The sequence below is a fragment of the Janthinobacterium sp. TND4EL3 genome, from assembly GCF_900156175.1.
Lineage (GTDB): Bacteria > Pseudomonadota > Gammaproteobacteria > Burkholderiales > Burkholderiaceae_D > Janthinobacterium.
In genome coordinates this window covers 225065-278093 of the sequence record NZ_FTMV01000007.1, presented here as the reverse complement: position 1 = coordinate 278093, position 53029 = coordinate 225065, and the positions used below count along the sequence as shown (strand labels likewise).

The 53029-nt window shown below is 63.0% G+C and carries 50 protein-coding genes, 1 rRNA gene, 1 other RNA gene and 1 riboswitch (1 of these 53 only partly in view); of the genes, 23 read left to right on the top strand and 29 right to left on the bottom strand.

Going from position 1 to position 53029, the window contains the following annotated elements; all coding sequences use genetic code 11:
* A 16S ribosomal RNA gene (locus BXA07_RS13715) occupies positions 1-65 on the bottom strand; the annotation flags it as partial.
* 493 nt (positions 66-558) lie between these two features.
* Between BXA07_RS13715 and cobT the strand changes: the two genes are divergently transcribed.
* The 13 genes from cobT to BXA07_RS13650 all read left to right on the top strand — a co-directional run bounded on the left by cobT (position 559) and on the right by BXA07_RS13650 (position 13435).
* The gene (gene cobT / locus BXA07_RS13710; RefSeq protein ID WP_076568446.1) at positions 559-1599 is read left to right on the top strand and encodes a nicotinate-nucleotide--dimethylbenzimidazole phosphoribosyltransferase; all 1041 of its coding nucleotides are present in this window, start codon (positions 559-561) and stop codon (positions 1597-1599) included.
* 4 nt (positions 1600-1603) lie between these two features.
* Positions 1604-2413 carry an adenosylcobinamide-GDP ribazoletransferase gene (locus tag BXA07_RS13705; RefSeq protein ID WP_076568445.1) on the top strand — a complete coding sequence of 270 codons (810 nt, stop codon included), beginning with the start codon at positions 1604-1606 and terminating at the stop codon, positions 2411-2413.
* A 4-nt stretch (positions 2414-2417) separates the two neighbouring features.
* On the top strand, positions 2418-2972 hold the full coding sequence (locus BXA07_RS13700) for a histidine phosphatase family protein (RefSeq protein ID WP_076568444.1): 555 nt from the start codon (positions 2418-2420) through the stop codon (positions 2970-2972).
* Between the two features lie 44 nt (positions 2973-3016).
* Positions 3017-3259: riboswitch (cobalamin riboswitch) on the top strand.
* Positions 3260-3385: 126 nt separating this feature from the next.
* Positions 3386-5254 carry a TonB-dependent receptor domain-containing protein gene (locus BXA07_RS13695; protein WP_076568443.1) on the top strand — a complete coding sequence of 623 codons (1869 nt, stop codon included), beginning with the start codon at positions 3386-3388 and terminating at the stop codon, positions 5252-5254.
* Positions 5255-5334: 80 nt separating this feature from the next.
* Entirely contained in the window at positions 5335-6360 is a 1026-nt protein-coding gene (locus BXA07_RS13690; protein ID WP_076568442.1) for a FecCD family ABC transporter permease, read from the top strand.
* A 7-nt stretch (positions 6361-6367) separates the two neighbouring features.
* Entirely contained in the window at positions 6368-7141 is a 774-nt protein-coding gene (locus BXA07_RS13685) for an ABC transporter ATP-binding protein (protein ID WP_076568441.1), read from the top strand.
* Complete coding sequence (cobO, locus tag BXA07_RS13680; RefSeq protein WP_076568440.1) at positions 7138-7782, top strand: cob(I)yrinic acid a,c-diamide adenosyltransferase; 645 nt, start codon at positions 7138-7140, stop codon at positions 7780-7782. Before BXA07_RS13685 ends, cobO begins: the two co-directional genes overlap by 4 nt.
* Positions 7783-7789: 7 nt before the next feature.
* Positions 7790-8356 carry a bifunctional adenosylcobinamide kinase/adenosylcobinamide-phosphate guanylyltransferase gene (cobU, locus tag BXA07_RS13675; protein ID WP_076568439.1) on the top strand — a complete coding sequence of 189 codons (567 nt, stop codon included), beginning with the start codon at positions 7790-7792 and terminating at the stop codon, positions 8354-8356.
* Complete coding sequence (cbiB, locus tag BXA07_RS13670; protein ID WP_076568438.1) at positions 8350-9303, top strand: adenosylcobinamide-phosphate synthase CbiB; 954 nt, start codon at positions 8350-8352, stop codon at positions 9301-9303. Before cobU ends, cbiB begins: the two co-directional genes overlap by 7 nt.
* Positions 9296-10282 (top strand): threonine-phosphate decarboxylase CobD, encoded by a 987-nt coding sequence (gene cobD, locus BXA07_RS13665; RefSeq protein ID WP_076568437.1) that lies wholly within the window; start codon positions 9296-9298, stop codon positions 10280-10282. Before cbiB ends, cobD begins: the two co-directional genes overlap by 8 nt.
* Positions 10279-11181 (top strand): cobalamin-binding protein, encoded by a 903-nt coding sequence (locus tag BXA07_RS13660; protein WP_076568436.1) that lies wholly within the window; start codon positions 10279-10281, stop codon positions 11179-11181. Before cobD ends, BXA07_RS13660 begins: the two co-directional genes overlap by 4 nt.
* Positions 11178-11984, top strand: a complete 807-nt coding sequence (locus tag BXA07_RS13655; RefSeq protein WP_076568435.1) for an ABC transporter substrate-binding protein — start codon at positions 11178-11180, stop codon at positions 11982-11984. The genes BXA07_RS13660 and BXA07_RS13655 overlap by 4 nt, the downstream gene beginning before the upstream one ends.
* Positions 11981-13435 carry a cobyric acid synthase gene (locus tag BXA07_RS13650; RefSeq protein WP_076568434.1) on the top strand — a complete coding sequence of 485 codons (1455 nt, stop codon included), beginning with the start codon at positions 11981-11983 and terminating at the stop codon, positions 13433-13435. The genes BXA07_RS13655 and BXA07_RS13650 overlap by 4 nt, the downstream gene beginning before the upstream one ends.
* Positions 13436-13438: 3 nt before the next feature.
* Here the strand turns inward: BXA07_RS13650 and BXA07_RS13645 are convergent, their stop codons facing one another.
* Both BXA07_RS13645 and BXA07_RS13640 read right to left on the bottom strand, forming a co-directional pair.
* Positions 13439-14593, bottom strand: a complete 1155-nt coding sequence (locus tag BXA07_RS13645) for a hypothetical protein (protein WP_076568433.1) — start codon at positions 14591-14593, stop codon at positions 13439-13441.
* 114 nt (positions 14594-14707) lie between these two features.
* Positions 14708-15679, bottom strand: a complete 972-nt coding sequence (locus tag BXA07_RS13640) for a helix-turn-helix domain-containing protein (RefSeq protein ID WP_083708215.1) — start codon at positions 15677-15679, stop codon at positions 14708-14710.
* Between the two features lie 170 nt (positions 15680-15849).
* Here BXA07_RS13640 and BXA07_RS13635 point away from each other — a divergent pair, with 170 nt between their 5' ends.
* The 6 genes from BXA07_RS13635 to yacG all read left to right on the top strand — a co-directional run bounded on the left by BXA07_RS13635 (position 15850) and on the right by yacG (position 21269).
* Positions 15850-17322, top strand: a complete 1473-nt coding sequence (locus BXA07_RS13635) for a DHA2 family efflux MFS transporter permease subunit (protein ID WP_212592295.1) — start codon at positions 15850-15852, stop codon at positions 17320-17322.
* A 79-nt stretch (positions 17323-17401) separates the two neighbouring features.
* Positions 17402-18598: a type II secretion system F family protein gene (locus BXA07_RS13630; protein WP_076568430.1), complete on the top strand. Its 1197-nt coding sequence runs from the start codon at positions 17402-17404 to the stop codon at positions 18596-18598.
* Between the two features lie 106 nt (positions 18599-18704).
* Positions 18705-19574: a prepilin peptidase gene (locus BXA07_RS13625; protein WP_076568429.1), complete on the top strand. Its 870-nt coding sequence runs from the start codon at positions 18705-18707 to the stop codon at positions 19572-19574.
* Between the two features lie 29 nt (positions 19575-19603).
* Positions 19604-20251 carry a dephospho-CoA kinase gene (coaE, locus tag BXA07_RS13620; RefSeq protein WP_076568474.1) on the top strand — a complete coding sequence of 216 codons (648 nt, stop codon included), beginning with the start codon at positions 19604-19606 and terminating at the stop codon, positions 20249-20251.
* Between the two features lie 62 nt (positions 20252-20313).
* Positions 20314-21069: a cell division protein ZapD gene (gene zapD / locus BXA07_RS13615; protein ID WP_076568428.1), complete on the top strand. Its 756-nt coding sequence runs from the start codon at positions 20314-20316 to the stop codon at positions 21067-21069.
* Between the two features lie 11 nt (positions 21070-21080).
* Positions 21081-21269 carry a DNA gyrase inhibitor YacG gene (yacG, locus tag BXA07_RS13610; RefSeq protein ID WP_071325269.1) on the top strand — a complete coding sequence of 63 codons (189 nt, stop codon included), beginning with the start codon at positions 21081-21083 and terminating at the stop codon, positions 21267-21269.
* A 3-nt stretch (positions 21270-21272) separates the two neighbouring features.
* On the opposite strand, the gene BXA07_RS13605 is transcribed toward yacG, so the two are convergent.
* The 5 genes from BXA07_RS13605 to argJ all read right to left on the bottom strand — a co-directional run bounded on the left by BXA07_RS13605 (position 21273) and on the right by argJ (position 24542).
* Positions 21273-21689: a PIN domain-containing protein gene (locus BXA07_RS13605; protein WP_076568427.1), complete on the bottom strand. Its 417-nt coding sequence runs from the start codon at positions 21687-21689 to the stop codon at positions 21273-21275.
* A 6-nt stretch (positions 21690-21695) separates the two neighbouring features.
* Positions 21696-21905 (bottom strand): FitA-like ribbon-helix-helix domain-containing protein, encoded by a 210-nt coding sequence (locus BXA07_RS13600; RefSeq protein ID WP_076568426.1) that lies wholly within the window; start codon positions 21903-21905, stop codon positions 21696-21698.
* Positions 21906-22024: 119 nt separating this feature from the next.
* On the bottom strand, positions 22025-22444 hold the full coding sequence (locus tag BXA07_RS13595) for an NUDIX domain-containing protein (RefSeq protein ID WP_076568425.1): 420 nt from the start codon (positions 22442-22444) through the stop codon (positions 22025-22027).
* Positions 22441-23307, bottom strand: coding sequence for an ATP-binding protein (locus BXA07_RS13590; protein WP_076568424.1), 867 nt, complete (start codon positions 23305-23307; stop codon positions 22441-22443). Before BXA07_RS13590 ends, BXA07_RS13595 begins: the two co-directional genes overlap by 4 nt.
* Positions 23304-24542, bottom strand: a complete 1239-nt coding sequence (gene argJ, locus BXA07_RS13585; RefSeq protein ID WP_076568423.1) for a bifunctional glutamate N-acetyltransferase/amino-acid acetyltransferase ArgJ — start codon at positions 24540-24542, stop codon at positions 23304-23306. The genes BXA07_RS13590 and argJ overlap by 4 nt, the downstream gene beginning before the upstream one ends.
* A 564-nt stretch (positions 24543-25106) precedes the next feature.
* Here argJ and BXA07_RS13580 point away from each other — a divergent pair.
* The gene (locus tag BXA07_RS13580) at positions 25107-26126 is read left to right on the top strand and encodes an alpha/beta hydrolase (protein WP_076568422.1); all 1020 of its coding nucleotides are present in this window, start codon (positions 25107-25109) and stop codon (positions 26124-26126) included.
* 70 nt (positions 26127-26196) lie between these two features.
* Here BXA07_RS13580 and secA read toward each other — a convergent pair whose 3' ends face one another.
* A complete protein-coding gene (gene secA, locus BXA07_RS13575; RefSeq protein WP_076568421.1) occupies positions 26197-28965 on the bottom strand; it encodes a preprotein translocase subunit SecA in 2769 nt (922 codons plus the stop codon).
* Between the two features lie 396 nt (positions 28966-29361).
* Here secA and BXA07_RS13570 point away from each other — a divergent pair, with 396 nt between their 5' ends.
* Complete coding sequence (locus BXA07_RS13570) at positions 29362-29754, top strand: DciA family protein (protein WP_348532958.1); 393 nt, start codon at positions 29362-29364, stop codon at positions 29752-29754.
* 159 nt (positions 29755-29913) lie between these two features.
* On the opposite strand, the gene lpxC is transcribed toward BXA07_RS13570, so the two are convergent.
* The 3 genes from lpxC to BXA07_RS13555 form a co-directional block, all read right to left on the bottom strand.
* Positions 29914-30849, bottom strand: coding sequence for a UDP-3-O-acyl-N-acetylglucosamine deacetylase (lpxC, locus tag BXA07_RS13565; RefSeq protein ID WP_076568419.1), 936 nt, complete (start codon positions 30847-30849; stop codon positions 29914-29916).
* 75 nt (positions 30850-30924) lie between these two features.
* Entirely contained in the window at positions 30925-31767 is an 843-nt protein-coding gene (locus BXA07_RS13560) for a DMT family transporter (protein WP_076568473.1), read from the bottom strand.
* 159 nt (positions 31768-31926) lie between these two features.
* Positions 31927-32700: a helix-turn-helix transcriptional regulator gene (locus BXA07_RS13555; protein WP_076568418.1), complete on the bottom strand. Its 774-nt coding sequence runs from the start codon at positions 32698-32700 to the stop codon at positions 31927-31929.
* Between the two features lie 104 nt (positions 32701-32804).
* On the opposite strand from BXA07_RS13555, the gene BXA07_RS13550 reads away from it, so the two are divergent.
* Positions 32805-33572, top strand: a complete 768-nt coding sequence (locus BXA07_RS13550; RefSeq protein WP_076568417.1) for a class I SAM-dependent methyltransferase — start codon at positions 32805-32807, stop codon at positions 33570-33572.
* 140 nt (positions 33573-33712) lie between these two features.
* Here BXA07_RS13550 and BXA07_RS13545 read toward each other — a convergent pair whose 3' ends face one another.
* The 17 genes from BXA07_RS13545 to rnpB form a co-directional block, all read right to left on the bottom strand.
* Positions 33713-34219, bottom strand: coding sequence for a peroxiredoxin (locus tag BXA07_RS13545; protein WP_076568416.1), 507 nt, complete (start codon positions 34217-34219; stop codon positions 33713-33715).
* A gap of 224 nt (positions 34220-34443) precedes the next feature.
* Positions 34444-35652 (bottom strand): cell division protein FtsZ, encoded by a 1209-nt coding sequence (gene ftsZ, locus BXA07_RS13540; RefSeq protein WP_034748865.1) that lies wholly within the window; start codon positions 35650-35652, stop codon positions 34444-34446.
* A gap of 154 nt (positions 35653-35806) precedes the next feature.
* Entirely contained in the window at positions 35807-37039 is a 1233-nt protein-coding gene (gene ftsA / locus BXA07_RS13535) for a cell division protein FtsA (RefSeq protein ID WP_010394955.1), read from the bottom strand.
* Positions 37040-37084: 45 nt separating this feature from the next.
* Positions 37085-37897 (bottom strand): cell division protein FtsQ/DivIB, encoded by an 813-nt coding sequence (locus BXA07_RS13530; RefSeq protein ID WP_076568415.1) that lies wholly within the window; start codon positions 37895-37897, stop codon positions 37085-37087.
* A gap of 1 nt (position 37898) precedes the next feature.
* Positions 37899-38867, bottom strand: a complete 969-nt coding sequence (locus BXA07_RS13525; RefSeq protein ID WP_076568414.1) for a D-alanine--D-alanine ligase — start codon at positions 38865-38867, stop codon at positions 37899-37901.
* A 1-nt stretch (position 38868) separates the two neighbouring features.
* The gene (gene murC, locus BXA07_RS13520) at positions 38869-40272 is read right to left on the bottom strand and encodes a UDP-N-acetylmuramate--L-alanine ligase (protein ID WP_076568413.1); all 1404 of its coding nucleotides are present in this window, start codon (positions 40270-40272) and stop codon (positions 38869-38871) included.
* 10 nt (positions 40273-40282) lie between these two features.
* Positions 40283-41377: an undecaprenyldiphospho-muramoylpentapeptide beta-N-acetylglucosaminyltransferase gene (gene murG, locus BXA07_RS13515; RefSeq protein ID WP_076568412.1), complete on the bottom strand. Its 1095-nt coding sequence runs from the start codon at positions 41375-41377 to the stop codon at positions 40283-40285.
* Positions 41374-42585 (bottom strand): putative lipid II flippase FtsW, encoded by a 1212-nt coding sequence (ftsW, locus tag BXA07_RS13510; protein ID WP_076568411.1) that lies wholly within the window; start codon positions 42583-42585, stop codon positions 41374-41376. Before ftsW ends, murG begins: the two co-directional genes overlap by 4 nt.
* Positions 42585-44141: a UDP-N-acetylmuramoyl-L-alanine--D-glutamate ligase gene (murD, locus tag BXA07_RS13505; protein ID WP_076568410.1), complete on the bottom strand. Its 1557-nt coding sequence runs from the start codon at positions 44139-44141 to the stop codon at positions 42585-42587. Before murD ends, ftsW begins: the two co-directional genes overlap by 1 nt.
* The gene (gene mraY / locus BXA07_RS13500) at positions 44141-45316 is read right to left on the bottom strand and encodes a phospho-N-acetylmuramoyl-pentapeptide-transferase (protein ID WP_034748886.1); all 1176 of its coding nucleotides are present in this window, start codon (positions 45314-45316) and stop codon (positions 44141-44143) included. The genes murD and mraY overlap by 1 nt, the downstream gene beginning before the upstream one ends.
* Before the next feature lie 2 nt (positions 45317-45318).
* Positions 45319-46749: a UDP-N-acetylmuramoyl-tripeptide--D-alanyl-D-alanine ligase gene (murF, locus tag BXA07_RS13495; protein ID WP_076568409.1), complete on the bottom strand. Its 1431-nt coding sequence runs from the start codon at positions 46747-46749 to the stop codon at positions 45319-45321.
* The gene (locus BXA07_RS13490) at positions 46749-48257 is read right to left on the bottom strand and encodes a UDP-N-acetylmuramoyl-L-alanyl-D-glutamate--2,6-diaminopimelate ligase (protein ID WP_076568408.1); all 1509 of its coding nucleotides are present in this window, start codon (positions 48255-48257) and stop codon (positions 46749-46751) included. The genes murF and BXA07_RS13490 overlap by 1 nt, the downstream gene beginning before the upstream one ends.
* Before the next feature lie 8 nt (positions 48258-48265).
* On the bottom strand, positions 48266-50044 hold the full coding sequence (locus BXA07_RS13485) for a peptidoglycan D,D-transpeptidase FtsI family protein (protein WP_076568407.1): 1779 nt from the start codon (positions 50042-50044) through the stop codon (positions 48266-48268).
* Positions 50044-50313 (bottom strand): cell division protein FtsL, encoded by a 270-nt coding sequence (ftsL, locus tag BXA07_RS13480; RefSeq protein WP_010394930.1) that lies wholly within the window; start codon positions 50311-50313, stop codon positions 50044-50046. Before ftsL ends, BXA07_RS13485 begins: the two co-directional genes overlap by 1 nt.
* Complete coding sequence (rsmH, locus tag BXA07_RS13475) at positions 50310-51278, bottom strand: 16S rRNA (cytosine(1402)-N(4))-methyltransferase RsmH (RefSeq protein WP_076568406.1); 969 nt, start codon at positions 51276-51278, stop codon at positions 50310-50312. Before rsmH ends, ftsL begins: the two co-directional genes overlap by 4 nt.
* Before the next feature lie 9 nt (positions 51279-51287).
* On the bottom strand, positions 51288-51716 hold the full coding sequence (gene mraZ / locus BXA07_RS13470; protein WP_076568405.1) for a division/cell wall cluster transcriptional repressor MraZ: 429 nt from the start codon (positions 51714-51716) through the stop codon (positions 51288-51290).
* Between the two features lie 658 nt (positions 51717-52374).
* An RNA gene (gene rnpB / locus BXA07_RS13465) (RNase P RNA component class A) lies at positions 52375-52714 on the bottom strand.
* Between the two features lie 238 nt (positions 52715-52952).
* Here rnpB and BXA07_RS13460 point away from each other — a divergent pair.
* Positions 52953-53029: the 5' end (the start) of a thiamine pyrophosphate-binding protein gene (locus BXA07_RS13460; RefSeq protein WP_076568404.1), read on the top strand. Its footprint extends 1627 nt past the window's final position; only the first 77 of its 1704 coding nucleotides appear in the window; the start codon lies at positions 52953-52955; the stop codon falls past the right edge of the window.

Here is a 53029-nt window from a genome sequence, read left to right as displayed (position 1 = left end):
TCGACTTGCATGTGTAAGGCATGCCGCCAGCGTTCAATCTGAGCCAGGATCAAACTCTTCAGTTTAATCTCTGTTACTTTGCCGTTTTACCGGCATGGTCGAACTATTTAACTAGTTCAAACCCCTCGCATTGCGAGGTGTTTGCTCACTCAAAAAACTGACAGGCCACTACTTTCGTAGCGCCTATTTCATTATTTCTTGTGAACATTTGATATTTTAAGTATTACAGCAATCCGAAGATCGCTGCTGCACCTACATCAAATGCCCACACTTATCGACTGTTAATTGTTAAAGAACTGTATTCGGTACTGCTTTCGCGCTATCGACAAAGCGTTGTGTTTGTCAGCTGCGAAGAAGGAAGAGTATGAAGCATTTCACTACATCCGTCAACTCCTTCTTTTCTACCCTGCTTTACTCGGCATTTGCATGCGTCGTTCAGCGAGGGGGCGAATTATAGCCCTGCCCCGCAGGCGCGGCAAGTGCTAATTTGCAGCTGAGCAAATATTGCTGTGTGATATCGTAGCGCCGACAATCCCCTGCCCCATCACCTTGAGTCCCATGCCTATCCCACACATCGTCCCCACCGCCAATTCCGCCCTGGCCAATGCCCTCGAATACGCCATCAATAGCAAGACCAAGCCGCTGGGCAGTCTCGGCATGCTGGAAACCCTGGCGCGCCAGATCGGCCTGATCCAGCAAAGCACGCAACTGGCATTGCGCCAGCCGGCCATCATCGTTTTCGCGGCCGACCATGGCGTCGTCGCGGAAGGCATTTCTGCTTATCCGCAAAGCGTGACCTGGCAAATGGTGGAGAACTTTCTCGGCAATGGCGCTGCCATCAACGTCTTTGCCCGTCAGAGCGAGTGCGCCCTCTATATAGTAGACGCCGGCGTGAACCACGATTTTGGACCGCGCGACGACTTGCTCGACCGCAAGCAGGCTCCCGGCACCCGGAATTTTGCCAAGGAACCCGCCATGAGCCGGGAACAATGCCTGTCCGCCATGCAGGCGGGCATGGACCTGGTCGCCACCTTGGATGGCAATGTGCTGGGCTTTGGTGAAATGGGCATCGGCAACACTACCGCCGCCGCCGCGCTCATGCACAAACTGACCCAAACACCGGTCGCCGACTGCGTGGGCGCCGGCACCGGCCTGTCCAAGGAAGGCATTTTGCACAAGCAGCAGGTGATCGAGGCGGCCGTCGCCCATCACGCGGCAGTCCATGAGCCGCTCGACGTGCTGGCCACGTTTGGCGGCTTCGAAATCGCCATGATGGCCGGCGCCATGCTCAAGGCAGCCGAAAGGCGCATGATCCTGCTGATCGACGGTTTCATCGTCAGCAGCGCCCTGCTGGTGGCGGCGCGTTTACAGCCCGCCATCCTCGATTACTGCGTGTTTTCGCACTGCTCCGATGAAAACGGCCACCGCCAACTGCTGGCCAGCCTGGGTGCGCGTCCACTGCTGCACCTCGATTTGCGCCTCGGCGAAGGCACGGGATCGGCGCTGGCCTTGCCGCTGCTGCACGCGGCCGTCAACTTCATGCGCGAGATGGCCACCTTCGATTCGGCACAGGTCAGTGAAAAGTCCACGCCAGACTAAGATCATGAGCAACCCCGTTTCCGCCGCAGTCCACCAGTGCCGCCTGTTCTTTATCGCGCTGCAGTTCTTCACGCGCCTTCCCATTCCCCGCTGGGTGGGTTTCGAGCCGGCCTGGCTGCAGCACGCCTCGCGCTACTTTCCGCTGGTCGGCGTGGTGGTGGCGGCCATCAGCGGCGCCGTGTATCTGCTGGCCAGTTGGCTCCTACCTTCGGCGGTGGCCGTGCTGCTGGCCGTCGCCGCCGGCATCTACCTGACGGGCGCCTTCCACGAAGACGGCTTCGCCGACATGTGCGACGGCTTTGGCGGCGGTTTGACGCGCGAGCGGGTGCTGGAAATCATGAAGGATTCGCGCATCGGCGCGTATGGCGCCATCGGCATCATCTGCCTGCTGGCCATCAAGTGCACGGCGCTGGTCTCGCTGCCGCCACACGTCGTCTTGGCGACACTGTTCATCGCCCATCCGCTTTCGCGCCTGGCCGCCGTGTCGCTGATCCGGTTCATGAATTATGCGCGCGACGAAGGCAAGTCCAAGCCGATGGCGCAGGAAATGACGACGGGGGAATTCATCATCGCCTCCGTCTGCGCCCTGCTGCCGGCCATCGTCTGCGGCGTGCTGGGGATATTTGACTGGGCGGCGCTCGCCTTTGCCGTCGTGGCTGGGGCGGCGGCCGCATTCTGGCTGGGCCGCAAATGCCAGCGCCGCCTGCAAGGCTACACGGGCGACTGCCTGGGCGCCGTGCAGCAGGTGGCGGAAGTGGCGATTTACCTGGCCATCCTTTCCAGCTTTCAGCCGCCAACACGCTTCTTCTATTAACACCATGCGCCTGATCCTCGTTCGCCACCCCGCGCCGCAAGTCACCAGCGGCACCTGCTATGGCCGCAGCGACGTGGCGGTGGCACCACATGAAATGGCCGCCGCGCGCAGCAGCCTACTGGCGACTTTGCCGCCCGGTGTGCCGCTGTATGCCAGTCCGCTGCGCCGCTGCGCCGGCCTGGCGGCGGCCCTGGCGCAGGAGCTGCCAGCGAGCGAACTACACTTTGATGCCCGACTGGCCGAAATGGATTTCGGCACCTGGGAAATGCAGCCATGGCACGCGATTGCGCGCGCGGACATCGATGCCTGGGCCGCCGACCTGGCCTGGTACCGCCCCGGCGGCGGCGAGAATGTGCTGGCGATGGCTGCCCGCGTCGATGCGTTTTTAGGCGATCTGTTGCGCGAACAACACGAAACGGCGGTCATCATCTGCCATGCAGGCACCATCCGCCTGCTGTCAGCATTGCAAGCGCGGCTGCCATTGGAAGAAACGGCCCTGCTGGCCGCCCATTCCGCCCATAAAATCGCCTACGGCGCGACGGTCGTCGTCGATTTCTGATAGCGAATCGTCCAGCCAGCCATATCAGTCCACGCCCACTGCACGTATAATGACCGGGTTTTGGTGCCCGCGCTCATGTCCATGAGCGCAGTTAAACGGGAAACACGATGCCGCGCCCGCGGCGAACGTGTGCTGCCCCCGCAACGGTAAGCAAGTGTCGCCCCTGCCTACAGGAAGCGGACGACAAGCTATCTCTGACAACCACTGTGCTTGCAATCATCGAGCATGGGAAGGTGGGATAGCCGTACTTGCCAGCCCGGATACCGGCCAGGACAGGTGGAAGTGTGCGAACGGGGATGTTCGCGATCCGAATGGCCGATGGCCATCTTCGATCGTCAGTCTCAGTTCCCACTTCTGTTCAATCTGGCCTACGGGGACGTCGGCTGGTTGCATATTACTTACTGAAAATTATCATGACCCATGCTGTTTCCTGCCGCGCGACGCTCACGTCGCTCGCGCTAGCCATTGCCGCGCCTGCCGCTTTCGCCCAAGCCACGCCAGATACCTTCGATCCGATCGTCGTCACCGCCAACCGCTACCCGCAGCACCTGAGCGAAGTATTGAGCGATACGCAGACCATCAGCGCGGAAGACATCGCGCGTTCCGGCGCCGGTACGCTGATCGACCTGCTGCAAAAACAGCGCGGCATCGAAGTCAATCGCAGTGGCGGCCCAGGCACCAATTCGAGCGTCTTCATTCGCGGCGCGAACAGCAACCAGAATATCGTGCTGGTCGACGGCGTGCGCATCGGCTCCGCCACTTCGGGCACAGCCAACTGGAGCGCCCTGCCTTTGTCGAGCATCGACCATGTTGAAATCGTCTACGGTCCACTGAGCACCATGTATGGTGCCGATGCCGTCGGTGGTGTGATCCAGATCTTTACCAAGAAAGGCGATGGCGCGGCGCGCTTCTCCGCCTTCGCTGGCTACGGCCGCTACAACACGCGCCAGGCGGAAGCCAGCGTTGCCGGCTCTACTGGTGGCAACAACAGCTTCAGCTACGCGCTGACCGCAGGCAAGGAAAAATCGGATGGCTTTTCCGCCTCCAAGCTGGGTGCCTCGACGTATACCTACAATCCGGATAAAGACGGCTACGACAAGGAAAGCGTCAGCGGCCAGTTCGGTTACCAGATGGCCAAGGGCCATGAAGTCGGCCTGACTTTCCTGAACAGCAAACTGGATGCGCAGTACGATTCGGGCTTGAACTTCGACGCACGCAACGACAATAAGCTGGAAAACATTTCGGTTTTCACGAAGAACCAGTTCTTGCCGAACTGGACCAGTGAGCTGCGCTACGCCCAGGCAAAGGACAAACAAACCTCGGTGTCCGCCACCGGCGCCTTCGGCCGAAGCCAGTTCGACACCAAACAAAGCGACATCAGCTGGCAAAACGATATTCTCATTGGCCGTGACACCCTGCAATTGCTGGGCGAATACCGTGATGAAGACGTCGTGAGCTCGGCCAAGGGCCTGTCCGGCGGCCGCAATACCAAATCGTTCGCTGCATCGTACAACCTGGTGCGCGGCGCCCACCTGGCCAGCATCAGCGGCCGTCGCGACGACAGCTCGGCGTATGGTACGCACAACACGGGTAGCGTCGCTTACGGCTATCGTTTCAGCAACGCCTTGCGCGCCAACGCCAGCTATGGCACCAGTTTCCGCGCACCAACCTTCAACGATCTTTACTACCCTGACTCCGGCATCCCGACGAACAAGCCGGAAAAAGGCCGCAACGCTGAAATTGGCTTGCATTACAACGACGGCCAATCGCAACTGAGCGCGATCTACTACCATAACAAGATCACCGACATGCTCACCTACGTGTCAACTTGCCCGGTAATCGGCTGGAAGCCAGGCTATGGCTGCAGCATGAACGTCGACAAAGCCCTGCTCGAGGGAGTGACACTGGCTGGCGCGCGCAAATTCGGCGCCTTCAACGTCAGCGGCAATATCGACCTGCAAGATCCGCGCAATGAAACCACGGACAAGCAACTGGCACGCCGCGCGAAAAAGCATGCCAATCTCACCGTCGATTACACGACCGGTCCTTTGACCGCTGGTACGGAGTGGCAGTTGTCTGGCAAGCGTTTTGAAGATGCCGCCAACAAAACCACGCTCGGTGGCTATGGCTTGCTGAACCTGTACACCACCTACCAGTTCGCGCGTGACTGGTCGGTGCTGGCACGCTGGAACAACATCACCAACAAGGACTACGAACTGGGCCGCTTCTACGCAACGCCAGGCTCGAACCTCTTCGTTGGCGTACGCTACGGCATGAAATAAGCATGATGTAATGATGTAAGCTGCGGGCGATGGCATGCCGCCATCGCCCGCAGATGCGGTTCCCGATTTTAAGGCAGTACATGCACCCATTCTTCCGCAATATGCGCCACCGCGCCACCGTGATCATCACGGTATTGATCGCGTGCGCGATTGCCAGCCTGATTTTCTCCGGCATGATCGGTTCGATCGCGATTCCGCTCGCCGACCTGCCTTCCGCCCTGCTCCATCTGGTGCAAGGCAAGACCGACAACATCGCCGCCACCCTGCTCGACCTGCGCCTGGGCCGCGCGCTGACCGCCTTCGTTACCGGCGCGGCGCTGTCGCTGGCGGGCCTGATGATGCAGGCTCTCTTGCGCAATCCCCTGGCTGACCCGTATGTGCTGGGCATTTCCGCCGGCGCCTCCGTCGGCGCGCTGGCCGCGCTGCTGTTCATGTGCGCGCTGTGGGTGGTCGATGCGGCGGCATTCGCCGGCGCCGTCGGCGTGTCCATGCTGCTGTACCTGTTTGCCCGGCGCGACCTGCGCGGCGGCACGGCGGCCGAAGGCGGCGCCTCGCTCTTGCTGCTGACGGGCGTGATCCTGGCCTCGGCCTGCATGGCCATCGTCACCCTGATGCTGTCCATCGCCCCGGAAAGCCGCTTGCGCAGCATGGTGTTCTGGATGATCGGCGACCTGTCCGGCGCGCCAGCGCGGCTGATGCCCTGGCTGGTGTTGGCCTGCGCCATGGTCTTTGCGCTGCGCTGCGCGCGTTCGCTCAACGTCATGGCCCTGCACGCGGAAGCGGCCAGCACGCTGGGCGTGCGCGTGGGCGCGCTGCGCAAGGGCCTGTTCTTCTGTTCCGGCCTGCTCACGGCCAGCGCCGTCACCAGCGCCGGCAGCGTGGGCTTTGTCGGCCTGATCGTGCCGCACGCACTGCGCTTTGCCTGCGGCCCCGACCACCGCCTGCTGATCCCGGCCGCCGCGCTGGCAGGCGGCACCTTCCTCGTACTGGCAGACACGCTGGCGCGCACCGTGCTGGCGCCGTTGCAGCTGCCCGTGGGCGTCGTCACGGCCATGATCGGTGCCCCCGTCTTCCTGTACCAGTTGCACCGGCTGCGCCGCACATGAAATCAATATGATACGCACCTACCAACTTGGCCTGAAAGCAGGCACGCGTTGCCTCGTGGATAACCTCAACTGGCGCATCCAGGCGGGAGAATGCTGGAGCGTCATCGGCCGCAATGGCGCCGGCAAGAGCACCTTGCTGCGTACCCTGGCGGGCCTGCGCGAACCGGATGCCGGCCACGTAACGATACAGGGCCGCGCCTTGATGGACTGGCCTTTGGCCGACCTGGCACGTGAGCGGGCGTTCCTGGCGCAGGCGCGCCATGATGCATTCTCGTACCGCGTCATCGAAACGGTGCTGTCGGCGCGCCATCCATACCACGACAATCATTACTGGGAGGGCAGCGACGACCAGCGCATCTCCCTGGCGGCGCTGGCATCGATGGAAGTGGAACACCTGGCCGAACGCGACGTGCGCAGCCTGTCGGGCGGCGAACGCCAGCGCGTGGCGATCGCCGCCATGCTGGCGCAGGATACGCCCTTGCTGCTGCTGGACGAGCCGGCCAACGCGCTGGACCTGGCGCACCAGGTCAGCGTCATGGGTTTGCTGGCAAGACTATGCCGCGAACAGAGCAAGACCGTCGTCATGGTGGGCCACGACCTGAACCTGGCGCATAGCGTTTCGACCCACGCACTGCTGCTGATGGGAGATGGCGGTTCGCTCGCTGGCCCCGTGGCCGACGTGATGCAGGCATCTCTCCTGAGCCACTACCTTGGCCACCCGATCGAAATCATCGAACACGGCAAACGCAAGATATTCATACCGAAAGAGGATCAAACATGAGCAATAACCAACCCGTCGACGCGCAAACCGCAGCCAATACCGCAGCTATAAACGAGCGCCACCGCGTGCGCATGGAGAGAAAGAAGGCCATCATCGATGCGGCCATCGCCAAGGCGGACAAGGAAATCGGCATCATCATCGTCAACACGGGCAATGGCAAAGGCAAGAGTTCGAGCGGCTTCGGCATGGCCATCCGCGCCATGGGCCACGGCATGAAAGTGGGCGTGGTGCAGTTCATCAAGGGCGCCATGTCGACCGGCGAAGAGAAATTCCTGCGCCGCTTCCCCGATGAAATCAGTTTTCATGCGATGGGCGAAGGCTATACCTGGGAAACGCAAAACCGCGAACGCGACATCGAGAAAGCCGAACTGGCATGGGAACAGGCGAAGACCTTCCTGGCCGACCCAAGCTACGGTCTGGTGCTGTTCGACGAACTCAATATCGCCCTCAAGTACAACTACCTCGACGTGCACAAAGTCATCGCCGACCTGCTGGAGCGCCCGCACATGCAGCACGTGGTCATCACGGGCCGCGGCGCGCCGGACGAATTGATCGCCATCGCCGATACCGTCACCGAAATGGCCGTCGTCAAGCATGCGTACGCGGCCGGCATCGGCGCACAAATCGGCACCGAGTGGTAACAGCGCCATGACGCGCACTCTGGTCTTCGGCGGCGCCCGTTCCGGCAAGAGCGCCCATGCGGAAAAGCTGGCCCGCGAGTCCGGCAAGGAAGTGCTCTACATCGCCACCGCGCAGGCGGGCGATGGCGAGATGGCCACGCGCATCACGCATCACCGTGCGCAACGCCCGGCCGGGTGGGCAACCCTGGAAGAACCGCTGCGCCTGGGCGACGCCATCCTGCGGCAAGCACGGCCCGGCCGCCTGCTGCTGGTGGACTGTCTGACACTGTGGCTGACGAATCTGATGTTTTCCGGCGGCGCGACGTATCCGGACGTGGGCGACATCGCCCTGCCCGAACTGTTCCACAGCGAGCGCGCGCACCTGCTGTACGCGCTGGCCGAAATCGAAGACACCGGCTGCGACCTCGTGCTCGTCTCGAACGAAGTGGGCATGGGCATCGTCCCCTGCGGCGCCATCTCGCGCTGCTTCACCGATGAAGCGGGCCGCTTGAACCAGGCCGTGGCCGCCGTGTGCGACAAGGCCGTGTTTGTCGCCGCCGGTTTGCCGCTGTACCTGAAAGGCGGCCCATGCTGAGCGGCCTGTCGCTGCCCATGCTGGCCGCCTTGATGGCGGCCGGCGTGCTGCTCGACATGCTGCTGGGGGAAACGCGCCGCTGGCATCCATTGGTGGGTTTTGGCCGCCTCGCCAGCGCGCTCGAGCGCCTGCTGAACCGGGGCCGTGGGCGTTTCCTGCGCGGCACGCTGGCGTGGTCGCTGGCCGTGCTGCCCCTCAGCTATGCCGCCTGGTGGCTGTGCGGCCTGGCCGGTGCGGTACTCCACGTCTTCCTGCTGTATCTGTGCCTGGGCCTGCGCAGCCTGCGCGACCACAACCAGCCGATCGCCAATGCCTTGTCCATCGATGACCTGGAAAACGCGCGCCTGCTGACGGCGCGCATCGTCAGCCGCGACACGGCCAATGCCGATGCGGCCAGCCTGGCCAAGGCCAGCACGGAGTCCTTGCTGGAAAACGGCAACGACGCCGTCTTCGGCACCCTGTTCTGGTTTGCCGTGGCGGGCGGTCCGGGCGCCGTGCTTTTCAGGTTGGCCAATACCCTCGACGCCATGTGGGGCTACCGCACTGCGCGCTACGACTGGTTCGGCTGCTGCGCCGCGCGCATCGACGACATCCTCAATTACCTGCCGGCGCGCCTGACGGCCTTGTCCTATGTCTTGCTGGGCAAGAGCATGGCGGACAAAAAAAACGCATGGCACTGCTGGCGCACGCAGGCGCCCAACTGGGGCAGCCCGAATGCGGGGCCCGTGATGGCCAGCGGCGCCGGCGCCTTGGGCCTGGCCCTGGGCGGCGACGCCATCTATGACGGCGAACTGGAACGCCGCCCGCCTTTGGGCGCCGGCCGTCCCGCCGAAGCGCGCGACATCGACCGCGCCTGGCGCCTGGTGGCGGAAACGGCTGTCTTGTGGCTGATCTGGGTGGCGCTGCTGGCGGGCCTGTTTTACCTGAAAGGGAAGTATATTGCTTGAACATGGCGGCAATCTGCGCGACGCGGCGCGTGAATACGGCCGGCCGATCGCCGACTGGATCGACCTGTCGACCGGCATCAACCCGCACTGGTATGCAGCGCCAGCACCCGACGTCAACGCCTGGCACCGGCTGCCGGAAGCCGATCCCGCGCTGGCGGCCGCCGCCTGCACATATTACGACGCGCCGGCCATGCTGCCCGTGGCGGGTACGCAAGCGGCCATCCAGGCCCTGCCCCGGCTGCGCGCACCGTCGCGCGTGGTCGTGGCTGCGCCGTCCTACGCGGAACACGCACACCATTGGGGCCAGCACGGACACCAATTGCGGCAAGTACCATATGCGCTGCTGGCCGACGCCGTGGACAGCTGCGACGTGATGGTCGTCTGCAATCCGAACAATCCCACGGGCGAGCGCATCGCCCCCGCGCTGCTGCTGGCATGGGCCGGCCAGCTGGCCGCGCGCGGCGGCTGGCTGGTGGTCGATGAAGCGTTTGGCGACACGGAAGCGCAGGCCAGCCTGGGGCCGCACTCGGACCAGCCGGGTCTGATCGTGCTGCGCTCGGTAGGCAAATTCTTTGGCCTGGCGGGCCTGCGCCTGGGCTTTGTCGCCGCCCATCCAGCCTTGCTGTCCCAACTGGCCGACATGCTGGGACCATGGACCGTCAGCGGCCCGGCGCAGCAGGTGGCGCTGGCGGCCCTCGCCGACACGCACTGGCAAGGTGCCATGCGCGAGCGCCTGCGCGGCGAAGGCCTCCGTTTGCAGCAACTGCTGGCCGCCCACGGCATCGCCAGCAGCGGCACGGCGCTGTTTCAATGGTGGCCGGAAGAGCGCGCAGCGGCCTTCTGGCGCCACATGGCGGAATCAGGCATCTGGGTACGCCTGTTCCGCCACGCGGCCCACGGCATCCGCCTCGGCCTGCCACCCGACGAACATGCCTGGCTGCGCCTGCAGCAGGCCCTCACCACATGGAAGCACACATGAAAATCCTGAAAATATCGCTACTGCTGGCCGGACTGGTCTCGCTGCAGGCGCATGCCGCCATCACCGTGCGCGACGACGATGGCAATACCGTCACCGTGGCAAAACCCGCGCAGCGCATCCTGGCGCTGGCGCCGCACGTCACGGAGCTGCTGTTCGCCGCTGGCGGCGGCGACAGGATCGCCGGTGTCGTCAGCTATAGCGACTACCCGGAAGCGGCCAAAAAACTGCCTCAGGTGGGCGACAACCGCCAGTACGACATGGAGCGCATCATCGCCATGAAGCCGGACCTGATCGTCGTGTGGATGCATGGCAGCGCCGAACGCCAGATCGCCATGCTGCGCCAGCTGAAGGTACCCATCTATCACAGCGAACCGCGCAAGCTGGCCGATATCCCCGACAGCATGGAGCGCCTGGGCCAGCTGATGGGAACGGAAAAGGTCGCCAAGCCGGCCGCCGCACAACTGCGCGCCAAACTGGCCAGCTTGACGGCGCAATACGCGCAGCGCCCGCCCGTGCGCGTGTTTTACCAGGTGTGGGACAAACCTCTATATACATTGAGCGGCGCGAGCATCATCAGCGATTCGATGCGCGTGTGCGGCGGCCAGAATGTGTTCGCCGCGATGAAGGTGGTGGCGCCCGTCGTCACGCCGGAAGGCGTGCTGCAGGAAGACCCGGAAGTCATCTTCGGCACCAGCGAAAAGAGCGACCCGCGCAGCGAGGGGGGCCTGGCCATGTGGCGCGCCTTCCCGTCGATGACGGCCGTGCGCAAAAATAACCTGTTCCGCCTGAATGGCGACCTGCTGAACCGCGCCGGCCCGCGCATGATCGAAGGCACGGCCGCCATGTGCGAACAGCTGGAAGCGGCGCGCCAGCGCCGCAGCGACAAGGCGGCTCAATGAGTCACTACCAGCGCATCGCCTGCCTGTCGACGGAAGCCGTCGAGACGCTGTACGCGCTGGGCGCGGAGGACGTCATCGCAGGCATCTCGGGATTTACCGTGCGCCCGGCCCGCGCACGCGAGGAAAAAACCAGGATCAGCGGTTTTTCCTCGTCAAATCTGGAGCGCATCCTGGCAGTGGAACCGGATCTCGTGATCGGCTTTTGCGACATGCAGGCCGATATCTGCCGCGACCTGGTCATGGCCGGCATCGAAGTACACCAGTTCAACCAGCGCACGGTCGACGGCATCCTGCGCATGATCGCCGTGCTGGCCGCGCTGGTGCAGCGCGAGGACGCCGGCCGTGAACTGATCGCCAGCCTGCGCACGGACATCGCCGCCGCCCGCACCCGCGCCGCCGCCTGGACGCGCAAGCCCGTGATGTATTTTGAAGAGTGGAACGATCCCCTGATGAGCGGCATCGGCTGGGCAGCGGAATTGATCGCCATCGCCGGTGGCAGGGACGCCTTCCCGGAATTGTCCGTGCAGCCGGGCGCGAAGGAGCGCATCATCGCCGATTCCCATGACGTGGTCGCACGCGCGCCCGACATCATCCTCGCCAGCTGGTGCGGCAAGAAATTCCAGCCCACGCAACTGGCGGCGCGCCCAGGCTGGGATGCGATTCCCGCCGTGAAAAACCAGATGCTATTCGAGATCAAGTCGCCCGACATCCTGTCGCCCGGCCCGGCGGCGATTACCGAAGGGTTGCGCCAGATCAGCGACATCATCGCGCGCTGGCAACATCTGCAGGAGCAGCAGACATGAAGAGTCCCTTTCCCGTCCTGATGGTGCAGGGCACGACGTCCGACGCGGGCAAGAGCACCGTCGTCGCGGCCCTGTGTCGCCTGCTGAAACGCCGCGGCGTGACGGTGGCGCCGTTCAAGCCGCAAAACATGGCCTTGAACAGCGCGGTGACGAGCGACGGCGGCGAGATCGGCCGCGCCCAGGCCCTGCAGGCGCTCGCCTGCGGCATCGCGCCGCACACGGACATGAATCCGGTGCTCTTGAAACCGTCGTCGAACACGGGCGCGCAAGTGATCATCCATGGCAAGGTACGCGCCGAGATGGATGCGCGCGACTACCAGCAATATAAAACCATCGCGATGGGCGCCGTGCTCGAATCCTACGCGCGGTTGCGCCAGCAGTACGACGCCGTCGTCGTCGAAGGCGCGGGCAGCCCCGCCGAAGTCAATCTGCGCGCGCGCGACATCGCCAACATGGGCTTTGCCGAAGCCGTCGACTGCCCCGTGATCCTCGTGGCCGACATCGACCGGGGCGGCGTCTTCGCCCACATCATCGGCACCCTGGCCTGTTTGTCCGACAGCGAGCGCGCGCGCATCGTCGGCTTCGTCATCAACCGCTTCCGCGGCGACATCTCGCTGCTTGCGCCCGGCATCGACTGGCTGGAACAGCAGACGGGCAAACCCGTGCTGGCCGTGCTGCCCTACCTGCAAGGGCTGTTTCTCGACGCGGAAGACGCCGTCGAAGCCATGCAGGCCGAACGTGGCGCCTTCAAGGTGGTGGTGCCGCAACTGCCGCGCATCAGCAACCATACGGATGTCGACGCGCTGCGCGCCCACCCCGATATCGACCTGCAATTCATCCAGCAAGGGCAGCCTATTCCGCCGGCCGACCTGGTGATCCTGCCCGGCAGCAAGAACACGCGCGGCGACCTGGCCTGGCTGCAGCGGCAGGGCTGGCCCGCCTACCTGGCCAAGCACCTGCGCTACGGCGGCAAGGTGCTGGGCATCTGCGGCGGCTTCCAGATGCTGGGGCAGAGCGTGCGCGATCCGCTGGGTGTGGAAGGCGCGGCGGGAGAGTCAGCGGCACTGGGTTTGCTCGACCTGGTGACGGAGCTGACAGCGGAAAAACGCCTGCAGCAAGTCGCCGGCCATTGCGCGTTTGCCGGCGCGGCCGACGCCCCCGTGGCAGGCTATGAAATCCACATGGGCGTCTCGCATGGCGCGGCGCTGGCGCAGCCGGCTTTCGTCATCGACGGCCGGCCCGAGGGGGCCGTATCGGGCGACGGACAAATCCTGGGCAGCTATTTGCACGGCATGTTCGACACGCCCGCCGCGTGTTCGGCGCTGCTGCGCTGGGCAGGGCTGGAATCGGCGCACTCGGTCGATACGGCAGCCCTGCGCGAAGCCAGCCTGGAATGCATCGCCGATGCCGCCGTACCGCTGCTCGCTGCGCTCGATCACATGAAACGCTAGCAATTACTTTTTCAGGCACGCGCCCATGTACGTGCGATCAGTCGAAAATTCGACCGCCATGCTCGACGACACCGGCATGAACATCGAGTAATCTGCCGGCACGTCGGCCGGATCCTTGAACACGGCGATGCCATCGAAATCGACGGCTTGCGCGCCCAGGCCCAGCTTGTTGACGGTGATGGTTTCCGCATGCGTCTTGCCAGTCGTGTTATTCGTCAGGGTGGCGGTGCTGCCGGCAACCTCGATCTTCGCGCTGATGCCCGGCGCCGCGCAGGCGTAGCTACCGGCGATTTCGGTGCCGATCTTTTGCTGTTTGGCGGCGACGATGGTACCGACGCGCAGCACGTTTTCCTGGTTGCGGCTATAGCGGTCGATGAACAGCGCCAACCCCCGGTCGCCGGCATGCACGTGGACAATGCCGAATTCCTGCTGGCCTTGGCGGGCGATGATCAGGCCACGCGCCGCGTCACGGACAAAGGTCAGGCTGGCGTTTTCCGCTTCCAGTTGCGGCGAAACCGCAGAGCACACGCCTTGCGCATTGAACACACCGCCATTGCACAATTGCGCGCTACCATCGGCCGCCACCTTGAGGCTGCCCTTCGGATTGAAGCGGTCGCCACCATTCGAGGCATTGCGCATGGCGCCCAGGAAGATATAGTTGCCGGCCAGCTTGGCCACGTCGGTGGCGGCATAACCACTGCCGCTGACGTTGGAATTCATGCTGCCCAGCTTCACCATGCCTGTCAGCAGGCGCGTGCGTGCATCGACGGTAACGCTGAAATCCGTTGCCGTGTAAGTGGTGAGATGGCCGGTGGTGGACGCGGTAAACGTACCGCTGCGGTCGCTCAAGCCGAATTGCGTCGACAGGACACGGATGGCATAGGTCTTCTTTGCGCTGTCGAACGTGATGCGCCAGGTGTCGCCGATATCGGCGGCCACGTCATACACCGTCTCGTCCGCATTGGCGCCAGCGATCACGGTCAGGCCAGCCTGTGCCGCGACCGCTTGCGAGGCGACCATCACGCTGTCGGCGGGGACGACAGGAGGCGTCACCACGACGGGCGGCGTGACCGGTGCTTCCGGCGTGCCGCCACCGCTGCCGCCACCGCATGCGGAAAGGGCCGCACCTAACAAAACGATTGAAATTGCATTCTTCATCAGTAACCTTCCAGGAATCCGCGACAAATTGCGAGCAAGAGACATCGCAACGACAGCGCTCATGCTAGGTCCGGCCGGAGGTTATTGCTATAGGACATTTGTTCTATGGACTTTCTACGGCAACATCTCGGTCAACACGGCCAGCGCCGCCGCCAGCGCCGTCTTGTTTCCCACGTCGAGCTTGGCATACACGCTGTGCAGCTGATTCCTGACCGTGGCCGGCGATACGCCATGCCGCCGGGCAATGTCCTTGTAACTGAGGCCACTGGCCGCAAGCCGCGCCACCGCTGCTTCGCCCCCGGTCAGCGGCCGCCCCGCCGGGCGTTGCGCCAGCTGGATATGCAAGTAGCCGCCCGACTCCGCCACCTGCGCCACCAGGGTTTTCCCCACATAGCGCCCCAGGCCGGGGCGCCGCAGTTCTTCAACCAGGTCTGCTGGCAACATGGGCGGTTCCCACTCAGGCCATTCCCGCTGCAGCATGTCGGCGGCAATCGGCTCCACATATTGCAGACAGCCATTCAGGCTGGCCAGCAGGCGCACACTGCCGGGTGGCGGCTGCACCTCCGGTGCCCGAAACAAACGGCTGTTGATCGCCTGCGCCTGGGTCAGGTGCGGCAACAGCAGGTTACCCAACTCGGTCTCGGCAGCGGAATACGCGCGTTCCGGCCCTGCCCGCCACAAGGCAATCAAGTCCAGGTTGGCGTGGTGGGTGGCCGGTGAAATCAATACCATGCTGTGGGCAATCGCATATTTCCTGCAATAGGCGTGCAAGTCGAGGTATCTCCCGTCGATATCGACCGACTCCATCGTCACGCAGCGGCCGCGCGAACGGCAGGCCTCGGCCAGGATGGCATCGGGGCTGACAAGCGCCTTGCGGTCGGCCAGTTTCTCGATCGGTTGCTGATACATATGCAGGCTGTGCAGCGAAATCGCCATATCAGGGGAAAAAGAGGCGGCGATGATGGCGGCGGAATCGAAGGGCAGCGCCTGCCTGAGCATATCGAGCGCCTGCCCCTGGAACTCGCCCGACGTGCATTCCTGGGCCGTGCCGTACAGATTCAGGATCAGGTGATTCAATTCTCTCATGGTGCAATGAGTCCGCTTTCATCCAGGAATGGCGGCATTGTGCTGCGCGGCAAAAGACGTGTCAACATTGCAATCACGGCAAACCGGAGGGCGCGGGCGGCACGTCTGCGCCATTTATGTGACAATTCATCGCACTGTCGGCTCCGTTTCTCTTCCCCAGGCTCGCATCCATGACCAGTTCCCCGATTAAAAGCTACCTTCCCTGGGTGGTCGCCACCGCCCTGTTCATGGAGCAACTCGACTCCACCATTGTCAACACCGCCATTCCCGCCATGGCTGCCAGCCTGCACGTAACGCCGCTGAGCCTGAAGGCCGTCGTCACCAGTTACATCCTGAGCCTGGCCGTGTGCATTCCCATCAGCGGCTGGATGGCCGACCGCTTCGGCACGCGGCGCGTGTTTTCCGCCGCTGTTGCCATCTTTACCATCGCCTCCATCCTGTGCGGCCTGTCCGTCAATTCACCGATGCTGGTGGCAGCGCGGCTGCTGCAGGGCGTGGGCGCAGCCATGATGATGCCGGTGGGCAGGCTGACCATCATCCGCACCTTTCCCAAGTCGCAATTGCTGGCGGCCATGAATTTCGTCATTATCCCCGCTCTGATCGGCCCCCTGCTGGGCCCCACCGTGGGTGGATTGATCGTGCATTGGCTGTCGTGGCGCGAGATCTTCTTCGTCAACGTGCCTGTCGGCCTGGCGGCGCTGTACCTGGCGCACCGCTACATGCCCGACTACTATGGGGACAAGCCGCGTCCGCTGGACCTGATCGGCCTGGTGCTGTTCGGCACGGGCATCGCCTTGCTGTCGTGGCTGCTGGAAATCTTTGGCGAGCACAAGATCGACCCCACCTCGGCTGCCGTGCTGCTGTTCATTTCCATCAGCCTGCTGGCCGCGTATGCCTGGCATTCGAGCGAAGTGCTGCACCCGCTGCTGCGCCTGACCCTGTTCAAGATCCGCACCTTCCGCGTCTCGGTGGTGGGCGGCTTCGTTACGCGCCTGGGCGTGGGCGGCCTGCCCTTCCTGCTGCCGCTGCTGTACCAGCTGGGCCTGGGCTTGCCCGCTTGGCAGTCGGGCTTGCTGATGATGCCGTCGGCAGCGGCCGCCATGGGCATGAAATTCATTTCTGCGCGCGTGCTGGCCCGCTTCGGCTACCGCCAGGTGCTGATCGTCAACACGGTGCTCATCGGCATCACCATCGCCATGTTTTCGCTCGTGGGCGTGGGCACGCCCCTGTACGTGATCATCGCCATCAGCCTGTGCCTCGGCTTTTTCAATTCACTGCAGTTTTCCAGCATGAACACGATTGCCTATGCCGACGTCGACAAGTGCGATTCCAGCATGGCCAGCACCATCGCCAGTTCCATGCAGCAATTGTCGATGAGCTTTGGCCTGGCCTTCGGCTCGCTGATCACGGGCTGGTACCTGGGCGACATGCCGCAATCGGACCGCGCCATGCTGAGCACGGCGCTGCACCACGCTTTCCTCACGCTGGCCGGCTTGACCGTGCTGTCTTCGCTGACCTTCTGGACCTTGCGCCGCGACGATGGCGAAAGCATCAGCAAGGGCTCGGAAAGCGACGAGGAAGAGGCGGCCGACGTCAAGACCCAGGCCGTCGTGCCGACGGAGGTACAAGCAACAAGAGGCTGAGGCTGAGCCAGATCAAACCCTGCCCCCGCACTGCTGGTGTTTTTTCCTGCCGCTGCTACAGTGGCAGCAGGAGGCGCACATGGCGGCCGAGCGTCAGTTTGCATGGAAGGGAACGGACCGCCATGGCAAGCCCGTGGACGGTATGCTGCGCGCCGCCGACGCAGCGGCGGCCAGCCTCGCGCTGCGGCGCCAGGGCATCCTGGCCACGCGCGTGCGCGCGGCCCGCACCGCACCGGGCAAGGCCATCACGCAGAAGGATATCGCCCTGTTCACGCGCCAGCTGTCGACCATGATGGCGGCCGGTGTGCCGCTGCTGCTTGCCTTCGACATCGCCGGCAAGGGTCACGCCAAGCCCGCCATCACGGAACTGATGCGGCACTTGCGCCACGACATCGAAGCAGGCAGCAGCCTGCAGCAGGCATTCCGCCAGTTTCCCCTGCTGTTCGACGAGCTCTATTGCAATCTGCTGGCTGCCGGTGAGCAGGCCGGCATCGTGCAGGAATTGCTGGCGCGCCTGGCCACGCACCAGGAAAAGGCCATCGCCCTGCGGCGCCAGGTGCGCGGCGCGCTGATGTATCCGCTGGTTATCGTGCTCGTCGCTATCGGCGTCACGGCCATCATCCTGAGCGTGGTCGTGCCCGCCTTTCGCCAGGTCTTCGACAGCTTCGGCGCACCCTTGCCGCTGCCCACCCTGGTGGTCATGGGCTTGTCTGACTTCCTGCTGCACTACTGGCTGGTCCTGCTGGCGGCGCTGGTGCTGGCCTGTGTGCTGCTGCGGCTGGCCTGGCGCCGCTCTCCGGCCCTGCGCCGCCACGCGCAACTGCAGGCGCTGCGCCTGCCGCTGGCCGGCCCGCTGCTGCGCAAGGCGGCCATTGCCCGTTGGACACGCACCCTGGCCGCCATGTTCGCCGCCGGCGTGCCCCTGCTCGACTCGCTCGACCTGGTGGGTGCCGCATCCGGCCACGCGCTGTACCAGGAGGCGACGGCCCGCATCGACCACGACATCCGCGCTGGCGGCAGCCTGGCCCTGGCCATGGAGCACAGCGGCGTGTTTCCCGACCTGCTGACGCAGCTGGCCCTCATCGGCGAAGAGTCCGGCGCGCTGGACGCCATGCTGTCGCGTGCGGCAGACATCATCGAAGGGGAAATCGAAACGACTGTCGCCATCCTCACTGCGCTGCTGGAGCCGGCGCTGATGGTGGTGCTTGGCGTACTCATCGGCGCTCTCGTGATCGCCCTGTATTTACCCATTTTTAAGCTTGGTGCGGTGATTTGAAGACATGTCCGCGCAAAACGCCCCCATGGACGGGCGGATGTTTTACACTGCTGCAGTGCCAGGCAATGTTTGCGCGGCAACAATCATCCCCTCAGACAAGTTCACCATGCTGCAAGATACCCTGCTGTTCGCCGCGCCCGGCAATCTGCCCGTCACCCTCGCCGCCGCCTTGCTCGGCCTGATCGTCGGCAGCTTCCTGAACGTGGTGATCCATCGCATGCCGAAAATGATGCAGCGCGAATCCGACAATTACGTGGCGGAAGAAACGGGCCAGCCGCTGCCGCACGCGGACCGCTACAACCTGATGCTGCCGCATTCGAACTGCACCGCCTGCGGCCACCGTATCACGGCCATGGAAAACATTCCCGTCATCAGTTATTTGCTACTGCGCGGCAAATGCAGCGCCTGCCAGGCACCGATCTCCGCGCGTTATCCGCTGGTGGAACTGCTGACGGGCGCGCTGTCTGCCCTCTTGATCTGGCACTTCGGCAGCGGCTGGACGGGCCTGGCCACGCTCGTGTTTGCCTGGCTGCTGATCGCCATGACCTTCATCGATGCAGACACGCAAATGTTGCCGGACGACCTCACCTTTCCCCTGCTGTGGGCAGGCTTGCTGGTCAATATCAACGGCACCTTCGTGCCGCTGCAGGAGGCCGTCATCGGCGCTGCCGCCGGCTACCTGGCCCTGTGGGCCGTGTACTGGGCCTTCAAGCTGGCGACAGGCAAGGAGGGAATGGGCTATGGTGACTTCAAATTGCTGGCGGCGCTCGGTGCGTGGCTGGGCTGGACCATGTTGCCGACGATTATATTGTTATCGTCGCTGGTGGGCGCCGTGGTCGGCATCGGCCTGATCGTGTTTGCCAAGCGGAGACGCGACAAGCCGATCCCATTCGGCCCCTACCTGGCGGCCGCGGGCTTCATCGCGCTGCTGTACGGCACCTCCCTGTCGCGGCTCACGCCAGGCCTGCTCGGCTGAACGGCGCCGCATCCCGAATGGATAACAACATGCACATACAAAACGCCCCCTACTTCAGCGTGGGACTCACGGGCGGCATCGGCTGCGGCAAGAGCACGGTGGCCGACCTGTTCGCCGCGCGCGGCGCCTCCATCGTCGATACCGACCAGATCGCCCACAGCCTGACGGCACCCGATGGCGCGGCCATGCCCGCCCTGGTGGCGGAATTCGGCCCGGACTACGCCGATGCGAACGGCGCCCTCGACCGCGCAAAAATGCGCAATCTCGTCTTTTCCGACGCCGCCGCCAAGGCGAAACTGGAAGCCATCCTGCACCCGCGCATCCGCCAGGCCACTCTGGCGGCCGCAGCCGAGGCAACGGGCAGCTACGTGATCTTTGCCGTGCCTCTTCTGGTCGAGTCCGGCGGATGGGTGGAAAGAGTCAACCGCGTACTGGTCATCGACTGCCTGGAGAGTTTGCAGATAGCGCGCGTGATGGCGCGCAATGGCTTATCGGAAGAACAAGTCAAGGCCATCATGGCCACGCAAGCCACGCGCGCCATGCGCCTGGCCGCAGCGGATGACGTGATCGACAACAATGGCGATTTGGCCGCCCTGGAGCCGCAGATTGCTCAGTTGCACGATTTATATCTGGCATTTTCAAAAAGAATGGCTGGAATCGGGTCGCAACGTTTGTAATTTGTCGACGCTTGGTTCAAAATCACGGGATTGTTTGCAGGTCCTTACTTAAGGGAATTATTTTGATTGTCTACGAATACCCTTTCAACGAACGCATACGTACCTTGTTGCGTCTGGAAGACCTGTACGACAAATTCAAGTTCTTCATCCAGCAAGAACATGCAATGCAACATCATGTTGCCTTGGCAACTATTTTCGACATGCTCGAAGTGGCGGGCCGCGCCGACTTGAAATCGGACCTGTTGCAGGAACTCGAGCGCCAGCGACAAAGCCTGCTGGGCTACCGCAGCAACCCGAACGTGGAGCCGGAAACCCTGGACGCCATCCTCGGTGAACTCGACAGTGTCAGCGGCGCCCTCGTGGCGGCGCAAGGCAAGACGGGCCAGAATATCCGCGACAATGAATGGCTGATGAGCATCCGTGGCCGCACCATCATCCCGGGCGGCGCCTGCGAATTTGACTTGCCGTCGTATTTCGCCTGGCAAAAACGCAGCAGCGAGCAGCGCCTGACCGATATCCAGGCCTGGTTCGCCCCGCTGGCGCCCCTGTTCGATGCGCTGGCCCTCGTCTTGCGGCTGCTGCGCGATTCCGGCGGTCCCGTCAAGCTGATCGCCAATGGCGGCAGCTACCAGCAAATGCTGCAAGGTAAGGTGTACCAGATGCTGCGCCTGAGCCTCGATGAAAACAGCGGCGCCATCCCGGAGATTTCCGCCAATAAATATATGCTGTGGGTCCGTTTCACCACCCAGGGGGGCGACCTGAAACCCAAGCCGCTCGAAGACGATGTACCATTCGAACTCACGCTGTGTAATTTTTAACTGTAATCGCCATGACCGTCGTTAACTGCCCTACCTGTGCCGCCAAAGTCGAATGGACTGAGGCCAACAAATACCGCCCCTTCTGCTCGGAACGCTGCAAGCAGATCGACCTGGGCGCCTGGGCGGAAGAGAAATACACGATCCCTGCCGCAGACCCGTTCGAAGATCCGCTGGCAGACGAAGACAACAAGCCCCAGTAAGCTTCATTTGAATGGATTTTCCAGGCGCAGCCCCTGCGCCGCGAAACTGTCGAGCCTGCCACTGACCACCGTCAAGCCATAGGCGATGCCCATCGCCGCGATCTGTCTGTCCACACTCAGCATGGTGCCACGGCCCTGCAAACGGGCACAGACGAGCGCGCAATCGAGGTCGAACTCCAGCAGACGCGGCGCATACTCTGCCAGCACAGCCTCCAGCCAGCCTTCCAGGGCCAGCGCATCGAGCGCCGCTTCGCGCCGCCAGCTCGGTTGTATGCCTGCGCGCAACTCGGCGATTACTTGCACCGGCACGTAACGGTCTTCCGGCGCGATCTGCTCGAAAAAGGCGACCACGCCTGCCGGCGCAGCGCTACCTTTGCGCGCGGCAACGATCACATCCGTATCGACCAGGTAAGCGCCCATGGCGGCTCAGGAGCGGCGCTCGAAGTCCCCATCGGCTCCCACGTCGGGCATACTGCGCAAAATATCGTCGAGCGGCCGCTTCGGCAACGGCCGCAAGGCGCTGCGCAGGATGTCGCGGTGCTCTTCCTCGATGCTGCGCCCATGGGCACGCGCACGCTTGTGCAGCGCCGCGAGCAGCAATTCATCGGTATCGGTGAAGGTCAGGGTCAGCGCCATGCGAATTCCCCCAGTACGTCATGCAAGCACTGTAGCGCAAAACATCGCCGATGCAAGGGATGGACGAAACAGGTTTGCGCCAGCGCAGCGCACAGGCTGCATGCTGGCACAAGTCTTACTCAGGCGGCGAGGGATTCCCGGCGTACCTCGTCCAGCCATTCCAGCAGGGGAATGGTGGCAGGCAGCAAGGGTTCCACCCCCACCGTACCCTGCCAGGCGAACGCCTGCCCTTCCAGGCTTTGCGGCTCGCCCCGCCATTCACGGCTGATGTAGAAATGCAGGCGCACATGGGCGTGCGGATACACATATTCCACGCCGCACCAGGCTTCGGCACTGTCGATGTATAAACCCAGCTCCTCGACAAACTCACGCTTCAAGGCGTCAACGATGGCTTCGCCCGGTTCGACTTTACCGCCAGGAAACTCCCAATAGCCGTCATACGGCTTGCCAGCCGGACGTTGCCCCAGCAGCACGTCGCCGTTCGGCTTCATCAGGATACCGACGGCGACGTCCACCGGTTTCACTTTCACTTCGCTCATAGCGGCAGCTTTCCCGCGTAATCGCGTGCAAATTGCCACGCGACACGACCCGAGCGCGAACCACGCTGCAAGGCCCAGCGCAGGGCATCGCCGCGCGCCTGCGCGATCTGTTCCGGCGTGCAGCCGAAGGACGCGAGCCAGTGGGCCGCGATATCGAGGTAGTCATCCTGCTTGAACGGGTAGAACGACAGCCACAGGCCGAAACGTTCGGACAGCGAGATTTTCTCTTCCACCGTCTCGCCCGGGTGCAGATCGCCATCGTCGTCCGTCTTGTAGCTGGTGTTGTCCGACATGCGTTCGGGCATCAGGTGACGGCGATTCGAGGTGGCGTAGATCAGCACATTGTCCGATTGCGCGGCGATGCTGCCGTCGAGCGCCACTTTCAGCGCCTTGTAGCCGCTTTCACCCTCTTCGAACGACAGGTCGTCGCAAAAGATGATGAAGCGCTCAGGGCGCGCCGCCACCAGGTCGACGATGTCGGGCAAGTCGGCCAGGTCGGCCTTGTCCACTTCGATCAGGCGCAGGCCCTGGCCGGCAAACTGGTTCAGGCAAGCCTTGATCAGCGACGACTTGCCCGTGCCGCGTGCGCCCGTCAGCAGCACGTTGTTGGCCGGACGGCTAGCGACGAACTGGCGCGTGTTCTGCTCGATCTGGGCCTTTTGCGTGCCGATGTTGTGCAAGTCGTCCAACGCGATGTTCGACACGTGGGCCACCGCCTGCAGATGGCTGGCGGCGCCCTGGCGCCGGCGCCAGCGGAAGGCAAAGCTGTTCCAGTCCGTCGCCGGCAAGGCCGGCGGCAAGATCGACTCCAGGCGCGCCAGTACCCGCTCGGCGCGGATCAGGAATTGATCGAGGCCGGTCATGAGCGATAGTCGGCGTTGATCGACACGTAGTCATGCGACAGGTCGCACGTCCACAGCGTGGCCGTCGCGTCGCCGCGTGCCAGCTTGACGCGGATGGTGATTTCGCTTTGCTGCATCACGCGCTGGCCATCCTGCTCCTGATAGTCGGGGTTGCGGCCGCCGTTCTTGGCCACCCATACATCGTCCAGGTACAGATTCAATTGACCCACGTCCAGGTCGTCCACGCCCGCATAGCCGATGGCGGCCAGGATGCGGCCCAGGTTCGGGTCGGAAGCGAAGAAGGCCGTTTTCACGAGCGGCGAATGGGCGATGGAATAGGCGATCTTGCGGCATTCTTCGACGTTGCGGCCGTCTTCCACGGTCACCGTCATGAACTTGGTGGCGCCTTCGCCATCGCGCACGATGGCTTGCGCGAGAAAAGTAGACAGTTCGGTCACGGCGGCGGCCAGTTCCGCATAGTGCGGCGAGTCGATGGAATCGATGACCAGGCTGCCGGCGCCCGTGGCGACCAGCATGAACGAGTCATTGGTGGACGTGTCGCCGTCGATGGTGATGCAATTGAACGATTTGTCGGCCGCCTGCTTCACCAGCTGGTCCAGCACGGGCTGGGCCACGGTGGCGTCAAACGCGAGGAAACCCAGCATGGTCGCCATGTTCGGCTTGATCATGCCGGCGCCCTTGCTGATGCCCGTCAGGGTCACCGCGTGGCCACCGATGGTGACCGTGCGCGAGCCGGCTTTCGGCTGCGTGTCGGTGGTCATGATGGCTTCGGCGGCAGAGAACCAGTTATCCGCGGTCAGCGCGGCCACGGCTTGCGGCAGGCCCGCGACCAGGCGCTGCACGGGCAGCGGTTCCAGGATCACGCCGGTGGAAAACGGCAAAATCTGCTGCGGCGCGCAGCCCAGCAGTTCGGCCAGCGCGGCGCAGCTGGCCTGCGCGTCGGCCAGGCCCGATTCGCCCGTGCCCGCATTCGCGTTGCCCGTATTGACCAGCAGCGCGCGGATCGGCGCGGCGCCGGCCGTCACTGCCGCCAGGTTGGCTTTCGAGATTTGCACGGGTGCGGCGCAGAAGCGGTTCAGGGTGAACACGCCGGCCACGGTGGCCGTCGGTGCCAGTTTCAACACCAGCAAATCCTTGCGGTTGGGTTTCTTGATGCCGGCTTCGGCAACACCGATTTCAATGCCTGCGACAGCTTTCAGGTCGGCGGCGACGGGCTTGGGAGAATTGACGGCCATATGAGTTCTTCTGCTAGGGAAAATGGAAGCGCTATTGTAGCGCCTTCGCGGCGCAGGTGAACATGCGGCAAGGGAATAGTCGCGATGGCCCCGGCAGCGCCAATACGGGTAGCTAGCGTGGTCAGGCTTGCGATTTATCAGAACGATGCCGGTTGGCGGCGCTAAGATGGAAGAACAGGCCACAATGCGCCTGGTAAGCGCCGCCCCGGGGAGAATGTCATGGCGCATGGCAAGTCATACAGAACACAGCGCGGCGATGCAGGCCTGCCATACCTGTTGCGCCTGCTATCCCTGCTTTGCCTGCTAGGCTGCTTGACGGCCTGTAACAGCGTTCTGCGTGGCCAGGAGGATGGTGCCAACACCACTGAACCAGTAGAGGTACCGCCTGCCGCCGAACCAGCGCCACCGCCGCCACCAGCCCCCGCCGTGCAAGCGGCTACCACGCCAGGCACTCGCGGGGGGCGACAGGCACCGTCCGCCAGTCTGGGAAGTAGTGCATGGTCGGGCTCAGGCGGCCTGTTCGGCAATCTCGGCAGTCTGCTCGGCAGCACCCGCAGCGGCGGCATGGCGAAGGCAGACCACGACACAGCGCCGGGCGGCGCCACGCGAGTCACCGTGTACTACGCAACCGACAGGCAGTACCAGACAGGCAGCCGCAACTATGGCTGGCAGCCCAACCGCACGCCCCCCTACCTGAGCTACGGCAGCGTCGTCGTGAGCATCCCGGAGAAAAGAGCGCCGGGCGAGCTGCCGTTGCCGCCCTGGTACGCCATCCTGTCGAGCAACGATGCGCAAAAATATGTACTGATCCAGGGAGCTACGCGCCTGCCGCGCGCGGATTTCCTCGCCACCGTCAAGGCCAGGATACGGGCAGCACCGGAACGGCACGCCGCCTTCATCTACATCCACGGCTACAGCAATTCCTTTGATGACGCCGCCCGGCGCACGGCGCAGATGGCGGTCGACCTCGATATCGGCGCCCTGCCCGTGTTCTACAGCTGGCCCTCGAAAGGCACGCTGGCCGGCTATGAGTTCGATGAAAACGCCGCCGAATGGACGCAGGCGCACCTGCAGGCATTCCTGGCCGACTTCGCCGAGCACTCTTCCGCCACCGATATCTACATCATCGCCCACAGCATGGGCAACCGCCCGATGACGCTGGCGCTGGCCAACCTGCTGGAACAGCGCCCCGACCTGCTGCCCTTGTTCAAGCAGGTGGTGCTGGCGGCGCCGGACATCAACGCCGATGTCTTCCGCGAGCAGATCGCCCCGCGCTTTGCCAGCCTCAAGCTCCCCGCCACCCTGTACGCGTCCGCGAACGACAAGGCCATGCGCGCTTCCTGCAGTTTTGCCGACTGGGACAGGATAGGCGACATCCGCGGCCCCGTCGTCGGCATCCCCGGCATGGAAATCGTCGACGCCTCGGCCGTCATCATGAACTTCATGGGCCATGACTACTTCGCCAGCAACCGCGTCCTGCTGACCGACATCGCTACCATGATCAAGACGGGCCAGCGGGCAAAAAACCGCGGCGGCCTGAAAGGCATTCCATCGCAGGCACCGCAATACTGGGCCTTTCCCTGAGCCACCACGTGCAGCCGAAAAAAAAACGGAGACCGCAGTCTCCGTTCTTGTTCAGGCTGTCAAGCAGGCTTTACGCCAGCTTGCCGTGGCAAGCCTTGTACTTCTTGCCGCTGCCGCAAGGGCATGGGTCGTTGCGGCCCACTTTGACGCCCATGCTCACGCTCATGTCGTCGACGTTGTCCATGTTGCCGCCAGCCGCAGGCGCCAGCAGCTCTTCCGGCGCCGCGTTCGGATCGAACTCGGCGTGCTGGTAGTGCACGTTTTCCACGTGCGACTGCTGCATCGCCTGTTCGGCCGCATCGACTTCTTCGCGCGACTGGATACGCACCGTCATCACGTGTTTCGTGACGTCGTTCTTGATCATGTCGAGCATCTGGCCAAACAGTTCAAACGCTTCGCGCTTGTATTCCTGTTTCGGATTCTTCTGCGCATAACCGCGCAGGTGAATACCCTGGCGCAGGTGATCGAGCGCCGCCAGGTGTTCGCGCCAGTGGCTGTCCACGCTTTGCAGCATGACATTGCGCTCGAAGCCGCCAAACGATTCCTTGCCGACGATGTCGATCTTCGACTGGTACACGGCGTCGGCCGCAGCCAGCACTTTCTCCAGAATTTCTTCGTCCGTCAGGGTTGAATCGGCTTCCAGCATTTGCTGCAGCGGCAGGTCCAGCTGCCATTCGCTCGCCAGGGTATTTTCCAGCCCCTTGATATCCCACTGCTCTTCCACCGACTCTTCCGGCACGTACTGGTGCACCAGGTCGGTGAACACGCCATGGCGCAGGGAAGCGATCATTTCCGAGATGTCAGTCGTTTCCAGCAATTCGTTACGCTGCTGGTAGATGACCTTGCGCTGGTCGTTGGCGACGTCATCGTATTCCAGCAATTGCTTGCGGATGTCGAAGTTGCGCGCCTCCACCTTGCGCTGGGCCGATTCGATCGAACGCGACACGATGCCTGCCTCGATCGGTTCACCTTCCGGCATTTTGAGGCGGTCCATCACGGCGCGCACGCGGTCGCCGGCGAAGATGCGCAGCAGCGCGTCGTCGAGCGACAGGTAGAAGCGCGACGAACCCGGATCGCCCTGGCGGCCGGCACGGCCACGCAACTGATTGTCGACGCGGCGCGATTCGTGGCGTTCGGTGCCGATGATGTGCAAGCCGCCAGCATTGACGACGTGGTCGTGCAAGGATTGCCATTCGTCGCGCAGCTTCTGCGACTGGGCTGCCTTGTCGGCGTCGCTCAGTTCAGGATTGGCTTCGATGAACTTGATCTGGTTTTCCACGTTGCCACCCAGCACGATGTCGGTACCGCGACCGGCCATGTTGGTGGCGATGGTGATGGCTTTCGGACGGCCTGCCTGGGCGATGATTTCCGCTTCGCGCGCATGCTGCTTCGCATTCAGCACGTTGTGCGGCAAGCCGGCCTTGGTCAGAATGCCCGACAGCAATTCCGAGTTCTCAATCGAGGTCGTGCCCACCAGCACCGGCTGGCCGCGCTCGTAGCAGTCGCGGATGTCGTTCAACATCGCGTTGTACTTCTCCGCCGACGATTTGTAGACCTGGTCCTGGCGGTCCTTGCGCTGCAACGGGCGGTTTTGCGGAATGACAACCGTTTCCAGGCCGTAGATTTCCTGGAATTCGTACGCTTCGGTATCGGCCGTACCGGTCATGCCGGCCAGCTTGGCGTACATGCGGAAGTAGTTCTGGAAGGTGATCGAGGCCAGGGTCTGGTTCTCGTTCTGGATCTTGACGCCTTCTTTCGCTTCGACGGCCTGGTGCAAGCCGTCGGACCAGCGGCGGCCCGTCATTAGACGGCCCGTGAATTCATCGACGATCACCACTTCATTATTCTGCACCACATAGTGCTGATCCTTGAAGTACAGCGCATGCGCGCGCAGAGCCGCATACAGGTGGTGCACGAGGGTGATGTTGGCCGAATCGTACAGCGAGGCGCCTTCCGGCAGCAGGCCCATCTCCATCAGGATGCGCTCGGCCTTTTCGTGGCCCGCTTCCGTCAGCAGCACCTGGTGCGCTTTTTCATCCTTGGTGTAGTCGCCCGGCACTTCGACCTTGCCCTTGCCGTCCGGCGTTTCTTCGCCGATCTGCAGGGTCAGGCGCGCGGGCACTGCATTGATCTTGTGATACAGGTCCGTGTGGTTCTCGGCCTGGCCCGAAATGATCAGCGGCGTACGTGCTTCATCGATCAGGATCGAGTCGACTTCATCGACGATGCCGAAGTTCAGGCTGCGCTGCACGCGCTCGCGCGCTTCATAGACCATGTTGTCGCGCAAGAAGTCGAAACCGAATTCATTGTTCGTGCCATATGTGATGTCGGAGTTGTACGCCTGCTGCTTGGCGCTGTGCTCCATCTGCGACATGTTCACGCCAGTCGACAGGCCCAGCCACGCATACAGGCGGCCCATGGTCTCCGCGTCGCGCTGCGCCAGGTAATCATTGACGGTAACGATGTGCACGCCCTTGCCCGACAAGGCATTCAGGTAGGCTGGCAAGGTTGCCATCAGGGTCTTGCCCTCGCCCGTGCCCATCTCCGCGATCTTGCCAAAATGCAAAACCATGCCACCGATCATCTGCACGTCGAAATGGCGCATGCGCAGGACGCGCTTGCTGGCCTCGCGGCAGACGGCAAATGCTTCCGGCAACAAGGCATCGAGCGATTCGCCGGCGGCGATGCGTTCCTTGAAGGCAGGCGTCTTCGCTTGCAGCTCGGCATCCGACAGCTTTTCGATGGTCGGCTCGAGCGCATTGATCTCGCGTACCGTTTTTTGGTATTGCTTGAGCAGCCGCTGGTTGCGGCTACCGAAAATCTGGGTCAGTAATGACATGCTTGAATTCTTGAAAAAACGCCGTTAAAAAAAGCTCTGTAGGTGACGACGAAGTAACAATCGCGTGACCGCACGGAGTTCGACTATGGCAAAAGACGATGATTTTATCATGCGTTCCCGCCAAGGTTGGGGTAATGCGCCATATAACAATAGCTTAATGACAAACAAATGGCAGAAATTGCGGACATTTTCCATACCGTAAGGCAATAGGGCAGGCCTGCCTGCGCCGCACTCGCTGCCGCACTCGTCATGCACGGGCGAGTGTGCTATGTTTCGGCCATGCGAACTCCCACTTATTCTCCGGCGCCGCGCCGCGGCTACGGCTTTGCCCGTTCAGGCCCGGCCGCGACGGGCGCAACCGACTTTCTACGTGGCAATGCCACAATGGCATCGCTGATGCCTACCGTCACGCGCCTGGCCGCCCTGCAAAAGGATTGCGCCAAGGCATTGCCGGCAATGTTCGAGCATTGCGACATCCTGCAATTCGAGAGCGGCCACCTGGTGCTGGCCACGCCGAACGCGGCGCTGGCGGCCAAACTCAAGCAGCAATTGCCGAAGTTGCAAGGGGAACTGGAAAGAAAGGGCTGGCAGATTTCAGGCATCAAGCTGAAAGTGCAAGTCATCAAGAGCATCGCGCCCATCGTGCATACGCGCGCGCTGGTCTTGCCGGAAAAAGCCATGTCGGCCCTGGAAGAACTGAGCACGGCCCTGCCGCCATCGAAGCAGAACGAGCAGTTGATCGCGGCGCTGCGCAACATGGTGCGCCACCACCGCGAACCAAAAGATTAAGAACACCATGCGGCGTCTTGACACCTCAGAAAACCGTAGCGAGCGGAAGGGAGAGGTGGCTAAGAAGCGCAACCGTACGAAGTACGGGGGCGCCGAGCCGGTGAGCATCGCAGGCCGCCTATACCAACGCGCAGTAGGTTTAATGAGGTGTCGCTCAGATCAGGTCAGGGACCACTCGCGTTCCATCTGGCGCAGGTAGGATTGCGGCGCCGCCTCGTTGGTATCGAACGAGACGATTTCATACGCATCGGGCTGCTCCAGCAGCGCCAGCAGCAGCTGGTTGTTCAGCGCGTGGCCCGACTTGTGCGCCGTGTAGTACGCGAGCAAGGGGTGGCCCACCAGGTACAGGTCGCCGATGGCGTCGAGGATTTTATGGCGCACGAACTCGTCTTCGTAGCGCAGGCCATCGGCGTTGAGGATGCGGTATTCATCCATCACGATGGCGTTTTCCAGCGAACCGCCACGGGCCAGGCCCATGCCGCGCAAGCTTTCCACATCCTGCATGAAGCCGAAGGTGCGCGCGCGCGCCACGTCGTGCACGTAGGATACGTCGCCAAAGTCCACCGAGGCGCGCTGCATCGTGCCATCGACGGCCGGATGGTTGAATTCGATGAAGAAATCAAGCTTGAAACCGTCGTATGGCGACAAGCGCGCCCATTTTTCCGCATCGCCCTTGCCGTGACGCACTTCCACGGGTTTGAGGACCTTGATGAATTTCTTCGGCGCCTGCTGTTCTTCCACCCCGGCTTGCTGCAGCAGATAAACGAAGGACGAGGCGGAACCGTCCATGATGGGAATTTCTTCCGCATTCACGTCGATATACATATTGTCAACACCGAGGCCAGCGGCGGCCGACATCAGATGTTCTACAGTAGAAACCCTGGCGCCATCCTTGATCAGTACGGACGCCATGCGCGTATCGCCCACCGCCATGGCGCTGGCGGGAAACTCGACAATGGGGTCGAGGTCGGTGCGGCGAAACACGATGCCTGTGTCGATCGCGGCGGGACGCAGAATCAGTTCGACCTTGGTGCCAGAGTGCAAACCGACACCGATGGTGCGGACCTGTTGTTTGATAGTGCGTTGTTTTAACATCTGTCGATTATATCTATTTGCCGGATTTTCGTTGTGACGCGGCAGGGCTCACGCCAGAAATACCACAACCATGCCTCACGGATGCTCGCTTTCCGCATGCACGGCTTCGCGGCGCACGAGGTAAATGCCGCTGCCGATGATGATGGCCGCGCCTATCAGCGTGTATTCGTCGGGCAAGGCGCGCCATAGCATCCAGTCGAGAGCCATGCCCCAGGCCAGGGCCGAGTATTCGAAAGGCGCCACGCTCGATGCCTTACCATGGCGAAACGCCTCCGTGATGGCAAGCTGCCCCAGGAAGCCGCTGACGGACAGGCCAGCCAGCAGCCACCAGTCGTCGCGGCGAATGTTCACCCACTCGTGCGCCGACAGCGCCACGCCACCGAGCGCCATCATCACCATCAGCCAGAAGACCATGCTTTCGCTGGCATCCGTGCGGCTCAGGATGCGGCCCGTGACGGCCGAAATGGCGTAGCAGGCGGCCGAACCGAGCACGGCCAGGCCAGCCAGCGAAAAGAACCCCGAGCCGTCCGGGCGCAGCGCGACCAGCACGCCCAGCAGGCCCACGGCGATGGCGCACCAGCGGGCAAAGTCAACCTTCTCCTTCAAGATAAAGACGGACAGGACCGTGATCAGCAAGGGGGCAACGAAGAACAGCGAGTAGGTCTCGGCCAGCGACATGCGCTTCAGGCCGTAGGCGAACAGGGTAATCATCAGCACGCCCAGGGCGCCGCGCAGCAAGTGCAGCGGCCAGCGCACCTTCATCACATTATTAAATGCACCACGGTACAGCAGGTACAGGCAGACGAGCGGCAAGGACGACAGGGCGCGCAAGGCCGTCACCTGCATGGGCGGATAATGGGCGGACAGCAGCTTCATGGCCGTGTCCATCAGGGAAAACATGGCGACAGCGATCAGCATCACATAGATGCTGCGCAGGTTTTGATTGCGGGGTAGCAGAACAGACTCCTGGCGAAAAAACGGGACCGTCATCATGGCGACGGCCGGAGCCAGGACAGCATGGCCTGGAAAGCAGGGCCTTGCTGTCAGCCCGATTATAACAAGCGCGGCCGTTTTTCCTTATGACACAGGCAACAGCATCACCAGTTTCAATTCATGCTGGCGCGCCAGATGCAGCGTGACCTGGTTGAAGCCGAGTGCGCCCTGCTGCACATGCTGGAAGCGGCGCAAGCCCCCATCGCGCCCCTGCACCTGCTGCGCGCCCCACCACTGGCGAAATTCAGGGCTGGCGTCGGCCAGCTCCGCGATCAGGCCGGCCAGCGGCGCCTGGTCCGCCTGGCGGCCGATATCGGCCCGGAACTCCGCCACCAAGCGCTGCGCCCGTTCGGGCCAGCCGACGACCAGCTCGCGCGCACCAGCGTCCAGGAACATGAAGCGCAATTGATTCGGCGCGGCCTGCCCGGCATGCAGCCAGCCCGCAAACAGGGTGGACGCCGCGCCGTTCCACGCCACGGCGTTCCATGCGCGGTCGAGGATGTACGCGGGCGCATCGATGGCGGCGACGATGGCGGCCAGCTCGGCGCCAGCAGGCCCGTCACCGTCGCCAGTGCCATGGCTGGGGTCATGCTTGTCGGCCACCTCGAACAGATAGGCGCGCTCGGCCGTGCTCAGCTGCAGCACCTGTGCCAGCCGGGCCAGCATCTTGGCCGAGGCCGACACGGGCCGCCCCTGCTCCAGCCACGTCAGCCAGGTAGGACTGACATCGCACAGCTGCGCCAGTTCCTCGCGCCGCAAGCCCGGCGTGCGGCGGCGTCCGCCACCGGGCAAACCGGCCATGGCAGGGGTGACGGCTTCGCGCCGGGCGCGGATGAATTCAGCGAGCTTGTTCGACATGAGAGTGATCCATGGTAGTAGATATACCAGTATAAGTTATGGTCTTGTTACAGGATAATTTTATCCCTATTCTGCAGGTACTCATCCATCAACAGGAGAAAACCATGCAGCAGCACGATGTTGTCACCGAACAGTTTGGCAAGACGGCCAATGCCTACCTGAGCAGCGCGATCCACGCGCAAGGGGCTGACCTGGTGCTGATGCAGGAATGCGCGCGCCGCCATGGCAAGCCCGTCGTCCTGGACCTGGGCTGCGGCGCCGGCCACGCCAGCTTCGCCGTCGCACCCGTGGCGCAATCGGTCGTCGCCTACGACCTGGCGCAGCCCATGCTCGACGTGGTGGACCACGCCAGGGCGCAGCGCGGGCTGCATAACATCAGCACGCACCAGGGTGACGTGGCCCGGCTGCCGTTTGCCGACGCCAGCTTCGACATGGTGGTGACGCGCTTCTCCGCCCACCACTGGAACGACGTGGCGGGAGCCTTGGCCGAAGCGTGGCGCGTGCTGCGCCCGAACGGCACCTTGCTGGTGGTCGATATCGTGGCGCCGAAGACGGCCCTGTACGACAGCACCCTGCAAGCGGTGGAAATGCTGCGCGACGCTTCCCACGTGCGCGACTACCGCAGCTGCGAATGGGGCGCCAAGTTCGACAACGCGGGCTTCACGCACAGCTTGCGCAGCGTGTGGAAGCTGACGATGCAGTTCGACGAATGGGTGGCGCGCATGCGCACGCCGACCGAGCGCGTGGCGGCCATCCGCAACCTGTTCGATGGCGCGCCCGAGGAAGCACGACGGTATTTCGCGCTGCAGGACGATTATTCGTTCAGCATCGACGCGGCCATGTTCGAGGCGACCAAGCCGTCGGTGCAATAAAAAACGGCGCCGATGGCGCCGTTTTTACATCAAAAAAGGACAAGTCCCTGAAAAATGTTCAGGGCAAGGCGCATTGCCGCAGGCAGTACCAGTAGTACGCCAGGCCAGTGCAACGCCGCCATGGCCTTTTTCTCAGAGACTTAAGCCAGTTGGCCCAGCAAGGTTTCCGCGTTCGACACTTCAAACTTGCCGCCCTGCTCGATGTTCAATTGCGTCACGACGCCATTGTCGACCAGCATCGAGTAGCGCTGCGAGCGCGTGCCCATGCCGAACTTGGAGAAATCGGCGTCCAGGCCCAGGGCCTTGCTGTAGGCGGCATTGCCGTCAGCCATCATGCGTACGATGCCGGTGGCTTTCTGGTCGCGGCCCCAGGCGCCCATCACGAACGCGTCGTTGACGGAGATGCACCAGATTTCATCGACGCCCGCGGCTTTCAGGTCGGCGGCGTGCTTGACGTAGCCCGGCACATGCTGTGCGGAGCAGGTCGGGGTGTAGGCGCCTGGCAGGCCGAAGATGGCGATCTTCTTGCCCTTGACCAGGTCTTGCACGTTGAACGTGTTCGGGCCCAGTGCGCAACCTTCGGTTTCGCTTTCGATGAATTCGGCCAGGGTGCCTTCTGGCAGGGTGTCGCCGATCTTGATGGTCATGTTGACTCCTTGTGTACTGTCGGTTAAGGACGCCGCCCGCTCCATGGAGCGGACAGCGCCCGTGATCTGGTTCTGCCGGCATGATGCCGACACTGCGCGATAGTATGCCTGACTTGCCGTATTTGTGCAGAAAGCGGCCGGAAAGGCAAAGCCAAAAGTCAAAAAACGGCAAAAAAAAACGGCGGCCCTCAGGCCGCCGTCATCGTTACAGACATCAGATCACCTTAATCTGCTTGCTTACGCAGGAACGCTGGAATGTCGTAGGTCTCCATGCCATTCTTTTCCATCGCGCGCACCTGCTCGGAAGCCGATTCGCGGCGCCATACCGCTGGCGCCTTCATGCCGTCGAAACCGGCTGCCGGCGTGGCCACGCCAACCGTCGTCGTCGCCGCTTGCGCGCTACCCATGGCAGCCGACGGGGTCAGCGGGCTGTTGTGGGTGCCGGTGCGCAGCACTTGCTGCGGTACCAGCTGGATGTTTTTCTTGGCGCGGCCCAGGCCCGTCGCCACCACGGTGACGCGGATATCGTCGCCCATGGCGTCGTCGTAGGCGATACCTTGCGCGATCGATGCGTCCGGCGCGGCAAACGCGCGCACGGCGGCCATGACTTCCTTGATCTCTTTACCTTTCAAGCCGCGGCTGGCCGTGACGTTGACCAGCACGCCGCGCGCGCCAGACAGATCAATGCCGTCCAGCAGCGGCGAAGCGACAGCCTGTTCGGCGGCGATGCGCGCGCGGTCGACGCCGGAAGCCGTCGCCGTGCCCATCATGGCCTTGCCCTGCTCGCCCATGATGGTTTTCACGTCGTTGAAGTCGACGTTGATATGGCCAGGCACGTTGATGATCTCGGCAATGCCGGCCACCGCGTTGTTGAGCACATCATCGGCGTGCTGCATCCATTCCAGCATGCTTTCGTCTTCGTAGATCTCTTCCAGCTTTTCGTTGAGGATGATGATCAGCGAATCGACGTGCAGGGACAGCTGCTCCAGGCCTTCGTCGGCGATGTCCATGCACTTCTGGCCTTCGTACGAAAATGGCTTGGAGACCACGGCCACCGTCAGCGCGCCCAGCTCCTTGGCCACTTCTGCCACGATAGGAGCGGCGCCCGTGCCCGTACCGCCGCCCATGCCGGCAGCGATGAAGACCATGTGCGCGCCGCGCAGCGAATCGGCGATGCGTGTGCGCGACTCTTCAGCCAGCTGGCGGCCGACGGCAGGCTTCATGCCGGCGCCCAGACCGGTATCGCCGATCTGGATGATGTTATGGGCCTTCGATGTCGACAGGGCCTGAGCGTCGGTGTTGGCGGCAATGAACTCCACACCCGACATGCCTTTGTTGATCATGTGTTGGACTGCATTGCCACCCGCACCGCCGACGCCGACGACCTTGATGACGGTACCTAAAGCTGTGTTATCGACCATATCGAACTCCATGATGTGCTCCTATCAGATGCGGTTTCCAAGCGCCAGGCCTCATATTCGTAGGAGAACTGGAGATTGAAAACTGCGGTTAAATATAAAATAAAGTTATGTGTGTGTACCTGCGATGCTGCCAAAAAACCTGTGCTGCCGGGCCTGAAGCACGCCCTTAAAAATTCCCTAAAAACCATTCCTTCATGCGCTGCCAGACTGCCTTTACCGAACCGTCCTGACGCGTCACGATGTGGCCGCGCAGGTATTGCTTTTTCGCTTCCAGCAGCAGACCCAGTACCGTGGCATAGCGCGGACTGCGCACCACGTCGGCCAACTGGCCCCGATACTCGGGCGTGCCCAGGCGCGCCGGTTTCAGGAAAATATCTTCCGCCATTTCCACCATGCCGGGCATGATGGACGTCCCACCCGTGAGCACGATGCCCGACGACAGCACGCCTTCATAGCCGGATTCGCGCACCACCTGGTGCACCATCGCGAACAGCTCCTCGACCCTCGGCTCGATCACTGCCGCCAGCGCCTGGCGCGACAGGTTGCGCGGGCCGCGGTCGCCCAGGCCCGGCACTTCCAGCGATTCGCCGGGATCGGCCAGGACCTGCTTGGCGACGCCATAGCGGATCTTGATTTCTTCCGCTTCCGCGGTCGGGGTACGCAAGGCCATGGCGATGTCGTTGGTGATCTGGTCGCCGGCGATGGGAATGACTGCCGTATGGCGGATCGCGCCATCGGAGAATACCGCCACATCGGTCGTGCCGCCGCCGATGTCGATCAGCACCACGCCCAGTTCCTTCTCGTCGGGCGTGAGCACCGCATCGGCCGAGGCCATAGGCTGCAGGATCAGGTCCGACACTTCCAGGCCGCAGCGGCGCACGCACTTGACGATGTTCTGCACCGCCGACACGGCGCCGGTGACGATATGCACCTTCACCTCCAGGCGGATGCCGCTCATGCCGATAGGCTCGCGCACATCTTCCTGGCTGTCGACGATGAACTCTTGCGGCACCGTGTGCAGCAATTGCTGATCGGTCGGAATGTTAACCGCTTTTGCCGTCTCGATGACGCGCGCCACGTCGGTCGCCGTCACCTCCTTGTCCTTGATGGCCACCATGCCGCTGGAATTGAAGCTGCGGATATGGCTGCCCGCAATGCCCGCGTACACATTGCGGATCTTGCAGTCAGCCATCAGCTCGGCCTCTTCCAGCGCGCGCTGGATGGACTCCACCGTGGCCTCGATATTGACCACCACGCCTTTTTTCAGGCCCTTCGATTCGTGCTGGCCCAGCCCGATCACTTCGTGGCGCCCATCGGACATCACTTCGGCTACCACCGCCACCACTTTCGAGGTGCCGATGTCGAGGCCGACGATCAGGTTTTTCGCGTCTTTTGTCATTTCTGTCGCCTAATTTTTTGGGCTATTGTTAAATTGATTGTTAAATTAAGTCGGTTTTTTAATCGGACTACTGTTTTTCTTCCTCATCACTGGCTTGCCATCCTTGCCTTCGGCCGGTATCACCAGGCCGGCGGAACTGAGCGCCAGGCCATTCTGGTAGCGCATATCGATCGTGTCGATATTCTCCAGCCGGCTCGCCAGCTGCGGGTAGATGCCCACCAGCCGGTCCACCCGCGCCTTCAGGGTCGTATGATTCTGCTCGCGCCCCAGCGCCACGCTCATGCCGTTATCCAGTTTCACCGTCCATGCATAGCGGCTCGACAGCGACAGGGTTTCGGGCACCATCTTCAGCGGCGCAAACCACTTTGCCAGCTGCACATAGGTGGCCAGCACTTCCTTTTCGCTGCCATCCGGTCCCGAAAACGCAGGCAATTCATGGTCATCCTCGGCCTCGGCCACATTGGCCGTAAACACGTCGCCCTTGACGGACAGCAGGCGTCCATCCTCGCCCCACGTGCCCAGTGCCTCATGTTCTTCCAGCGCCACGATCAGCTGGTTCGGCCACTCGCGCCGCACGCTGGCGCGGCGCACCCAGGGCACCGACTCAAACACGCCGCGCACGCTTTCCAGGTTGGTCGTGAAAAAATTGCCCTTGATGCGGCCCAGTGTGCCGCTGCGCAGGGTCAGGTAATTCACGTGGCGCAGGCCCTTGTCGTCCGCGCTTTCCACCTTGATCGTGCGCAGGTCGAACATGGGACGCTGCGACACCCACCAGACGCCGGCGGCCACGCACACGACCAGAACCGCGGCCAGCAAGCCGTTGGCAGTCGTATTGAGGCTTTTAGCGTCATGCCACATATCAGCGCTGTCCCTTGTGCATTTTCAGGCTTGCGCCGGAAACGATTTCCAGGCACAGGTCTTCATAGCTGGTGCCTTCCGCGCGCGCCGCCATCGGCACGAGCGAGTGACCGGTCATGCCTGGCGAGGTATTCACTTCCAGCAAAAACAGCTTGCTGTCGGCCGCGCGCATCAGTACATCGACCCGTCCCCAGCCTTCGCAGCCGAGGGCGCGATACGCCGCCAGGGCGATGCGTTCCATCTCGGCGATGATCGCCGGGTCCAGCTGCGGCGGGCAGAAATACTGCGTATCGTCCGTGAAGTACTTGTTCTGGTAATCGTAATTGCCTTGCGGCGCGACGATTTCGATCGGCGGCAGCGCGCGCGCCGCGGCGCCCTTGCCCAGGATCGCCACGGTGAATTCGCGGCCCTTGATGAATTCCTCGGCCAGCACCGAATCGTCGAGGCCGGCCGCGATGTCGTAGGCCGCCTGGAAGGCCGACGCCTCGTTGACCGTCGTGATGCCGATGCTCGACCCTTCATGCGGCGGCTTGACGATCAGCGGCAAGCCCAGTTCCGCGGCCACCTTGGCCAGATCGGAGCTGTCGTCCAGCACCGCGTACTTCGGCGTCGGCAGCTGGTGCATCAGCCAGATCATCTTGGTATAGACCTTGTCCATGCCCACCGAGCACGCCATCACGCCGCTGCCCGTGTAGGGAATGCCCAGCTGTTCCAGCGCGCCCTGCAGGCTGCCGTCTTCGCCGAAGCGGCCGTGCAGCGCGATGAAAACGCGGTCAAACTTCTCAGCGGCCAGTTCGGCCAGGCTGCGTTCGCCCGTGTCGAAGCCATGCGCATCCACGCCATGGCTTTTCAACGCGGCCAGCACGCCCGCGCCGGACATCAGCGACACTTCGCGCTCGGCCGAGCGGCCGCCGAACAGGACGCCGACCTTGCCCAATTGTTTAACGTCGATAGCTGAAGCTTGGTTCACGTCAGGCCTTTACAGTGTGAGATTGATACGTTGTCAGTTGATTCGGGATGCCGCTGATCGAGCCGGCTCCCATGGTCAGCACGACGTCGCCGTCGCGCGCCACGCTCATGATGGTGTCGGCCATGTCCGTCATGGACTCGACGAAAATCGGTTCGATCTTGCCGCGCGCGCGCAGGGCATGCGCCAGTGCGCGGCCGTCGGCGGCGACGATAGGCGCTTCGCCCGCCGCATACACTTCGGACAGCAGCAGCACGTCGGGCGCACCGAGCACCTTGACGAAATCCTCGAACAGGTCGCGCGTGCGGCTGTAGCGGTGCGGCTGGAAAGCCAGCACCAGGCGGCGGCCCGGATAGGCGGCGCGCGCGGCGGCCAGGGTCACTTCCGTTTCCACCGGATGGTGGCCGAAATCGTCGACCAGCGCGAAGCTGCCGCCGTTCGGCAGCGCCACGTCGCCATAGCGGGTAAAGCGCCGGCCCACGCCGGAAAACTCGGCCAGGCCCTGCTGCGTGGCGCTGTCGGCGATGCCGATTTCGCGCGCGATGGCGATCGCCGAGCAGGCATTCTGCACATTGTGCATGCCGGGCTGGTTCAGCACCACGTCCAGGTCCGGATAACCTTCCTGCAGCACGGTGAAGTGCATTTCCAGGCCCACGGCGCGCGCGTTGATGGCGCGCACTTGCGCGTCTTCCGCGAAACCGTAGGTGGTGACGGGCTTGGTGACGGACGGGATGATGGCGCGCACGTGCGGATCGTCGATGCACAGCATGGCGCGGCCATAGAACGGCAAGCGGTGCGTGAACTGCACGAAGGCCTGCTTGAGCTTCTCGAAATCGTGCTCGTAGGTGTCCATGTGGTCGGCGTCGATATTCGTGATCACTTCGATCATCGGCGTCAGGTTCAGGAACGAGGCGTCCGATTCATCGGCTTCGGCCACCAGGTAATCGCCCGAGCCCAGCTTGGCGTTCGCGCCGGCGCTGGTCAGGCGGCCGCCGATGACGAAAGTCGGGTCGAGACCACCCTGTGCCAGCACGGAAGCGACCAGGCTGGTGGTGGTGGTTTTGCCGTGCGTGCCGGCGATGGCGATGCCGCGCTTCAGGCGCATCAACTCGCCCAGCATCACGGCGCGCGGCACCAGCGGAATCTTGCGCGCACGCGCTGCCGCCACTTCCGGATTGTCTTGCGGGACGGCGCCCGACGTCACTACCGCGTCGGCGTCGCCGATATTCTCGGCCGCGTGGCCGAGCATGACGGTCGCGCCCAGACTCGCCAGGCGCTGCGTCGCCGCATTGCTGCCCAGGTCGGAGCCCGACACCTTGTAACCGAGGTTGACCAGCACTTCGGCGATGCCGCTCATGCCGCTGCCGCCAATGCCGACAAAGTGGATATTGTTTACTTTATGCTTCACAGAGCTAACCTCATGCCAGTTTTTCCAATACGTGTGCGATCGCCTCATTGGCGTCGCGCTTGCCTGCTGCCAGTGCCGCCTGCGCCATCTGCTGGCAGCTGTCGCGCGTCAAGGACGCCAGCAGGGTGCTCAGCGACGCCGCACTCATTTCCGTCTGCGGCAGATGAATCGCCGCGCCTTGTTTTGCCATCCATTGCGCGTTGTCGCGCTGGTGGCTGGTGGTCGACGCCACCAGCGGCACGAGCACGCTGGCCACGCCGGCCGCCGTCAATTCCGACAGGGTGATCGCGCCCGCGCGGCAGATCACCAGGTCGGCCTCGGTATACGCCCTGGCCATGTCGTCGATGAAGTCGACCACGTTCGCTTGCACGCCCGCCTGCGCATACGCGGCATGCAGGGCGTCGATATTCTTCTTGCCCGACTGGTGCGTCACCAGCGGGCGTTCGCCCTGCGGCATCAGGGCCAGCGCGGCGGGCAGGCTGTCGTTCAGCGCTTTCGCGCCCAGGCTGCCGCCCACCACCAGGATGCGCAGCGGTCCGCTGCGGCCCGCGAAACGCGCGGCCGGCGGCGCCATGGCGAGGATCTCGGCGCGCACGGGATTGCCCGTGACGACGGCCTTGCCGGCGGCGCTGCCGAAATCGGCGGGAAAACCGAAGCACACCTGCTGCGCCAGCGGCACCAGGGTCTTGTTCGACAACAGCAGCGCCGCATCGGCATTGACCAGCACCAGCGGCACCCCCTTCAGGCGCGCCATCAGGCCGCCCGGCACGGTGACGTAGCCGCCCATGCCCATCACCACGTCCGGCTTGCGGCTGGCGATAAAGCGGCGGATGGCAAAGAAGCTGGCCAGCATCCTGAAGCCGCCTTTGACCGTGTGCGCCAAGCCCTTGCCGCGCATGCCGGAAAACGCGATGGCATCCATGGGAATGCCGCTCTTCGGCACCAGGTCCTGCTCCATGCCGTGGGTCGTGCCCAGCCAGCTCACTTCCCAGCCGCGCGCGCGCATCGTCTGCGCAATCGCCAGGCCGGGGAAGATATGGCCGCCGGTACCGGCCGCCATGATCATCAGTCTTTTCGTCGTTTTCAAATTCGTCACGTTGTTCATAGCCGGCCTCCGCGCATCAGGATCCGGTTTTCGTAATCGATGCGCAGCAGGATCGCCAGGCCGATACAGTTAATCAGTACGCCCGTGCCGCCATAACTCATCAAGGGCAAGGTCAGGCCCTTGGTCGGCAGCAGGCCCAGGTTCACGCCCATGTTGATGAAGGTCTGCACGCCGATCCAGATGGCGATGCCTTTCGCCGTCAGGCCGGCAAAGGTCTGGTCGATGGCGATCGCCTGGCGGCCGATGTCGAAGGCCCGCTTGATAATCCAATAGAACATGCCGATCACGACCAGCACGCCCACCAGGCCCAGTTCCTCGCCGATCACGGCCAGCAAAAAGTCCGTATGCGCTTCGGGAAGATAGTGCAGTTTTTCCACGCTGCCGCCCAGACCCACGCCAAACAGCTCGCCGCGCCCAAAGGCGATCAGCGAGTGCGTCAGCTGATAGGCCTTGTTCAGCGCATTGTCTTCCTGCCATGGATCGAGATACGCAAAAAACCGCTCGCGGCGGAATTTCGACAAGGCGATGATGGTAACGAAGATCGCCGTCAGCATGGCACCGATGCCGCCGAACCAGATGGCGTTGACGCCGCCCAAAAACAGGATGCCCATGGCGATGCAGACGATCACGCCGAAGGCGCCCAGGTCGGGCTCCATCAGCAGCAGCAGGCCGACGAAACTGACGGCCAGCGCCATCGGCATGAAACCCTTGGTCAGCTTGTGCATGTATTCCTGCTTGCGCACCGTGTAGTCGGCCGCGTACAGCACCATCACCACCTTCATCAGCTCGGACGGCTGCGGCCGCAAGCCCGGCAAATTCAGCCAGCGGCGGCCGCCGTTGACCGACACGCCCAGGCCCGGTATCAGCACCATCACCAGCAGCACCAGGGTGCCGATGAACAGCCACGGCGCCATTTTCTGCCAGGTGGCGATACGGATGCGGAACACCATCGCGCCGACGATAATCGACACGCCGATGAACAGGGCCTGGCGCACGACAAAATAATTGTTCGTGTAGGCGGCGAACTTGCGCGCATCCGACAGCGAAATCGATGCCGAATACACCATCACCATGCCCAGCAACATGAGCAGCAGGACGACCCACACCAGCGGCTGGTCGTACTCCATCATCTTCGACTGCCGCGCGCGACCATCCAGCGGCTTGGCAGCCGAGCCGGAACCGAAGCTGAAGGGCAGTTGGAAGGCCATCAGATATCCTGTCCGTTTTCCAGGGCGATGTCGCGCACGGCGTCGACAAACACCTGTGCGCGGTGCGCATAGTTCTTGAACATGTCCAGGCTGGCGCATGCGGGCGACAGCAGTACGGCATCGCCGGCCTGCGCCAGGCTGCTGGCGCGCTGGACGGCTTCAGGCAAGGTGGCGCAATCGACGATGTCCACGCCGGCCGGCTCCAGCGCCGCGCGCAAGGCAGGCGCATCGCGCCCGATCAGCACCACGGCGCGCACATAGCGCGACACGGGTTCGGCCAGCGGCGAGAAATCCTGCCCCTTGCCGTCGCCGCCGGCGATCAGCACCAGGCGCTGCTCGGCACCGCCAAAGGCCTTGCCCAGGCCGAACAGGGCCGCCACGGTGGCGCCCACGTTGGTACCCTTGCTATCGTCGTAGTATTCGACCTCGCCCACAGCCGTGATCAGTTCCACGCGGTGCGGCTCGCCCTGGTACTCGCGCAGGCCGTGCAGCAGCGGAGCGAATGGCAGGCCAATGGCCCGGCACAGGGCCAGCGCCGCCAGCGCATTCGAAGCATTGTGCTGGCCACGGATTTTCAGCGCATCAGCTGGCATCAGTTTCTTGGCCATCGTCGGCACCGGTTCCGGCGCCGGATCGTTCTTCCTGCGTTTTTTCTCGATCACCTCTTCGCTGGGAACGGCTTGCGCCAGCCAGAAAATGCCCCGTTCGTTGACCAGGCCGAAGCTGTCCACTTCCACCGGCTCGCCCGTGCCGAAGGTAATCGTCTCGGCCAGCGGATCGGCCATGTGCATCACGGCCGCATCGTCGCGGTTCAGGATGCGCACGGTCTGGTCGCCGAAGATGCGCGCCTTGTCCTTGGCATACGCGGCCATGTCGCCATGCCAGTCCAGGTGGTCCTGCGACAGATTCAGGACCGTGGCCGCATCGGCCTGCAGGCTGAACGTCGTGTGCAGCTGGAAGCTGGACAACTCGAGTATCCACGCCTGCGGCAAGGTGCTGGCGACGGGTTCCGCCACGTCAGCGTCCGCATCCACCGGCTGCGGCGCAGGCTCGGCATCGAGCACTTCGCGCAGCACGTCCAGTGCGGCCGGGCTGATATTGCCGGCCACGCGCGTGGCCAGGCCCGCGCGTTCGCACAACTGACCCACCAGGCTGGTGACGGTCGTCTTGCCATTCGTGCCCGTGATGGCGATGACTTTCGGCGCATAGCCGCGTTCCGCCTTGAGTGCCGCCAGGGCCTGCGCGAACAGTTCGATCTCGCCCCACACGGGGATATTTTTCTCGGCAGCGGCTGGAACAATCTGTGCCAGTTCGCGGTGCGGCGCCAGGCCGGGGCTGACGGCAACGAAATCAACGCCGTCAAGCAGGTCGGCCGTGAAGGCGCCGGCAATGAACTGCGCCTGCGGCACGGCGGCTTGCAGGGCAGCCAGGCGCTCCGGAGTTTCCCTGGTATCGGCCACGCGCACGGCAGCGCCGCTGCGGGCCAGCCACAGGGCCATGGCCAGGCCAGACTCCCCGAGGCCCAGTACCAGTGCGGTTTTATCCTGGTACATCATCAGCGCAGCTTCAAGGTGGTCAGGCCGAGCAGCACCAGCATCATGGTGATGATCCAGAAACGCACGACAACCTGCGTCTCCTTCCAGCCTTTTTGTTCAAAATGGTGGTGCAACGGCGCCATCAGGAAGACGCGGCGGCCAGCGCCATAGCGTTTCTTGGTGTATTTGAACCAGACAACCTGGATGATGACGGACAGCGTTTCGACGACGAAGATGCCGCCCATGATGAACAGGACGATTTCCTGGCGCACGATGACGGCGATGGTGCCCAGGGCGCCGCCCAATGCCAGCGCGCCCACGTCGCCCATGAAGACCTTCGCGGGATGGGTGTTATACCAGAGGAAAGCCAGGCCGGAACCGGCCAGCGCGCCGCAGAAGATCACCAGTTCGCCGGCGCCCGGAATGTGCGGGATGAACAGGTAGCGCGCATACGTGGCGTTGCCCGTCAGGTAGGCGAACAGGCCCAGGGCCGTACCCACCATCACGGTCGGCATGATGGCCAGGCCGTCGAGACCGTCCGTGAAGTTGACGGCGTTGCTGGTGCCGACGATGACGCAATAGGTCAGCGCGATGAAGCCCCACACGCCCAGCGGATAGCTGATGGTCTTGAAGAATGGGACGATCAGGTCAGCCTTGGGCGGCAGGTCCATGGCAAAGCCCGACTGCACCCAGGCGTAGATCAGGTTCCACACGTGGCCCGCATCCGGTTCCGAGACGGAGACGGAAAACGCCAGGTAGAACGCGGCAACGATGCCGATCAGCGATTGCCAGAAGTATTTTTCGCGCGAGCGCATGCCTTCCGGGTCCTGGTGCACCACCTTGCGGTAGTCGTCGGCCCAGCCGACGGCGCCAAAGCCCAGGGTGACGATCAGCACGGGCCAGATGAAGCGGTTCGACAGGTCGGCCCACAGCAAGGTGGAAATGCCGATGGCGATGAGGATCAGCACACCGCCCATGGTGGGCGTACCGTGTTTTTTCAGATGCGTTTGCGGGCCGTCCGTACGCACGGCCTGGCCGACCTTCATGCGCGTGAGCATGCGGATCACGGCGGGACCGGCGCACAGGCCGATCAAAATTGCCGTCAAGGTGGCGAAGACGGCGCGGAAAGTGATGAAGTTAAAGACCCGCAATGGGCCAATGTCGTCCTGGAAATAATGAGCGAGCCAGAGCAGCATGATTAGTGAGCTTCCTTGTTTTTGTTGTTTGAACCAATCAAATGCTGCACGGCCCGTTCCATCTTCATGAAGCGGGAGCCCTTGATTAATACTGTTGCATCCGAACGGCCGGACAGACGCGCATCGAGCGCCGCCAGCAAGCCGTCGAACTGTTCGAAATACTCCACGACCGTGCCTGATTCCTGGCTTGCGGCAGCCTGCGCCGGATTCACCAGATGGCGCGCCAGGCCGCCCGTCGCCAGCACGTGTTCGATGCCTTTGGCGGCGGCGTAGGCGCCGATCTCTTCGTGGAACTGCTGCCCCTGCGTGCCGACTTCGCCCATCTCGCCCAGCACCAGGATGCGCGGTGCCGCGGCCTGCGCCAGTACATCGATGGCAGCGCGCGCCGAATCCGGATTGGCGTTATACGTGTCATCGATGATGGTGGCGCCGTTGGCGGCACGTTTTTTCTGCAGGCGGCCGTTCACGGGCGCGAACGCCTCCAGGCCCTGCTTGATATGTTCGATGGCGATGCCTGCGCCAATGGCGCATGCCACCGCCGCCAGCGCATTGCGCACATTGTGCTCTCCCGCCGCCTGCAGACCCACGAAGAACTGGCGCAAGCCGCCGTCCTGCGCGCGCACGCTGACGAACATGTCGCTGCCAAAATCCTCGGCCGCGCGGTGCGTGCAGCTCACGTCGGCGTCCTTCGACAGGCCGAAAGTGATGACGGTGCGCGCGCCAGACAGTTCACGCCACAGCGCCGTGAATTCGTCGCCATGCGGGAAGACAGCCACGCCGTCGTCAACCAATGCCGCCAGCGCCGCGCCGTTTTCGCGCGCCACCGCTTCTACCGTATGCATGAATTCCTGGTGCTCGCGCTGCGCATTGTTGACCATCGCCAGGGTCGGCGCGGCAATCGCCGCCAGGCGCGCAATCTCGCCCGGATGGTTCATGCCCATCTCGATGACGGCCGCCTTGTGCTCTGTATTCAGGCGGAACAGCGTCAGGGGCACGCCGATCTCGTTATTCAGGTTGCCACGCGTGGCCAGCCGGCCCTCTTCGCCGAATGCCGCCGCCAGGATCGACGAAATCATCTCCTTGACGGTGGTCTTGCCATTGCTGCCGGTGACGCCAATGACGGGCAGGTCGAAGCGGCTGCGCCAGAAATTGGCGATGCGGCCCAGCGCGACCAGGGTATCGGGCACCACGATGGCCGCTACCTTGCCACTGTCCCAGCCTGCGGGCAGGCGCTCGACCACCACGGCGGCGACGCCACTGGCGGCCACCTGCTCAAGGAAGTCATGGGCGTCGAAACTCTCGCCGCGCAGGGCGACGAACAGCGAGCCGGCCTGGGCGCTGCGGCTGTCGGTGGAAACGCCGTCAAAAACGGCGTCGCCCACCAGCTGCGCGCCGTCCAGCGACGGCATCAGTTCTGCCAGGGTGGCGCGCATCAGTTCGTCCTCATCATGGTCAGGCGCGCGGACAGGGCCAGCTGCGCATGGTCGGCGTCGGAGAACGGCAGCTTCTTGCCCTTGATTTCCTGGTAAGGCTCATGGCCCTTGCCCGCCAACAGGATCACGTCCGGCTTGGCCGCGTGCTTGATGGCCGACAGGATGGCGGCGGCGCGGTCTTCGATGGCCTGCGGCTGCGGGCCGTCTGCACGCATGCCGGCGACGATCTGCGCGATGATGGCGTGCGGGTCTTCGCTGCGCGGATTGTCGCTGGTGACGAGCACGTGGTCGGCCAGCTGCGCGATGGCGCCCATCTGCGGACGCTTGCCCGGATCGCGGTCGCCGCCGCAGCCGAACACGCACCACAGCTGGCCGCCCCGCTCCTGCGCCACCTGCCGCAAGGCGAGCAGGGTTTTTTCCAGCGCGTCCGGCGTGTGCGCGTAATCGATGACGACCATCGGCGCTTCCTGGCCACCCACCTGCTGCATGCGGCCCGGGGCCGGCTGCAGCGACTCGATGCCGTCGATGGCCGCGCGCAGGCCGGTACCGTGCGCCAGCAAGGCGCCCAGCACGGCCAGCGCGTTGCTGATATTGAAGTGGCCCACCAGCTGCGTCTTGACGAGCGCCACGCCCAGCGCGCACTCCAGGTGGAAGTCGGTGCCGGCATTGCGGCTGCGGAACTGGCTGGCGCGCAGCATCAGCACGCCAGGCAGGTCGGGCAAGGCGGCAGCATCCTGCAGGGTATAGCCGATGACGGGATAGTCGCCGGTCAGCGTGCCGTCCACGTGCGCCGCAAGGCGCAGGCCCATGGGGTCGTCCAGGTTGATGACGGCCGTTTTCAGGCCGGGCCAGTCGAACAGCTTGACCTTCGCCGCCTCGTAGGCCGCCATGTCGCCGTGGTAATCGAGGTGGTCGCGCGTCAGATTGGTAAACATGGCGACGTCGAAGTGCATGCCGGCCGCCCGTTCCTGGTCCAGGCCGATGGACGACACCTCGATGGCGACGGCTTGCGCGCCTGCATCGCGCATGACGGCCAGCTTGCGCGCCAGCAGCACCGCATCGGGCGTGGTGTAGCCGGTCACGTCGAATTCGATCGCGCCGCGCGGTTTGCACAGGCCCACGCCCAAAGTCCCGATGACGGACGAGGTTTTACCGAGGCGCGCCAGCGCCTGCGCCAGCCACAGCGCGCACGAAGTCTTGCCATTCGTGCCCGTCACGCCGGCGCTGAACATGGCGCTGTCGGGCATGCCGTAGAAAGCATGCGCCACGGGACCGGCCAGGCGTTTCAGGTCGCTGACCAGCAGATGCGGCACGGTCCACGTCGCGTCCCATTCCACGGCGTCATGCACGATGGCGGCGGCGCCCTGCGCGATGGCGGCGGCGATGAAATCGGTGGCGCCCGCATAGGCGAAAAACACGTCGCCGCGCTGCACGCGGCGCGAATCGGACGTCAGCTGCCCGGAAGGGGCAGCCGTTTTGATCCACAAACTGATGTCTTGTATGGTCATGAGTGACTTCACATGGCCTCCGGGCCGGCATTGGCCGGGACCACGATTTCGGTAACGGAGGAATCGGGCGGTACGTTCATCGCGCGCAGCGCGTTGGTCGCAATCGCCGCGAAAGCGGGAGCGGCGACCTGGCCGCCGTAGTGGGCCGGGCCGGTCGGTTCATCGATCATCACGGCAATGATGAAGCGCGGCGCCGACATCGGCACCATGCCCACGAAAGAGCCGATGTATTTGCGCGGCATCGCGTAGCGGCCGTTTTCGACTTTATAGGCGGTGCCCGTCTTGCCGCCCACGCGGTAGCCGGCGACCTGGGCGCGCTTGGCCGAGCCTTTCGGGCCGGAGACCACCAGTTCCAGCATGGCGCGCATCTCGGCGGCCGTCTTCGGCTTGATCACCTGCTGGCCCACGGGCAGTTCATTGACCTTCTGGAACGACAAGGGAATCGTGTCGCCATCGCGCGCGAACATCATGTACGAGCGCGCCAGCTGGATCAGCGACACCGAAATGCCGTTACCGTAGCTCATGGTCGCCTGTTCCACCGGGCGCCACGATTTATACGGACGCACGCGGCCCGCCACGGCGCCGGGGAAGCCCCATTTCGGCTGCTGGCCAAAGCCCACCTTGGTAAACATTTCCCACATTTCCTGCGACGGCATCCCTAGCGCAATCTTCGAGGTGCCGATATTCGACGACATCTCGATGATTTCGGAGACATTGATCACGCCGTGCGGCTTGGTGTCGGTAATCGTGCGGTCCGCGATGGTATAGCGGCCCGGTCCCGTGTCGATCAGGGTGGTCGGCTTGACGCGGCCCGTATCGAGCGCCAGCGAGACCGTGATCGGTTTCAGGGTCGAACCGGGTTCAAACGTGTCGGTCATGACGCGGTTGCGCAGCTGCTGGCCCGTGAGCTTGCGGCGGTCATTCGGGTCGTAGCTGGGGTAGTTGGCCAGGGCCAGCACTTCGCCTGTGTGCACGTCGAGCACCACGGCGCCGCCGGCCTTGGCGTTGAATTTTTCCACCGCTTCCTTCAGCTGCGTGAAGGCGATGTATTGGATCTTGCTGTCGACGGACAGGGTCAGGTCCTTGCCGTCATGCGGTTCGTGGATGAAGCCGATGTCTTCGACGATGTGGCCCAGGCGGTCCTTGATCACGCGGCGGCTGCCGGTGGTGCCGACCAGGGTTTTCTGCTGCGCCAGCTCCATGCTTTCCTGGCCCACGTCTTCCACATTGGTAAAGCCCACCACGTGGGTCATCACTTCGCCCTGTGGATAAAAGCGCTTGTATTCCTTGCGCTCGTCGATGCCGTCGATGCCCAGCTTGGAAATCTTGTCGGCCACGTCCATCTCGACCTGGCGTTTCAGGTAAACGAAGCTGCGGTCCGAATCGAGCTTCTTGCGCAATTCGTTGACGTTCATTTCCAGCAGGCCGGCCAGCGCATTGATTTTTTCTGGCGACGCCTGCAGCACGTCATCGGGAATGGCCCAGATGGCTTTGACGGGGACGGACGACGCGAGCACCTGGCCGTTGCGGTCGGTGATCTTGCCGCGCGTGGCAGGCAGTTCCAGGGTACGCTCATAGCGCGCCTTGCCCTGCTTTTGCAAAAACTGCGTCGACACGCCCTGCAGCCACAGGGCGCGCGCGCCCAGGCCGGCGAACGCGAAGAACAGCAGGAACAGCACGACGCGCGAACGCCAGACGGGCAGACGCACTGCCAGTACGGGATTCTTCGAGAATGGCACGCCTTTCGACGCCGCCACCCGGCCGTTGCTGTTACCGCCCAACTTCATTATTCGCCCTCCGTCAGGTATTGCGTGCGTGCCGCCGTCAATGGCGTCATGCTCAGGTCGCGTCGTGCAATCGCTTCGATGCGTTCATGCTTGCCCAGGGTGGACTGGTCCAGCTGCAGTTGCGCCCAGTCGATGTCGAGCTGGCGCGACAGCGCTTGCGCGCGCTCCAGGTCGATCAGTAGGTGGCGCGACTGGTACTGCGCGTTCACCAGCGACAGGCCGCAGCACACCAGCAGGGCCGACAGCACGACACACAGCTTGCCAGTCATCGGGGACCGCCAGCTGGAATGGGCAAACGCTGGGCCACGCGCATCACGGCCGAACGCGCACGGGGATTGCCCTCGATTTCGGCGTCGGACGGCTTCATCTTCGAAATCAGCTTCATTTCCGGCTGCGGCAAGTCCACCGCGCGGATCGGCAGGCGGCGGTCCGGCTGCGCCACGTTCGCCTTCGAGGCGAAGAAGCGCTTGACCATGCGGTCTTCCAGCGAATGAAAACTGATCACGGCCATGCGCGCGCCGGGCGCCAGGCAGGCATATGCCTGGTTCAGACCGGTCTCGAGATCCTCGAGCTCTTTGTTAATGAAAATGCGTATGGCCTGAAAGGTGCGGGTAGCGGGGTCCTTACCCTTCTCGCGGGTCTTGACGGCGCCTGCCACGATGCCGGCAAGCTGTCGTGTGCTTGAAATTGGCTGGACTGCCCGGCCAGCAACAATCGCCTTTGCAATCTGAAAAGCAAACCGTTCTTCCCCATAATCGCGTATCACTTTCTCTAAATTCTGCTCGGTTTCCACTGCCAGCCACTCGGCCGCGGAAATGCCGCGCGTGGTATCCATGCGCATGTCCAGCGGTCCGTCGTTGCGGAAGCTGAAACCGCGCGCCGCGTCGTCGACCTGCGGCGACGAGATGCCCAGGTCGAGCAGGATGCCGTCCACCTGCTGCACGCCACGTTCGGCCAGGCTGGCCGTCATGGTGGCAAAGCTGTCATGGACAATCTGAAAACGGGGGTCGGCAATCTGTTCGGCCGTGGCGATGGCCTGCAAATCCTTGTCGAAGCCGATCAGGCGCGCGTCAAGCGCCAGGCGCGACAGGATCAAGCGGCTATGTCCGCCGCGGCCAAACGTGCCATCGACGTAAATGCCGTGCGCGCGGTCGCCCGACAGGTCGAGCGCATCGACCGCTTCATCGAGCAGCACCGTGCGATGCTGAAATTCCGGCACCGTGAGTTGTGTCATTACGGAGCCTTAGAAAGAAAAATTGGAAAGTACATCGGGGGTGCCGGCATCGATCGCCTGCTGTTCTTTGTCGGCCAGCTTGGCGGCATCCCATATTTCAAAATGGCTGCCCATGCCGATCATCATGACTTCGCGCGACAGCCCGACGGCGTTGCGCAACTCAGGAGAGATCAGCACGCGGCCGGCCGAGTCCAGCTCGACGTCGCAGGCGTTGCCGAGGAAGATGCGCTGCCAGGCGCGCGCCGACATGGGCCAGGCGGCGATTTGCTGGCGGTGGCTTTCCCACACGGGGCGGGGGAAAAACAGCAGGCAGCCATCAGGGTGTTTGGTCAGGGTCAAGCGGCCTTCGCATTGGATCGCCAGCGCGTCACGGTGCTTGGCAGGGATAGACATCCTGCCTTTGGCATCGAGATTGATTGCGGACGCGCCTTGAAACACGGAAGACCTTTTTGAGCTGGGGTTGCGATGCTTGCGCATCACGATGAAAAGGGAAAATTTCCCACAAAAACACACTTTTTCACACAGTTGCCCACTTTAGAGGAAGCAAAGATAGTGGTCAAGCGGTTTCCGATTGGTAAAACAGGAATTTTATTAATGAAATTAAGGACTTAGCGCATATCGTTGAAGGAGTCTCAAATAAAAATATATCGATAAATTAGATACTTATGAAAGATAGTGAATGTGCTACCTCATCTGCACACATGTGTTTTCCTACCGTAAACATCGAAAAAAACGAAATCGAAAAATTGAATTTTTTACAGTTAGTTGACACATGACAATACTTTCGTCATCCAGGCACAACAGCAATCAGCCCCATTGAAAGACTTGGTTTAAAGCAAAAAAAATCCACCCATGGCGCGCATCGGCGCTGTTTTCAGGGGCTGGACTGCCGCGAGAAAACTATTTTTGCAATGCAGCAATTAATTAGAAACAAGAAACTTTAAACAAATGCCCACTTTAGTTGTATATACAACTTTATCTTCATTGCTATATTTTTGGAAACAAAAAAAGCCCCTTTACGGGGGCTTTTTGGGGCGCGCAGCAGGCAAGGCGCCGCGGCCGAGATACTCCCCGGCAAGCCAGGAAGCAGGAATTCAAGTGAAGCAGGCCGGTAGGCCGGATTTTGTTACGGCGCCTTCCCTTGCAGGTCGGCACTATGACAGTCATTCCTCTAGGCGCCAGATTACTCGGGCGCTCAAGCTTTCTACCCGCACGCTCCGCGAGCAGCATCATCGCGTGCCTATTTGAAATTGCACCAGGTGGAGGTTACCGCGTTTCACCGTAACTTAATACGCTCGTCTCTGTGGCCCTATTCCTCGCCTTATACCTTGCGGCTTTCGACGGACGGCCGTTAACCGTCACCCCGCTCTATGGAGTCCGGACCTTCCTCCCGCCAGCGCATTGCTGCGCCGGCCAGCGACTGTCTGGCCTGCTTCACCCGCCATTGTACCGCGCCGCAGCATGTTTCTGCAAAAAGGCCTGTGCGGGAACGGCACCGCTCGCCGGGCCCCACGTCCGGCCATGGCCCGGGGGATTGTGTAATTCGGTGTCGCCATTTCAAAAGCCGGGCCAAATCGGCTCACATAGAATGGCGCAAGCTGCCTGCATCGCCAGTGCATGCGCTTCGCTTGCCCGATTTTTCTTTGCCACCCACTAGAATATAAAGAGCCGAACATGACGCAACAACCCCGTACCGGCGGCCAGATCCTGGTCGATGCCCTGCAGATCCACGGTGTCGACACCGCTTTTGG

Excerpts from the sequence above, each read along its gene's own strand:
- cobT (WP_076568446.1), top strand. The coding sequence starts at position 559 with ATGCCTATCCCACACATCGTCCCCACCGCCAATTCCGCCCTGGCCAAT.
- BXA07_RS13705 (WP_076568445.1), top strand. The coding sequence starts at position 1,604 with ATGAGCAACCCCGTTTCCGCCGCAGTCCACCAGTGCCGCCTGTTCTTT.
- BXA07_RS13700 (WP_076568444.1), top strand. The coding sequence starts at position 2,418 with ATGCGCCTGATCCTCGTTCGCCACCCCGCGCCGCAAGTCACCAGCGGC.
- BXA07_RS13695 (WP_076568443.1), top strand. The coding sequence starts at position 3,386 with ATGACCCATGCTGTTTCCTGCCGCGCGACGCTCACGTCGCTCGCGCTA.
- BXA07_RS13690 (WP_076568442.1), top strand. The coding sequence starts at position 5,335 with ATGCACCCATTCTTCCGCAATATGCGCCACCGCGCCACCGTGATCATC.
- BXA07_RS13685 (WP_076568441.1), top strand. The coding sequence starts at position 6,368 with ATGATACGCACCTACCAACTTGGCCTGAAAGCAGGCACGCGTTGCCTC.
- cobO (WP_076568440.1), top strand. The coding sequence starts at position 7,138 with ATGAGCAATAACCAACCCGTCGACGCGCAAACCGCAGCCAATACCGCA.
- cobU (WP_076568439.1), top strand. The coding sequence starts at position 7,790 with ATGACGCGCACTCTGGTCTTCGGCGGCGCCCGTTCCGGCAAGAGCGCC.
- cbiB (WP_076568438.1), top strand. The coding sequence starts at position 8,350 with ATGCTGAGCGGCCTGTCGCTGCCCATGCTGGCCGCCTTGATGGCGGCC.
- BXA07_RS13660 (WP_076568436.1), top strand. The coding sequence starts at position 10,279 with ATGAAAATCCTGAAAATATCGCTACTGCTGGCCGGACTGGTCTCGCTG.
- BXA07_RS13655 (WP_076568435.1), top strand. The coding sequence starts at position 11,178 with ATGAGTCACTACCAGCGCATCGCCTGCCTGTCGACGGAAGCCGTCGAG.
- BXA07_RS13650 (WP_076568434.1), top strand. The coding sequence starts at position 11,981 with ATGAAGAGTCCCTTTCCCGTCCTGATGGTGCAGGGCACGACGTCCGAC.
- BXA07_RS13645 (WP_076568433.1), bottom strand. The coding sequence starts at position 14,593 with ATGAAGAATGCAATTTCAATCGTTTTGTTAGGTGCGGCCCTTTCCGCA.
- BXA07_RS13640 (WP_083708215.1), bottom strand. The coding sequence starts at position 15,679 with ATGAGAGAATTGAATCACCTGATCCTGAATCTGTACGGCACGGCCCAG.
- BXA07_RS13635 (WP_212592295.1), top strand. The coding sequence starts at position 15,850 with ATGACCAGTTCCCCGATTAAAAGCTACCTTCCCTGGGTGGTCGCCACC.
- BXA07_RS13630 (WP_076568430.1), top strand. The coding sequence starts at position 17,402 with ATGGCGGCCGAGCGTCAGTTTGCATGGAAGGGAACGGACCGCCATGGC.
- BXA07_RS13625 (WP_076568429.1), top strand. The coding sequence starts at position 18,705 with ATGCTGCAAGATACCCTGCTGTTCGCCGCGCCCGGCAATCTGCCCGTC.
- coaE (WP_076568474.1), top strand. The coding sequence starts at position 19,604 with ATGCACATACAAAACGCCCCCTACTTCAGCGTGGGACTCACGGGCGGC.
- yacG (WP_071325269.1), top strand. The coding sequence starts at position 21,081 with ATGACCGTCGTTAACTGCCCTACCTGTGCCGCCAAAGTCGAATGGACT.
- BXA07_RS13605 (WP_076568427.1), bottom strand. The coding sequence starts at position 21,689 with ATGGGCGCTTACCTGGTCGATACGGATGTGATCGTTGCCGCGCGCAAA.
- BXA07_RS13600 (WP_076568426.1), bottom strand. The coding sequence starts at position 21,905 with ATGGCGCTGACCCTGACCTTCACCGATACCGATGAATTGCTGCTCGCG.
- BXA07_RS13595 (WP_076568425.1), bottom strand. The coding sequence starts at position 22,444 with ATGAGCGAAGTGAAAGTGAAACCGGTGGACGTCGCCGTCGGTATCCTG.
- BXA07_RS13590 (WP_076568424.1), bottom strand. The coding sequence starts at position 23,307 with ATGACCGGCCTCGATCAATTCCTGATCCGCGCCGAGCGGGTACTGGCG.
- argJ (WP_076568423.1), bottom strand. The coding sequence starts at position 24,542 with ATGGCCGTCAATTCTCCCAAGCCCGTCGCCGCCGACCTGAAAGCTGTC.
- BXA07_RS13580 (WP_076568422.1), top strand. The coding sequence starts at position 25,107 with ATGGCGAAGGCAGACCACGACACAGCGCCGGGCGGCGCCACGCGAGTC.
- secA (WP_076568421.1), bottom strand. The coding sequence starts at position 28,965 with ATGTCATTACTGACCCAGATTTTCGGTAGCCGCAACCAGCGGCTGCTC.
- BXA07_RS13570 (WP_348532958.1), top strand. The coding sequence starts at position 29,362 with ATGCCTACCGTCACGCGCCTGGCCGCCCTGCAAAAGGATTGCGCCAAG.
- lpxC (WP_076568419.1), bottom strand. The coding sequence starts at position 30,849 with ATGTTAAAACAACGCACTATCAAACAACAGGTCCGCACCATCGGTGTC.
- BXA07_RS13560 (WP_076568473.1), bottom strand. The coding sequence starts at position 31,767 with ATGCTGATCGCTGTCGCCATGTTTTCCCTGATGGACACGGCCATGAAG.
- BXA07_RS13555 (WP_076568418.1), bottom strand. The coding sequence starts at position 32,700 with ATGTCGAACAAGCTCGCTGAATTCATCCGCGCCCGGCGCGAAGCCGTC.
- BXA07_RS13550 (WP_076568417.1), top strand. The coding sequence starts at position 32,805 with ATGCAGCAGCACGATGTTGTCACCGAACAGTTTGGCAAGACGGCCAAT.
- BXA07_RS13545 (WP_076568416.1), bottom strand. The coding sequence starts at position 34,219 with ATGACCATCAAGATCGGCGACACCCTGCCAGAAGGCACCCTGGCCGAA.
- ftsZ (WP_034748865.1), bottom strand. The coding sequence starts at position 35,652 with ATGGAGTTCGATATGGTCGATAACACAGCTTTAGGTACCGTCATCAAG.
- ftsA (WP_010394955.1), bottom strand. The coding sequence starts at position 37,039 with ATGACAAAAGACGCGAAAAACCTGATCGTCGGCCTCGACATCGGCACC.
- BXA07_RS13530 (WP_076568415.1), bottom strand. The coding sequence starts at position 37,897 with ATGTGGCATGACGCTAAAAGCCTCAATACGACTGCCAACGGCTTGCTG.
- murG (WP_076568412.1), bottom strand. The coding sequence starts at position 41,377 with ATGAACAACGTGACGAATTTGAAAACGACGAAAAGACTGATGATCATG.
- ftsW (WP_076568411.1), bottom strand. The coding sequence starts at position 42,585 with ATGGCCTTCCAACTGCCCTTCAGCTTCGGTTCCGGCTCGGCTGCCAAG.
- murD (WP_076568410.1), bottom strand. The coding sequence starts at position 44,141 with ATGATGTACCAGGATAAAACCGCACTGGTACTGGGCCTCGGGGAGTCT.
- mraY (WP_034748886.1), bottom strand. The coding sequence starts at position 45,316 with ATGCTGCTCTGGCTCGCTCATTATTTCCAGGACGACATTGGCCCATTG.
- murF (WP_076568409.1), bottom strand. The coding sequence starts at position 46,749 with ATGCGCGCCACCCTGGCAGAACTGATGCCGTCGCTGGACGGCGCGCAG.
- BXA07_RS13490 (WP_076568408.1), bottom strand. The coding sequence starts at position 48,257 with ATGACCATACAAGACATCAGTTTGTGGATCAAAACGGCTGCCCCTTCC.
- BXA07_RS13485 (WP_076568407.1), bottom strand. The coding sequence starts at position 50,044 with ATGAAGTTGGGCGGTAACAGCAACGGCCGGGTGGCGGCGTCGAAAGGC.
- ftsL (WP_010394930.1), bottom strand. The coding sequence starts at position 50,313 with ATGACTGGCAAGCTGTGTGTCGTGCTGTCGGCCCTGCTGGTGTGCTGC.
- rsmH (WP_076568406.1), bottom strand. The coding sequence starts at position 51,278 with ATGACACAACTCACGGTGCCGGAATTTCAGCATCGCACGGTGCTGCTC.